This is a genomic window from Fictibacillus solisalsi (genome assembly GCF_900103485.1).
Lineage (GTDB): Bacteria > Bacillota > Bacilli > Bacillales > Fictibacillaceae > Fictibacillus_C > Fictibacillus_C solisalsi.
The window spans coordinates 1-55,309 of record NZ_FNHW01000007.1 but is presented as its reverse complement, the minus strand read 5'-3'; the positions used below and the strand labels follow the sequence as shown (position 1 = coordinate 55,309).

At 44.8% G+C, this 55,309-nt stretch carries 61 protein-coding genes, 9 tRNA genes, 1 rRNA gene and 1 pseudogene (1 of these 72 cut by a window edge); 9 read left to right on the top strand and 63 right to left on the bottom strand.

Annotated elements, in window-relative coordinates:
* The 12 genes from sigB to acpS form a co-directional block, all read right to left on the bottom strand.
* Positions 1-300 carry the beginning of an RNA polymerase sigma factor SigB gene (gene sigB, locus BLT53_RS23120; RefSeq protein WP_090239421.1) on the bottom strand. The gene continues 492 nt to the left of window position 1, outside the view, so 300 of the gene's 792 nt are visible here — the first part of the coding sequence; it begins with the start codon at positions 298-300; its stop codon lies off the left edge, out of view.
* Positions 266-751, bottom strand: a complete 486-nt coding sequence (gene rsbW / locus BLT53_RS23115; RefSeq protein ID WP_090239419.1) for an anti-sigma B factor RsbW — start codon at positions 749-751, stop codon at positions 266-268. The genes sigB and rsbW overlap by 35 nt, the downstream gene beginning before the upstream one ends.
* Positions 748-1,080: an STAS domain-containing protein gene (locus BLT53_RS23110; RefSeq protein ID WP_090239416.1), complete on the bottom strand. Its 333-nt coding sequence runs from the start codon at positions 1,078-1,080 to the stop codon at positions 748-750. Before BLT53_RS23110 ends, rsbW begins: the two co-directional genes overlap by 4 nt.
* A 61-nt stretch (positions 1,081-1,141) precedes the next feature.
* Positions 1,142-2,149: a PP2C family protein-serine/threonine phosphatase gene (locus BLT53_RS23105; protein WP_090239414.1), complete on the bottom strand. Its 1,008-nt coding sequence runs from the start codon at positions 2,147-2,149 to the stop codon at positions 1,142-1,144.
* A 10-nt stretch (positions 2,150-2,159) separates the two neighbouring features.
* Complete coding sequence (locus BLT53_RS23100; RefSeq protein ID WP_061975881.1) at positions 2,160-2,561, bottom strand: anti-sigma regulatory factor; 402 nt, start codon at positions 2,559-2,561, stop codon at positions 2,160-2,162.
* Between the two features lie 2 nt (positions 2,562-2,563).
* A complete protein-coding gene (locus BLT53_RS23095) occupies positions 2,564-2,920 on the bottom strand; it encodes an STAS domain-containing protein (RefSeq protein WP_061975879.1) in 357 nt (118 codons plus the stop codon).
* A gap of 12 nt (positions 2,921-2,932) precedes the next feature.
* The gene (locus BLT53_RS23090; RefSeq protein ID WP_090239412.1) at positions 2,933-3,748 is read right to left on the bottom strand and encodes an STAS domain-containing protein; all 816 of its coding nucleotides are present in this window, start codon (positions 3,746-3,748) and stop codon (positions 2,933-2,935) included.
* A 171-nt stretch (positions 3,749-3,919) separates the two neighbouring features.
* A complete protein-coding gene (ndoA, locus tag BLT53_RS23085; RefSeq protein WP_007200228.1) occupies positions 3,920-4,270 on the bottom strand; it encodes a type II toxin-antitoxin system endoribonuclease NdoA in 351 nt (116 codons plus the stop codon).
* Positions 4,271-4,274: 4 nt separating this feature from the next.
* Entirely contained in the window at positions 4,275-4,556 is a 282-nt protein-coding gene (locus BLT53_RS23080) for a CopG family ribbon-helix-helix protein (RefSeq protein WP_061975875.1), read from the bottom strand.
* 144 nt (positions 4,557-4,700) lie between these two features.
* A complete protein-coding gene (gene alr / locus BLT53_RS23075) occupies positions 4,701-5,888 on the bottom strand; it encodes an alanine racemase (RefSeq protein ID WP_090239410.1) in 1,188 nt (395 codons plus the stop codon).
* A gap of 129 nt (positions 5,889-6,017) precedes the next feature.
* Positions 6,018-7,052 carry a LolA family protein gene (locus BLT53_RS23070; protein ID WP_090239434.1) on the bottom strand — a complete coding sequence of 345 codons (1,035 nt, stop codon included), beginning with the start codon at positions 7,050-7,052 and terminating at the stop codon, positions 6,018-6,020.
* Positions 7,053-7,192: 140 nt separating this feature from the next.
* A complete protein-coding gene (gene acpS, locus BLT53_RS23065) occupies positions 7,193-7,549 on the bottom strand; it encodes a holo-ACP synthase (protein WP_090239407.1) in 357 nt (118 codons plus the stop codon).
* An 86-nt stretch (positions 7,550-7,635) separates the two neighbouring features.
* Between acpS and BLT53_RS23060 the strand changes: the two genes are divergently transcribed.
* Entirely contained in the window at positions 7,636-8,232 is a 597-nt protein-coding gene (locus tag BLT53_RS23060; RefSeq protein WP_090239405.1) for a rhomboid family intramembrane serine protease, read from the top strand.
* Positions 8,233-8,274: 42 nt separating this feature from the next.
* On the opposite strand, the gene BLT53_RS23055 is transcribed toward BLT53_RS23060, so the two are convergent.
* The 8 genes from BLT53_RS23055 to BLT53_RS23020 all read right to left on the bottom strand — a co-directional run bounded on the left by BLT53_RS23055 (position 8,275) and on the right by BLT53_RS23020 (position 14,507).
* Complete coding sequence (locus tag BLT53_RS23055) at positions 8,275-9,030, bottom strand: STAS domain-containing protein (protein ID WP_090239402.1); 756 nt, start codon at positions 9,028-9,030, stop codon at positions 8,275-8,277.
* On the bottom strand, positions 9,017-9,688 hold the full coding sequence (locus BLT53_RS23050; RefSeq protein ID WP_090239399.1) for a cobalamin B12-binding domain-containing protein: 672 nt from the start codon (positions 9,686-9,688) through the stop codon (positions 9,017-9,019). Before BLT53_RS23050 ends, BLT53_RS23055 begins: the two co-directional genes overlap by 14 nt.
* Before the next feature lie 13 nt (positions 9,689-9,701).
* Positions 9,702-10,058, bottom strand: a complete 357-nt coding sequence (locus BLT53_RS23045; RefSeq protein WP_244520551.1) for a hypothetical protein — start codon at positions 10,056-10,058, stop codon at positions 9,702-9,704.
* Entirely contained in the window at positions 10,055-10,360 is a 306-nt protein-coding gene (locus tag BLT53_RS23040; protein WP_090239396.1) for an antibiotic biosynthesis monooxygenase family protein, read from the bottom strand. The genes BLT53_RS23045 and BLT53_RS23040 overlap by 4 nt, the downstream gene beginning before the upstream one ends.
* A 350-nt stretch (positions 10,361-10,710) precedes the next feature.
* Entirely contained in the window at positions 10,711-11,937 is a 1,227-nt protein-coding gene (locus tag BLT53_RS23035; protein WP_090239394.1) for a D-alanyl-D-alanine carboxypeptidase family protein, read from the bottom strand.
* 182 nt (positions 11,938-12,119) lie between these two features.
* Positions 12,120-13,058 carry a magnesium transporter CorA family protein gene (locus BLT53_RS25260; protein ID WP_090239391.1) on the bottom strand — a complete coding sequence of 313 codons (939 nt, stop codon included), beginning with the start codon at positions 13,056-13,058 and terminating at the stop codon, positions 12,120-12,122.
* 27 nt (positions 13,059-13,085) lie between these two features.
* On the bottom strand, positions 13,086-13,427 hold the full coding sequence (locus BLT53_RS23025; RefSeq protein ID WP_090239389.1) for a GNAT family N-acetyltransferase: 342 nt from the start codon (positions 13,425-13,427) through the stop codon (positions 13,086-13,088).
* A gap of 192 nt (positions 13,428-13,619) precedes the next feature.
* Positions 13,620-14,507 (bottom strand): hypothetical protein, encoded by an 888-nt coding sequence (locus tag BLT53_RS23020; RefSeq protein WP_090239387.1) that lies wholly within the window; start codon positions 14,505-14,507, stop codon positions 13,620-13,622.
* Positions 14,508-14,731: 224 nt separating this feature from the next.
* Here BLT53_RS23020 and BLT53_RS23015 point away from each other — a divergent pair, with 224 nt between their 5' ends.
* Both BLT53_RS23015 and BLT53_RS23010 read left to right on the top strand, forming a co-directional pair.
* Positions 14,732-15,985 (top strand): helix-turn-helix domain-containing protein, encoded by a 1,254-nt coding sequence (locus BLT53_RS23015; protein ID WP_170834483.1) that lies wholly within the window; start codon positions 14,732-14,734, stop codon positions 15,983-15,985.
* Positions 15,986-16,006: 21 nt separating this feature from the next.
* Complete coding sequence (locus BLT53_RS23010; protein ID WP_090239382.1) at positions 16,007-16,261, top strand: hypothetical protein; 255 nt, start codon at positions 16,007-16,009, stop codon at positions 16,259-16,261.
* Between the two features lie 5 nt (positions 16,262-16,266).
* On the opposite strand, the pseudogene BLT53_RS23005 reads toward BLT53_RS23010, so the two are convergent.
* The 7 genes and pseudogenes from BLT53_RS23005 to uvsE all read right to left on the bottom strand — a co-directional run.
* Positions 16,267-16,602, bottom strand: a pseudogene (locus tag BLT53_RS23005) (L,D-transpeptidase); the annotation flags it as partial.
* Between the two features lie 63 nt (positions 16,603-16,665).
* Positions 16,666-17,175, bottom strand: coding sequence for a DNA-3-methyladenine glycosylase I (locus BLT53_RS23000; protein ID WP_090239377.1), 510 nt, complete (start codon positions 17,173-17,175; stop codon positions 16,666-16,668).
* Positions 17,176-17,230: 55 nt separating this feature from the next.
* Entirely contained in the window at positions 17,231-17,779 is a 549-nt protein-coding gene (gene lepB / locus BLT53_RS22995) for a signal peptidase I (RefSeq protein ID WP_090239374.1), read from the bottom strand.
* Between the two features lie 269 nt (positions 17,780-18,048).
* Entirely contained in the window at positions 18,049-18,402 is a 354-nt protein-coding gene (locus tag BLT53_RS22990; RefSeq protein ID WP_090239372.1) for a VOC family protein, read from the bottom strand.
* A 1-nt stretch (position 18,403) separates the two neighbouring features.
* Positions 18,404-19,426: an S-adenosylmethionine:tRNA ribosyltransferase-isomerase gene (locus BLT53_RS22985; RefSeq protein WP_090239369.1), complete on the bottom strand. Its 1,023-nt coding sequence runs from the start codon at positions 19,424-19,426 to the stop codon at positions 18,404-18,406.
* Positions 19,426-20,148: an SDR family NAD(P)-dependent oxidoreductase gene (locus BLT53_RS22980; RefSeq protein WP_090239366.1), complete on the bottom strand. Its 723-nt coding sequence runs from the start codon at positions 20,146-20,148 to the stop codon at positions 19,426-19,428. Before BLT53_RS22980 ends, BLT53_RS22985 begins: the two co-directional genes overlap by 1 nt.
* Before the next feature lie 149 nt (positions 20,149-20,297).
* Positions 20,298-21,263 (bottom strand): UV DNA damage repair endonuclease UvsE, encoded by a 966-nt coding sequence (gene uvsE, locus BLT53_RS22975; RefSeq protein WP_090239363.1) that lies wholly within the window; start codon positions 21,261-21,263, stop codon positions 20,298-20,300.
* 128 nt (positions 21,264-21,391) lie between these two features.
* On the opposite strand from uvsE, the gene BLT53_RS22970 reads away from it, so the two are divergent.
* Positions 21,392-22,324, top strand: coding sequence for a DMT family transporter (locus BLT53_RS22970; protein WP_170834482.1), 933 nt, complete (start codon positions 21,392-21,394; stop codon positions 22,322-22,324).
* A 39-nt stretch (positions 22,325-22,363) separates the two neighbouring features.
* On the opposite strand, the gene BLT53_RS22965 is transcribed toward BLT53_RS22970, so the two are convergent.
* The 9 genes from BLT53_RS22965 to BLT53_RS22925 all read right to left on the bottom strand — a co-directional run bounded on the left by BLT53_RS22965 (position 22,364) and on the right by BLT53_RS22925 (position 29,135).
* On the bottom strand, positions 22,364-23,287 hold the full coding sequence (locus BLT53_RS22965) for a DUF4097 family beta strand repeat-containing protein (RefSeq protein ID WP_090239358.1): 924 nt from the start codon (positions 23,285-23,287) through the stop codon (positions 22,364-22,366).
* Positions 23,288-23,289: 2 nt separating this feature from the next.
* Positions 23,290-23,838: an HAAS signaling domain-containing protein gene (locus BLT53_RS22960; protein ID WP_090239355.1), complete on the bottom strand. Its 549-nt coding sequence runs from the start codon at positions 23,836-23,838 to the stop codon at positions 23,290-23,292.
* The gene (locus BLT53_RS22955) at positions 23,828-24,157 is read right to left on the bottom strand and encodes a PadR family transcriptional regulator (RefSeq protein WP_090239353.1); all 330 of its coding nucleotides are present in this window, start codon (positions 24,155-24,157) and stop codon (positions 23,828-23,830) included. Before BLT53_RS22955 ends, BLT53_RS22960 begins: the two co-directional genes overlap by 11 nt.
* 211 nt (positions 24,158-24,368) lie before the next feature.
* The gene (locus BLT53_RS22950; RefSeq protein WP_090239351.1) at positions 24,369-25,718 is read right to left on the bottom strand and encodes a hypothetical protein; all 1,350 of its coding nucleotides are present in this window, start codon (positions 25,716-25,718) and stop codon (positions 24,369-24,371) included.
* A complete protein-coding gene (locus tag BLT53_RS22945; protein WP_090239349.1) occupies positions 25,705-26,250 on the bottom strand; it encodes an RNA polymerase sigma factor SigX in 546 nt (181 codons plus the stop codon). Before BLT53_RS22945 ends, BLT53_RS22950 begins: the two co-directional genes overlap by 14 nt.
* Positions 26,251-26,492: 242 nt before the next feature.
* On the bottom strand, positions 26,493-27,113 hold the full coding sequence (locus BLT53_RS22940; RefSeq protein WP_090239346.1) for a TetR/AcrR family transcriptional regulator: 621 nt from the start codon (positions 27,111-27,113) through the stop codon (positions 26,493-26,495).
* A 95-nt stretch (positions 27,114-27,208) separates the two neighbouring features.
* On the bottom strand, positions 27,209-28,081 hold the full coding sequence (locus tag BLT53_RS22935; protein WP_170834481.1) for a GNAT family N-acetyltransferase: 873 nt from the start codon (positions 28,079-28,081) through the stop codon (positions 27,209-27,211).
* A 154-nt stretch (positions 28,082-28,235) separates the two neighbouring features.
* Positions 28,236-28,775, bottom strand: coding sequence for a general stress protein (locus BLT53_RS22930; RefSeq protein WP_090239342.1), 540 nt, complete (start codon positions 28,773-28,775; stop codon positions 28,236-28,238).
* A gap of 69 nt (positions 28,776-28,844) precedes the next feature.
* A complete protein-coding gene (locus BLT53_RS22925) occupies positions 28,845-29,135 on the bottom strand; it encodes a hypothetical protein (RefSeq protein WP_090239340.1) in 291 nt (96 codons plus the stop codon).
* A 168-nt stretch (positions 29,136-29,303) separates the two neighbouring features.
* On the opposite strand from BLT53_RS22925, the gene BLT53_RS22920 reads away from it, so the two are divergent.
* Positions 29,304-29,651 (top strand): Mpo1-like protein, encoded by a 348-nt coding sequence (locus BLT53_RS22920; protein ID WP_090239337.1) that lies wholly within the window; start codon positions 29,304-29,306, stop codon positions 29,649-29,651.
* A 178-nt stretch (positions 29,652-29,829) separates the two neighbouring features.
* Complete coding sequence (locus BLT53_RS22915) at positions 29,830-30,120, top strand: YjcZ family sporulation protein (RefSeq protein ID WP_090239334.1); 291 nt, start codon at positions 29,830-29,832, stop codon at positions 30,118-30,120.
* 91 nt (positions 30,121-30,211) lie between these two features.
* Here the strand turns inward: BLT53_RS22915 and BLT53_RS22910 are convergent, their stop codons facing one another.
* The 5 genes from BLT53_RS22910 to BLT53_RS25255 form a co-directional block, all read right to left on the bottom strand.
* Positions 30,212-33,364: an efflux RND transporter permease subunit gene (locus BLT53_RS22910; RefSeq protein WP_090239332.1), complete on the bottom strand. Its 3,153-nt coding sequence runs from the start codon at positions 33,362-33,364 to the stop codon at positions 30,212-30,214.
* A 15-nt stretch (positions 33,365-33,379) separates the two neighbouring features.
* Complete coding sequence (locus tag BLT53_RS22905; RefSeq protein ID WP_090239315.1) at positions 33,380-33,820, bottom strand: MarR family winged helix-turn-helix transcriptional regulator; 441 nt, start codon at positions 33,818-33,820, stop codon at positions 33,380-33,382.
* A 142-nt stretch (positions 33,821-33,962) separates the two neighbouring features.
* A complete protein-coding gene (gene putP, locus BLT53_RS22900; RefSeq protein ID WP_090239312.1) occupies positions 33,963-35,423 on the bottom strand; it encodes a sodium/proline symporter PutP in 1,461 nt (486 codons plus the stop codon).
* Positions 35,424-35,594: 171 nt separating this feature from the next.
* A complete protein-coding gene (locus tag BLT53_RS22895; RefSeq protein WP_090239309.1) occupies positions 35,595-36,038 on the bottom strand; it encodes a DMT family transporter in 444 nt (147 codons plus the stop codon).
* Between the two features lie 81 nt (positions 36,039-36,119).
* Positions 36,120-36,266 carry a hypothetical protein gene (locus tag BLT53_RS25255; RefSeq protein WP_170834480.1) on the bottom strand — a complete coding sequence of 49 codons (147 nt, stop codon included), beginning with the start codon at positions 36,264-36,266 and terminating at the stop codon, positions 36,120-36,122.
* A 461-nt stretch (positions 36,267-36,727) separates the two neighbouring features.
* Here BLT53_RS25255 and BLT53_RS22890 point away from each other — a divergent pair, with 461 nt between their 5' ends.
* The gene (locus BLT53_RS22890; RefSeq protein WP_170834479.1) at positions 36,728-37,801 is read left to right on the top strand and encodes an FUSC family protein; all 1,074 of its coding nucleotides are present in this window, start codon (positions 36,728-36,730) and stop codon (positions 37,799-37,801) included.
* A gap of 42 nt (positions 37,802-37,843) precedes the next feature.
* Here the strand turns inward: BLT53_RS22890 and BLT53_RS22885 are convergent, their stop codons facing one another.
* The 5 genes from BLT53_RS22885 to BLT53_RS22865 all read right to left on the bottom strand — a co-directional run bounded on the left by BLT53_RS22885 (position 37,844) and on the right by BLT53_RS22865 (position 44,681).
* Positions 37,844-38,995, bottom strand: a complete 1,152-nt coding sequence (locus BLT53_RS22885; RefSeq protein ID WP_090239303.1) for a mannitol-1-phosphate 5-dehydrogenase — start codon at positions 38,993-38,995, stop codon at positions 37,844-37,846.
* A 1-nt stretch (position 38,996) separates the two neighbouring features.
* Positions 38,997-39,431, bottom strand: coding sequence for a PTS mannitol transporter subunit IIA (locus BLT53_RS22880; protein ID WP_090239301.1), 435 nt, complete (start codon positions 39,429-39,431; stop codon positions 38,997-38,999).
* Between the two features lies 1 nt (position 39,432).
* On the bottom strand, positions 39,433-41,550 hold the full coding sequence (locus tag BLT53_RS22875) for a BglG family transcription antiterminator (RefSeq protein ID WP_090239300.1): 2,118 nt from the start codon (positions 41,548-41,550) through the stop codon (positions 39,433-39,435).
* 205 nt (positions 41,551-41,755) lie between these two features.
* On the bottom strand, positions 41,756-43,561 hold the full coding sequence (locus tag BLT53_RS22870; protein WP_090239297.1) for a PTS mannitol transporter subunit IIBC: 1,806 nt from the start codon (positions 43,559-43,561) through the stop codon (positions 41,756-41,758).
* 178 nt (positions 43,562-43,739) lie between these two features.
* Positions 43,740-44,681 (bottom strand): helix-turn-helix transcriptional regulator, encoded by a 942-nt coding sequence (locus BLT53_RS22865; protein WP_090239295.1) that lies wholly within the window; start codon positions 44,679-44,681, stop codon positions 43,740-43,742.
* A gap of 85 nt (positions 44,682-44,766) precedes the next feature.
* On the opposite strand from BLT53_RS22865, the gene BLT53_RS22860 reads away from it, so the two are divergent.
* Positions 44,767-45,210: a VOC family protein gene (locus tag BLT53_RS22860; protein ID WP_090239293.1), complete on the top strand. Its 444-nt coding sequence runs from the start codon at positions 44,767-44,769 to the stop codon at positions 45,208-45,210.
* Between the two features lie 55 nt (positions 45,211-45,265).
* Here the strand turns inward: BLT53_RS22860 and glmS are convergent, their stop codons facing one another.
* The 6 genes from glmS to sigW form a co-directional block, all read right to left on the bottom strand.
* A complete protein-coding gene (gene glmS / locus BLT53_RS22855) occupies positions 45,266-47,068 on the bottom strand; it encodes a glutamine--fructose-6-phosphate transaminase (isomerizing) (RefSeq protein WP_090239290.1) in 1,803 nt (600 codons plus the stop codon).
* A gap of 467 nt (positions 47,069-47,535) precedes the next feature.
* Positions 47,536-48,876 carry a phosphoglucosamine mutase gene (gene glmM, locus BLT53_RS22850; protein WP_090239288.1) on the bottom strand — a complete coding sequence of 447 codons (1,341 nt, stop codon included), beginning with the start codon at positions 48,874-48,876 and terminating at the stop codon, positions 47,536-47,538.
* A 3-nt stretch (positions 48,877-48,879) separates the two neighbouring features.
* Positions 48,880-50,292, bottom strand: a complete 1,413-nt coding sequence (locus tag BLT53_RS22845; protein ID WP_090239287.1) for a CdaR family protein — start codon at positions 50,290-50,292, stop codon at positions 48,880-48,882.
* The gene (gene cdaA / locus BLT53_RS22840) at positions 50,276-51,109 is read right to left on the bottom strand and encodes a diadenylate cyclase CdaA (RefSeq protein WP_061975781.1); all 834 of its coding nucleotides are present in this window, start codon (positions 51,107-51,109) and stop codon (positions 50,276-50,278) included. The genes BLT53_RS22845 and cdaA overlap by 17 nt, the downstream gene beginning before the upstream one ends.
* 209 nt (positions 51,110-51,318) lie before the next feature.
* On the bottom strand, positions 51,319-51,936 hold the full coding sequence (locus BLT53_RS22835; RefSeq protein ID WP_090239284.1) for an anti-sigma factor family protein: 618 nt from the start codon (positions 51,934-51,936) through the stop codon (positions 51,319-51,321).
* A gap of 5 nt (positions 51,937-51,941) precedes the next feature.
* The gene (sigW, locus tag BLT53_RS22830) at positions 51,942-52,517 is read right to left on the bottom strand and encodes an RNA polymerase sigma factor SigW (RefSeq protein WP_090239281.1); all 576 of its coding nucleotides are present in this window, start codon (positions 52,515-52,517) and stop codon (positions 51,942-51,944) included.
* 212 nt (positions 52,518-52,729) lie between these two features.
* Between sigW and BLT53_RS25250 the strand changes: the two genes are divergently transcribed.
* A complete protein-coding gene (locus BLT53_RS25250; RefSeq protein WP_170834478.1) occupies positions 52,730-52,897 on the top strand; it encodes an aspartyl-phosphate phosphatase Spo0E family protein in 168 nt (55 codons plus the stop codon).
* A gap of 28 nt (positions 52,898-52,925) precedes the next feature.
* On the opposite strand, the gene rocF is transcribed toward BLT53_RS25250, so the two are convergent.
* The 11 genes from rocF to rrf all read right to left on the bottom strand — a co-directional run bounded on the left by rocF (position 52,926) and on the right by rrf (position 55,109).
* Positions 52,926-53,828 carry an arginase gene (gene rocF / locus BLT53_RS22820; RefSeq protein ID WP_090239276.1) on the bottom strand — a complete coding sequence of 301 codons (903 nt, stop codon included), beginning with the start codon at positions 53,826-53,828 and terminating at the stop codon, positions 52,926-52,928.
* Positions 53,829-54,071: 243 nt separating this feature from the next.
* Positions 54,072-54,147 (bottom strand) — tRNA-Ala (locus BLT53_RS22815).
* A gap of 9 nt (positions 54,148-54,156) precedes the next feature.
* Positions 54,157-54,230, bottom strand: a tRNA-Gly gene (locus BLT53_RS22810).
* 53 nt (positions 54,231-54,283) lie between these two features.
* Positions 54,284-54,359, bottom strand: a tRNA-Lys gene (locus tag BLT53_RS22805).
* Between the two features lie 11 nt (positions 54,360-54,370).
* A tRNA-Tyr gene (locus tag BLT53_RS22800) sits at positions 54,371-54,454 on the bottom strand.
* 35 nt (positions 54,455-54,489) lie between these two features.
* Positions 54,490-54,565, bottom strand: a tRNA-Thr gene (locus BLT53_RS22795).
* Between the two features lie 23 nt (positions 54,566-54,588).
* A tRNA-Val gene (locus BLT53_RS22790) sits at positions 54,589-54,664 on the bottom strand.
* 52 nt (positions 54,665-54,716) lie between these two features.
* A tRNA-Glu gene (locus BLT53_RS22785) sits at positions 54,717-54,791 on the bottom strand.
* A 3-nt stretch (positions 54,792-54,794) separates the two neighbouring features.
* A tRNA-Thr gene (locus BLT53_RS22780) sits at positions 54,795-54,870 on the bottom strand.
* A gap of 1 nt (position 54,871) precedes the next feature.
* A tRNA-Asn gene (locus tag BLT53_RS22775) sits at positions 54,872-54,946 on the bottom strand.
* 47 nt (positions 54,947-54,993) lie between these two features.
* Positions 54,994-55,109 (bottom strand): 5S ribosomal RNA (gene rrf / locus BLT53_RS22770).
* Positions 55,110-55,309: the final 200 nt, after the last annotated feature.

The following is a 55,309-nucleotide window of genomic DNA, read 5'->3' as shown; positions in this document are numbered from 1 at the left end:
ACGGATAAACCGTTTAATTTCACCTATGATGGTAGGAACCGCAAACGATTCAAACGAACGTCCAAAATCGGCATCGTACCTTCTCAATGCAGCGAGCAGGCCGATCATTCCCACTTGAACCAAATCGTCATGAATGCTTTTCCCCTTGGAAAATTTTCGCGCTAGTGAGTGAACGAGATCCTCATATTGATGTACGAGTTTCGTTTGCAATATTTCATTTTGCGGATCGTTCTGAAGCTCGTGAATCCATTTATATACTTCTTCTTTATTGTGTAGGTGCTGGTGAGGTCCTGTCGACATTTTCCTCCACCTCATCTCTGTGAAGATACTTCGTCATCATTACGATCACACCCGCTTCACCGCTGATTTCCACTTTGTCCATCAATGACTCAATTAGGAAGAGGCCCAGACCTCCTTCATTCAATTGTTCTACTGATTTCCCTTCTACAGGTCCCAGTGATTTATTTACATCATCATAATCAAAGCTCTTGCCGTGGTCCACGACCATGATTTCCAGCCGGTTTTCATACACCCCGCATCCAATGCGGATTTGTCCTTTTTCTGAATCGGTATACGCATGATTCACAACATTGGTACAGGCCTCTGAGACAGCAATTTTGATATCTTCAATTTCGTCAAACGCAAATCCCATCCTGTTCGCAATACCAGAAATCGTCAGACGCACCACACCGACATAGTCGGTTTTGGCAGGTACCGTCATTTCGATAAAATCAGAGGCTTTGTTACTCATCTGGCCTCCCCCTTTACCTCATTGTCTATGTCCATTACCTCAGTAAGGCCGGTGATTTCAAATAAACGCTTAACCCTCTCGGTCATTCCGCGCAGCTTTAACGTCCCGTCGTTTTTCTTCGTGGACTTTAATGCTCCCACAAAAATGCCGAGCCCTGTACTATCCATATAATCAATGTTAGCCAGATCAATCACAATCTGAGCATTTTTTTCTTCAGTCAGAGGAACCAACATCTCCTTTAATTTTGGTGCGGTGTACGCGTCTACTTCTCCAGCTAGTGTTAAATAATGAACTCCATTCGTTTCTTCGTGACTAATTTGCAAATTCATTTTTTTCCCCCCAGGATAGTATCATAAACCCATAACACTAATTACCCGTTCTTGAAAAAGACTAAACCATTCTTTTTAGAATGATTAGGGTAAAGTCATCCCTCAACTCAAATTCCTGAAGCCGTTCAAGCTCATGGAACACCGAATCCACGATTTCCTGAGCCGGTTTGTGCATGTTCTCACGGATGAGCGCAACAATCTCTTCCCGTTCAATGAACCCTTTGCTGGTCCTGCATTCGGTTACCCCGTCCGAAAGAAGAATAATCATATCTCCCGGACCGAGCTGCTTTTCATATTCTTTGTATTTCGTCGTTCTTGATACACCCAGCACAAGGCCTTTGGCAAACATGTCCTCAAACTCATCGGTTGCTGCTTTATAAAAAAAGCCGGGCTCATGTCCGGCCCCGGCATAGTAGAATTTATGGACATCAGTGTCATAAAGCCCATATAGCATGGTTATAAACATATTCGGGTGCACGTTCTGTTCAACGACTCTATTCAGATTTTCAAGAAGAAGGTTAGGCTGCATCCTTTGCTCGGGAAGACTGTCCATCGCGTATTTAATCATCGACATGCACAGCGCGGCAGGAATCCCCTTCCCGATAATATCCGCTACAGCCACGCTGATGGATTTGTCATCCTTTACAAAATTAAAATAGTCCCCGTTCATTTTCTTGGCGGGAACACTTTTGACACCAATGTCCAGAGAATCCACCGTCGGAACATCACTGATTAAAAGTGTCTGCTGCATGCTTGCCGCTACTTCGATTTCTGATTCCAGCTGGCGCTGGCGGGTTCTCAGGCTCTGATGTTCGCGATACGCAAAACCGTACCCGATCATGACCTCCAAAAGAAAATCAAACGCGTCCTTCATTTCTTCGGTCATGTCGGGAAACAAATCATTTAGTACATTTATATGATGGCTGACCACATCCTCAGGCGAGATCTGCTGTTCAATCAGCTTTCGGCTGAACTGCTGCCCTTTGTATAGAGCTGTCTCGTTTTTCCCATTAAGATACGTTGTCAGCAAGTCTTTATATCGATCTATGATGAAATCTCGGTCGTTCATTTAATACCTCCTAACGAAGCCACTTCGTCGCAAGGATTTCAGTTCCGGAGTCAATCGTGGAATCAATGGTAAACTCGTCCATTAAACGCTTTACACCTGGCAGTCCGGCTCCAAGTCCCCCGGAAGTTGTATATCCGTCTTCCATTACCTTACGAATATCCCTGATTCCCGGGCCGTTATCCACAGCAATAATGCGGAGGCCTTTTCTTCCCATTTGCTCAACCGGCTCAAGGCAGATCTTTCCGCTTCCTGCATATAAATAGATATTACGCGCTAACTCTGAAATGGCAGTAGTGATACGAGCCTGGTCTACGTTGCCAAATCCGAGTTCTTTTGCCATATTTCTTCCTAATTGCCTTGCGCTTACGATATCCCATTCATTGCAAACTTCTACACAGGATTGGATGTCCATGCTCATCCCTCCAGTTCCAGTTGCAATTTATCAAGCCCTTGTTCCAGGTCAAGAGCCGTCGGAACCTCTCTCATTGAAATCCCCAGGTCGATCAAAGTAATTGCTACTGCGGGCTGTATACCGGTCAATACCACTTGCGCTCCCATCAGTTTTGACATGCGCACAACATCTCCAAGTACTTTCGCAATGAAGGAGTCAATCATGTCTACAGAGGTCAGGTCAATTACCACACCCTTAGCACCGGTGTCATGTATTTTGTTTAACAGGTCTTCTTGAAACTGCAGAGCAGTCTGATCATCGAGCTCTACCTGAATGGTAATAAGAAGATACTCATGCAGCTTCAAAATAGGAATTCTCATTTTCCCCACTCCCTATTTTTCATTAACAATTTGTTGGTTTGTAACTTCCAGAGCTTTTGCCATCCCTTTTTGCAGCGTGCTTTTGGTAGGGAACAGGCTGAGGTCAATCCCAAGGCTTACAATCGTTTGCGCAATTTCCGGCCGTATCCCGACCAAAATGCAGGTAGATCCCAAAAGCCTCACGGCATCCGCCGCCTGAATGATGTGGTGGGCTACCATTGTATCGACAACGGGCACACCGGTTATATCTATAAGAACCACCTGTGAACGGTATTGAATAACACCTTCCAGAAGGTTCTCCATTATTAATTTCGCACGTTCCGTATCAATGGTCCCGATCAATGGCATCACGCTAATATGCTGAAAGACCGGAATAAGCGGTGCCGATAATTCCAGCAACGCGGACTTTTGAATGGAAACGGTACGCTCCCAAAGCCGGGAAGAATTTTCAACCACTGAATTTAGAATGGGATCCATCCAGCGGTCCACTTCCCTATATATTTCAAACGCCGCATTTTTTTGAATATCTTCTTCAGTGATGATCTCCAAAACTATACGGCGAAAGCATTGCAGCCCTTGTGTTAAATATTCAAGCGGCATATTCGCACGCAAAACTTTATCAAAAAAGCGTTCCAATGTCCCGTCGGCAGAAATATCCCCCTGGCTGATATGGTTAAACAGGAGCGATAAAAACTCCTTGTTCAGCTGTTCACGCATGTAGGGTGTGATAGTGCTTGTTGTGGTTTTGTAATCCGCAATTTCCTCAGACCACAACTCATCTATTTCTGTGCGTTTATTTAGGATCATATCGATGATGGCCGCATTCAAATTCTATACCCCCCTTACGTCGGTACACTACTTTCATTATTCCACTTATCATTCATTCTTGCAATCTTTTGCTATATAGTTCGCTGATAAACCGGATTTCCTGTTCCAACTTTCTCTGTAAGTTGTTTCCATTAAAAAAACCGCCACTTTCACAGAAGAAAACGGCAGTTTTTAAAAGTCAATAAGACCAAGACTGATTTGTAACGCTTCATCAACGCGACGCATCATTTCATCGTCCAGATGCGTAATTTTGTCAGTTAGCCTTTGTTTATCAATTGTTCGAATTTGCTCCAGCAAGATAACGGAATCCCGTTCAAATCCGTACTTTTTCGCATTGATCTCTACATGCGTCGGCAGCTTTGCCTTTTGGATTTGTGCTGTGATGGCTGCAACAATAACTGTAGGACTAAATCGGTTACCGATATCATTTTGAATAATTAGAACAGGTCTGATTCCCCCTTGTTCTGATCCAACAACCGGGGAAAGGTCTGCAAAGTAAACGTCTCCGCGTTTTACGATCAAGGGCCTACACCCCGCTAACTAAGCGGTCTACGGTAATTTCAGCTTCCTCCTCTAAAAGAAAGGCTTCTGATGCAATGTTCAGATTAATTTTCGCCATTTCCATATAACCTTGTCTCATAGATTCACGAATGTGACGTTTCTTCTTTTCGCGAATATACATCTTGGTTGCCTGATGGATAAATTCGCTACGGTCCAAATTCTCATTCTTAATCATCCGGTCAATTTCATTAATAATCTGTTGAGGAAGACTGATAACGATCCTCTTTGTGTTCGCCAATTCGGACACACCTACACCTCCAGAGCAAAGCTTCTGCGATTTGCTACGATCATTCTTAACCAAATATAATCTTATCATTTCACCAATTGGTTTGCAAAACGATTTCAGAGTAAAATATTCTTCATGTTTTTTAATAGTCCTGCTAATATTCTGCTAAAAATTTAAAATTACATTCACTTTTTCTAAAATTCGACCCTGTTTCTTATAAATTCGGGGTACACGTGATGTAATTAAACATGGGATTTCGTAGTTTATCGTATCATTTTGAAGTGCTACATCATCCATGGAGATCTTTTCGCTTCCCTGTTCCCCAATGAGGGTGACAAGGTCACCGACCTTCATTTCAAACGGCAGGCGCACCATGCATTGATCCATGCAGATTCTGCCCGCAAACGGAACCTTGATTCCACCCGCAATCGCATGGCCATGATTCGCGTAGCGCCTTTGCCAGCCGTCGGCGTACCCAATCGGAAGGGTGCCAATCCACTCTTCCTCTTTGGCCGTATAGGTGGCACCATAGCTAATCGTATCTCCCGGCTTCACCTTTTTCACATGGACCAGCCGTGTATTTAACGTAAACGCCTCTTTCAGCGGAATCGGCAATACATTCTTAAGTTCGCCCGAAGGCGCCAGTCCGTACATCGAGATTCCGATTCTTGCAATATTAAAGATTTGCTTTGGAAAGCGGAGACTCGCCGCACTGTTCCCGCAATGGATGTACCGTGGCACAGTTCCCCATTCCTTCAGCCAGTCCAGGCTCTCGGAGAACCGTTCGAATTGCTTTTTCACCAGAGGAGATTCCAGTTCATCCGCTGTGGCAAAGTGCGTAAATACTCCTTCCAATTGGAGGAAAGGAGACTTTTCTATCGTTAAAACAAGTTCCTGTGTTTCCTCTTTATCTCTTGTTCCAATCCGGCCCATACCGGTATCCACTTTCAGGTGCAGTGCTACCCGCTGGCCATCCTGCAGGTGGTCCGAGGCTTCCCTCGCCCAGGACGCCTGAAACACAGTGAGCGCAATATGATACTCGGCAGCAAGAACCGCATCTTCCGGCCGTGTTCTGCCCAAAACAAGAATGGGTGCCTTAATTCCTTGTTGTCTGAGGGACACGGCTTCATCCAAAAGCGCCACGGCAAGATATGTCGCACCTGCTTCCAGTGCGGTTTTCGCAACCGGCACAGCTCCATGTCCATAGCCATTGGCTTTGACAACCGCCATAATCTCGGTGGTGTCCGGCAGCAGGTGCCGGAACGAGCGGATATTTTCTTCGATGCAGGACAAATCAATCTCCGCCCAGGTATCTCTATAAAACTCTCCAGTATTCAAACCTATCCGTCCCATCTATCTGTATCATTTCATTCTAATTATTGATCTATTCGTTATTCTACAACATCCTCGGCAATTGTGTAAGAGTAAATAGAATAAAAAAGGCTGATTCACCATAAAGGAATCAGCCGGCCTCTTCTTTTATTATTTTGATCCTTGCGCGGAAACAGAACGGGCGATGGCCATTAGTTCTTCCTGATCCAGAGAGTTGGAGGCTAAAAAGAATTCGGTGCCTTTATACGTCCAGGAGATTGATTTATCATTCATCGCCCCCACTGTGAAGCCAAGATCCACCGGTTCTCCGCCCGGCATTGTCAATCGTTCTCTCTTGGCAGCAGCTGTTTCTACCGCTACATTTTTTCGTTCAATTAATGTAAACGAGTTTTTCTTTTCATCTGTATAGCTGAGGACCACTTGTTTTTCCCCGTCGGCCATGATTTCTTTCTCATTCGTTAATTCAATATTCCCAGGACCCATATATTGCGGGTACAGCACTTCCATTTCTTTTTTTGGCTCACCGGCCTGGCTCATTGCCGGCAGCTCCAGCTGGGCGCCTGTCATGTTCGTTTCCATATCGAAAGCACCTTTATCAAACTTGGCGTTGAACTTGACGTTTTTGAACTCCAGCTTGACCAGTTCCTTAGCATCCTTATCCATCACCCGGACCGAGCTCGGATCCAGGTCCTTATTTAAAATAATTTCCTGCTGATACAGGTTTTTGTTTTGATAGTTGGTTTTGGTATGGAAAACATACGAGTTTTCCTTTGCCTTAAACCCGCGGTCCGTATCATTTAATATATCGGCAGCGAGCGACTCAAACAAGTAAACCTGACTATTATTTTCCGGCCAATCGCTCTGAAACCTGAAACTTTTATTCAGCGCAGGCGTTAATACAAATACACCTTCTTTGTTTCTCAAGATCATCTGGCTCTGGTCCTTTTTGGCGTTTTTCAGGTTCACCCGGTAAAAGTTAGGCTTCTTGTGCCACACTTCAAGATTATACTGCAGCGGTTTTTCGCCGGTATTCAGCGTCATGACGGCATCTGCTTTATAGCCCGTCATTTCTTCCATTTTCTTATCCAGTGACGCTACAACATCTTCCTGGCTTTTTGCTCCGCAGCCTGCCAATCCGAATATGAACAGAAGCGCCATCAAGGATAATGACAGTGTCTTCTTCATTTTCTTATCCCCTTTGCCCTTTATTTTACAAAGGAGGATCACCGCTGTGTCCGACGCCACCAGGATGTCCCTCCCCACCGCATTACACTATATGTGGACAAAAAGGACATTATGCAGACTAGCTTGACAAGCAAGTAAACTTACAAGGCGGTTTCCATAATAACCTGGGCCACCGCAAATTCCTTGGAATGGGAGATGGAAAGATGAACAAGCGCATCCGGACCTGCCACAATGACCGGCTTTCCATTATCATTTTTGGTGATTTCGATATCCTGCCATGACAGGTGCTTGCCGATTCCTGTGCCGAGTGCTTTGGCATAGGCTTCTTTAGCGGCAAAACGGCCGGCCATAAATTCCGCCTGTCGTCTGCCGTTCAGCTTTTCAAACACAGCAAGTTCCCTTTCCGTAAGGATCCGTTCGGGAAAGCGGTGCTGCTTCCGGCACACTTCCTGGATTCTTGTGATTTCAACAATATCAATCCCTGTTCCTATAATCATCAGTTGTTTCCTTTCCGGCATGATATTTCTTATTTGTATTACCATTATGCTAAGATTAATATACTACATTCAGGTGGTGATGCTGGTTGTTTGTAAGAGAGGAGAATTTCAAAACGTTCCTCAGGCTTTATCCAATCATATCGGCCATAACAGGCATTCATTTAATCGTTTTCCTGCTGGCAAACCTCGGACCGCAGGCGGATTTTATTTATTATTACTTTACCGGGTCCAATTACTTTATTTCACAGGGAGAATACTGGCGGCTGTTCACGCCGATTATTACTCACGTCAGTCTTAGCCATGTGCTGTTCAACACGTTTTCTCTAGTGATTTTCGGTCCCGCTTTGGAACGTATACTGGGAAAAGTGAAATTTATCATTGGCTATTTGGGCGCAGGCATTATTGCCGATATCGCTACCTATTTTCTTCTTCCCTTAAACTATGCCCACATCGGAGCGTCCGGTGCCATCTTCGGATTGTTCGGCATTTACCTGTATATCCTGTATGCCCGAAAAGAATATTTAGGGCGTGCAAATAAACAGATTCTCATCGTTGTTTTGGTTTTCAGCCTGATTACCACCTTCACAACGCCCGGCATCAACATCCTTGGCCATTTGTTTGGACTCATTGCAGGCGCGGCCCTTGCCCCAATGTTAATGGCGTTTGTTCCACGACGGAGATAATAACAAAAAAGACACCAAGCCATCATGCTTCGGTGTCTTTTATTATAGATATTTTTTCATTGCTTCCTGAAGGGTGGACAAGAAAGAAAACTCCACTTCTGAATTTAGCTCATGCATTTGCCTTGCATGCTCAGGTTTTACACCGACAATCACGGATTCGATGCCGCCCATATAGGAAAGGGCCCTGAACAGACTCTCCATTTGCTCCAACCCTTCAAGGGTGATAGAACCCACACCGGTAAAATCAAAAAGTATGGTATCAAGATCTTCGCGATACGCATTTTTCAGCGTATTCTCTCTGATCGAATTGATTTTGCGGGAGGTAATGTCCCCAAACATGGGAATCAGAGCCACCTCATCCGACAGCGAAATAAAAGGACCTGACAGCCTGTCAATCTCGTCTATCGCCTGTTCAAGCTCTTCCTTTTTTTCAAACAATTCAAAGTCCGTACTGGACAACCTGCTCTGCAATCGATAAACCATATTTTCAAGGTTTTTGTTTTGCTCGTTTTTTTTGATACAGATCAAGTGGCCATTCAAGTAATGATCCCAAGAGATATAGAGATCAAAAAGCTCCAACGCGTAGTTCTTTGTTTTCATACTGATCTCCATGGGTTGTGTCCCAGAAGAGGTTTGAAGAAAATTTTTCAGCTTTGCCACACCTTCCTCGTCCACAATCGAGGTAATGTTTTCAGTAATCATAAAAAGGGCTTCCGCCTGTTTTGAAAAATTAAGGATGTGGAATTCGGTATTAATTTTAAAATAGGGAACCGGTAATACATAATCAGTAACGGGCATTTTGCTTCTCTCCTGTACTATATACACTAAGCCAGCTGTGAAGCTCCTCCACATCTTTTATAATCACTGTTTTGTTGGAACAGTAAGGCCTGAGATCATACTTTTCTGCCAAACGGCCACCAACCAGGACAGTAGGACCATAATTCAAATCCTCCAATGCTTCCACATAGGTTTTCAGATTAGGCAGGTTATAGGCAATGGAAACTGAAAGCCCGATCACGTCCGGCGTCCACTTTTTTGCCGTATCCACCGTATATTCGAGCGGCAGGTCCGCACCCATGAAACGGGAATGCCAGCCTTCCGCTTCAAATAATCCGGAAACCATTTTAAGACCAAGAGCATGCTGCTCCCCTTCCAGGCATGAAAACATCGCTTTATGGTTTACACTGTGACGGTCCATTGCACTCCTTTGGCCGGGACTGTAATGATATTGGGCCAGAACAAAATCACAAACGGCAGTAGCCAGATGTTCTTCTGCCACTGTAATTTCATTCCTTTCCCATAATTCGCCAATATAGCGCATGGCCGGTGTCAGCAGCTCATTATACAGTTTATATCTTGGGGAGTGCTGAGCAATCTGGCGCAAAAGTTCGATCGCACGCTGCTGATCTCCATTTAAAAGAAACTCTGCGAATTGCTGCGGTGAATGTTGTAGCACGGCAATCCCCCCTTTATGCCTTTTCTTTTAATACCTTTATTCCTACTTCAAGATAAGAGCGATAAGCTGAAATCCTGTCATCATCAGGCATATCGGCCAAAATCTTGTCAATTTCATCAAAGTTATAAATTAAAAGATCGGCTGTCATGCCGAACTTTTCAAGTATTCCATTCAGCCAGCACGCATAGTCCGAAAAAAAGACCGGGTTCTTCAGTTCGTAGGCTGTCTCTAAATGCTTCATATGGTGATGATTATCTTCAATGGCTTTTTTCTTTCCCTTATCTCCGTATCGGTCCTGAAGGTCGGGATAATCTTTGTACATCTTTGTGACTACCTTATTAACAATATCATCTACTGGGATTTGTGTCATGTGGCTACCACCTTGTATTGTTTAACCGCAGGAATAATAGCGGCCAGCTCCTGATCAGGGTATTTCTTTTCCATGTCATGAATGTCCTTGAACTGCTGGCTTCTCACCCATTCCAAATAATGCTCCTTCGTATCAAAGGTCAATTGAACGGTAATTTCCCCCGGCTTTTTTTCATTCTGAAGCAGCAGGAAATCCTGAAAGCCCTCTGCATCATCGACAAGACGGGATCGATTTCTGTATATGTTAATGACTTCTTCCGCTTTTTGTTCTGGTACATCGAAGGTTGAGTGGACAATATACATGCTATACCCCATTTCATGAGTTAGTTATCATTCGTTCTATAAAGTTCAACCAGGATACTTGTTATCCCTTCCCAGTTTATAGAAAACCAGCTTCTTTCCCTATAACATTCGCCCAAGTCTAACAAAAACAGGGAATACCCGCCAGGCTTTTCCACCAGTTGAACAAACCAGGGAAAATTTGAGAGGGAGGGACCGCAAAAAAAGAGAGGGCTTAACCTCTCTTCTTCCACACTTCCCTTTGTTTTCAGTTATACCAATGATAAAATGGCCGTCATCATCAGTAAGATGAAAAGCGTGACCACCAGTATTCTTACTTTCGTGTTAATATCCATAAAAATCCCCAATCTGCCCTATTTGATAAAGGTATAGTTCTTTTCGTATCTTCTCATCCGCTGCAAGGCTCTCCGTCTTTTGTTTCTCATCCGTATCATCACCATCAAAGCAGTAAGCATAAGAAACCCGCTGTAAAAGAAAAGGGCTGTTCTTGTTGTTAACTGAAGGGCAAGCTTGCTGCCGGTCGCTTCTCCTGAAGAATGGGCAGCCACTTGACTGGCTTCCTTTTTCGGGCTCGGCTGGAACAGCTGGACAGCAGCCAGTGAGTCACCCACACTGTTTTTTAGAGTTAATTCTCCCGAAGCCGATACATTTTTAAGCACTTTCTCCCCAATCGGCAGGGTTACTTCAAGGTCCTCTTTTAACGCGTGTTTCTTGCCGGCCGGATCTTCAATCAGTGTGCCTTTGGAAAGCTTCTGCCTTTGGAAATGGCTGAAACCGTAATCAAATAATGAAGTTGTATCGCTGTACGCCTCCCTGGAGGTACGCGCTTTTAAAACAACTGCAATAAAGTCCATGCCATCCCTGGATACCGAGGTTACCAGTGTATGCTTAGACTTGTCCACATATCCGTTTTTCACCCCGGTCGTTCCTGGATAATCCCAAAGCAGGCGGTGGTGGTTCACGAGTGTAGTATCCCATCCCTTCACATGCCAGGGAAGGTTCTTGATCTTTACAATCCTTCGAAATTCACTGTTTTTCATGGCGTATTGTGTGATCTTTGCCATGTCTTCGGCCGTGGTGTAGTGATCCGGATTATACAGTCCGTTCGGCGTCACAAAATGGGTATGCCTGGCCCCGGCCTTTTTGGCAAATTCATTCATTTTGTCGGCAAATGAAGGTACATCTCCAGCAAGATATTCTGCAATAGCAACCGCTGCATCATTACCAGAATTAACCATCATTCCTTCAACAAGTTTTCGCAATGGCATCTGTTCACCCTCGTTTAAATAGACGCGGGTCCCTTCTGCCAATGTTGCATTTTTGCTGACCGTCACGGTTTCATCCATTTCTCCGGAATCGATGGCAAGGATGGCTGTAACGATTTTGGTAATGCTTGCTGGATACATTTTTTTATTATCCTTTTTATTATAAAGGACATTTCCTGTTTTTTGGTCAATTAAAATCGCGCTTTGGCTCTTAATGTGGGGTGCTTTTTCTTGTTCAGCAAACACTGGCGCAGCTGGCGCCAGCAGTCCTGAAAGAAAGCAGAGGGAAACAATGGTGTGGAAAAATTTCTTCATTTGCCGCTAACAACTCCCGTCTTCAAACTACTACCTTTCTAAAGTGTTCGAACTAAACCTTACACTAATAATGGTCAGGCGAACAGTTTTCGTGTTATTTTTTCATAACATGTTAACATTCGACAAAAGACGGCAAAACTCTTCTTTTTTTGCAAAAAATTAGCGGCAAATTTTTCAGTGGTCTATTTAAAGCGGCTCTTTCGGCTGCGGCTCTTTAGCAAGTCGCCGGTCCATCCCTTCATTCTAAGCCAGATATAAATGCTCGCGATCGAAAGACCGATGAGACCCAGGGCAATCGCGTATCCTGCTTTCCAATCGAGTTCTGGCATGTTTCGAAAGTTCATTCCCCAGATGGAGCCAAGCATCATCCCTGGTGTGAAAATGACGGTCATAACGGTCAGTGTTTTCATGATTTCATTTCCCCGATGTGAAGAAAGCACCTCCTCGAGCTTCAGCATCGTGTCAATATCGTGCTGATAGTGGTTGATGAGATTTAGCGTACGTTCAATTCTGACGCTTGTCCTCCTGTACTCGGACGTTTCGGTAATTTCATCAAGAAAGGCTTCCTCTGCCGCAAGCTTGATTTCTTCAACCGGTATCGTTAAATCTGTCCAAATCAACAGTTCTTGTCGCAGATTATAAATGCGGTCCATGAGATTATGGCTATTGTTTTGCTTTAATTCGTATTGCAATTCATTCAGCTTGTACTCGAAATGATCAATTCCATCCAAATAATTGTTGAGCACTTCCCCCAGCAGGATAAAAAAACCTTCAATCGCCGTTTTGCATTGATGCATCTGCCGGATCATGTCTTTTTTGTTGGTCCGGTCCAGCCGGACAATCTCCAATCCCACCGTCACAAAATACGACCGGGTGATATAAAAATGAAAGTGGTCATGATCAAATTCCTCTTCTTCTTTTTCATAAATCAGGCAGCCATGGAGAACCGCTTCATTTCCATGATTTTCAATTCGAAGATAATTCGTATTTTGTTCCTCTACATTTTCCAGCCACTGCGTACAATCCGGCAGTTTATGAACCATCTCTTTGATGCGTTCTGCTTTATGATCCATGGATTCTATTTCATACCATTTCCAGTTTTCCAAGAAACGATGGTTCATCTGATCTCTTCCTTTCTAAACGTGAACCTACAGCGAAAAGTCTGTTGCTCCCTTTTGTTTTGCCCAGCTCAGGCATTTCTGAACCAATTGCTGCCGGAGCTGGCTTTCACATGAAGGTGCACACAAATGCGTAATGGCCGCGGTGGGCCTTTCCGTTATTGAAGCCGGGTCTTTTTTGGTCAGTCTCACAACCGCATAACCGTGTATCGCTCCCTCTTCCTCCGCCACAAACACCTCCACATCCTCACGCTGCAGCGAAGAACTCCATTGCTCCCGGGACCATTCATCCATGATTTTCTCCGTGTTTCCCACGAGTTCTTTCATATTTTGAAAATCGCCAGTTGTTCCTTTACGAATGGATTGGCTCATCGTTTTCCTCCAATAACAGGTTTTCTTTTCTATGCGAAAAATCTCCTTATTTACGTTTACTCACAAATTTCCCCTATGAAGCCCTTCCTGAAACTCTGCCTGATATGTTGTGTTTCTTCTATATAATAATGTGTTCGTCCGCTTATGAAAAAATCCTGCTGGAGGTACCAGCAGGATTGTCGTTCACTATTATTATGATATTTTTTTACTGCACACGATTTTTCGGTTGCAGTGATCCCAGGTGAACAGGGTTTTGCTGTCCTGCTGCAAGAGGGAGAGTGAAGAACTCGTGCATTCCACCACTTGAGAATTCGGTATGGTATGTGTGATTTGCTGTCCGGTGTTAAGATCCACGTAAACGATCTTTTCCGATTTTCCTGTCGCAAGATCAAGTTCATACACCATGATTTCGTTCTCCACATGGTATAGGGCTCGGGGAGAAATGCTAAGCGGATACTCCCTGATCACCTTTTCCTTATTGTTCAGCACGATGATTTTCTTTGGATCCCCATTCAAAATGGGCGCAGCAGAGATATAAACTTCTTCACCGATACAGAGAATATCAGTCGGTGCTATATTTTTTCCAAGGTTTACCCTTTTTTTCTTGTCGCCTTTGATAACGTAGAGGACAGCCTGATCTTCCTCTACGATGTAACAGGAAACATATAGCGTACCGTTGTTCTTTTCCACTTCCCACAGATAACCGTTCACTTTCCACTCCTTCAAAAGCTCGGGATCATCCTTGGAGAAGATCAGGATAGAGCCTTTGGACCCATCTCCTTCGCAGGCCACCACCACGCTATCCTCAAATTCATAAAAGTTCGGACGTCCGTTCACTGGGTGACAGAGGCGCTTCTTCGTTTCATGGTTATGAGTATAGATGGTATGGCGTCTTGATTTTGTTCCTTCAACCTGGCTCACCCAGTAATTTTTATGGTTGTCTTTATAAACATCGATATATGTTTGTGGATCATTCCATTGCAGAGTCGAAGGGTTCCCGGCTGTATCTGGATCATTCGAGACATATAGCAGTTCCTTGATGTCTGATTTTTTTGCTGATAATGAAAACATTTTTGCCATTATGTTCTCCTCCATTTCTAAATGGCCGGTATAACTTTCTTACCATCCGGACAAGTCTGTTAATTTATTTTTAATTGGTAAATCTAGCAAAAAGCAATTATTATCTGTTATATTTATCTTACCAGACATTTCTGTGGGTATGTATTGGGAAAAGTAGTAGTATTGGTACTTGATTAATGGGGGGTTTGCATGACAATTTTCCCAAGTTCGGAAAGGGGGATTATATGGTCGGTCAAAGAATAAGATATTATAGAAAAACCAAAGGCCTAACCCAGGAAGAACTGGCTCAGGGAATCTGTTCAGTGTCCTACTTGAGCAAGATTGAGAAAGGGGATGCAAAGTCCAGCGAAGAGGTTATTAATCTCCTTTGTGACAAGCTGGGTATTTCGTCCGAGGAAGTGGACAGCAACGAGATCCTGGAGATGCTCAATGAGTGGAATATGATGATGGTGAACCGCCGTTTTGATGAGGCGGAAGAGTTCTATGAAACGGTTCAGGAGAAAATGCAACACGTTTCTGAGCCCGAACTCATCCTTAGATACGAACTATTTTTAGCACGAAAATATATAGTAAGTAATGAGCCGGATTTATCGCATCCAGACATAATTTTATCAAAAATCAAGGAATTACAGGAGCAACTAACTCAAGAGTTAAAATTTTATTATAACCAGATTTTATCAATGTTTTATTACTTTAAAACGGACTATAAAAATGCGTTGTCCCACCTCCAGGAAGCAGAAAAGTTAATGTCTGTCATTAACATCGAAGATATGGAGCGGGCTGTAGTTTTTTATCAACTAGCTTTATGTTATGGCCAAATTTTCAGAATTAGTTCTGTAAATTATTATGCATATAAAGCTATTAATATATTCGATAAAGAATATAATTATAGCAGGAGTGCTGATTGTCAAATTCTTTTGGCTATTAGTAATAGGAGAGTCAGAAATTATGTTCAAGCTGAATACCATTTGAATCAAGCCTTAAAGTATTCAAAAACATTTAAAGATGACTTTACCTCCGGTGTCATTTTTCATAACTTAGGATATCTGGCTTCTTGCAGAAATGAACACCAAAAAAGTATCCAATTCTTGGAAAAGAGCCTCTTGTTCAAAAAAGACCTTTCAGATGTTACGAAAATCGCTACGATTTTTTTAATGGCAAGTGAATATTATGAGTTAGAGGATTATAATTCTTCTGAAAAATGGTTGACACAGGGGCAGAAAATACTTAATAAATATCCACATCATGAGTATGAATATCATTACAAAATTTTAATGCTCAAAATTAAAAAAGATCATGATGAACTTATATCATACTTAGCCAAAGAGGCTGTTCCTTATTTTGATAAACAGCATCTACTTGAAAGTTATGCAACCTATTCAGAATTACTTGCTGATTTATACTTTGAACATTCACAATATAAAAAAGCTAGCTTATATTATAGAGTTTCTAATAATGCAAGGAAAAATATCCTATAAAAATTGAAAAGGTGGATTAAAATGAAAAAAATATTAGCTGGTTTATTTATCGCGGGAGGCCTTCTGGGAATATTTAGCTTTTCTCAAGATACTGCGAGAGATGAACTTCCAAATCCAAGATTAGTAGCAAGAGATGAACTTCCTGGTCTTAGTATTGCTGCTGTTATGGATGAACTTCCTGGTTTAAGTTCACGCGGCGTAGCTAGGGACGAACTTCCTGGACTAAGATCTAATGCAGCTATGGATGAACTTCCTGGTTTAAGTACAAACGCTTGATCTAATTATCTCCCAATATAAACCCTCGTTCCAAGCGGAACCATTCTGGACAGTTCGAGTACGTCTTTATTGAACATTCGAATGCATCCTTTTGAGACGAATTTCCCAATGGACGATGGGTTATTGGTGCCATGGATGCCATAGTGCGGGGCGGAAAGCCCCATCCACATGACACCAAACGGACCACCGGGATTAGGCTGCTTATTAATTATTGTATACGTTCCCACAGGCGTAGGAGTAAGCATCTTCCCCACTGCAATAGGATATCGCCTAATGGTTCTGCCGTTTTGCGTAACTGCCATTCTTTTTTTACCTACAGAAATAAAGATTTGATACGCCAATTGAACCACCTCCACTGTTACAGTATGTCAGTGGAAGTGGTTCTGTTTGTATCGCCGCAAGCTTTAGGCTTTTTGGTGAAGGTAACAGCTTTCCTCATGCTGCGCGGGCATCATTCCGGTCGCCATCAGAAAGCTTTCCGCTGTGGTTAAGCCGAAATGTTTAAACGTTCGTTTAAGGATTTTCTGCTTCTCAGCCGTATCCTCCGGCAATTGTTGAAAGAAGGCATCCAATCCGCCATACTTCTTGATCAGTTCATCGCACCGCCTGGCGTTTTCAATCGTCGCTTCAATTTTTCTTCTGTGTCTCACAATTCCTTCGTTATTCATCAAGCTCGCTATGTCGTCTTCCGCCATTGCCTTGACGTGCTGAATATCAAATTGGGCAAAGGCTTTTCTGAAATTTTCACGTTTATGTAGGATTGTCCTCCAGCTCAGCCCCGCTTGGAACATTTCAAGTGTGAGGCACTCAAATAATTTGTTATCGTCTGTTACAGATACTCCCCATTCTTTATCATGATACGTGGAAAGCATCTCGCTCTCCGTGCTCCATTTACATCTTACCTTGTTCTCCATTAGCCGTTCCTCCTGTATAAAACAAAACCTGGCCGGTCAGGTCAGGTTTTTCGTGTTAATCTGTTTTTCGGATGTCTTTGAATGGATAAATGACCACTTCGGATTTGCCCTCAATGGAATCGATATTAATCAGACCAAGGCCGTTTCGGGAATCCATACTGTTCAGCCGGTTATCCCCCATAACAAAACATTTTCCTTTGGGAATTTTAATTGGGCCAAAGTCTTCTGTTAAATAAACACCGAGGGTTCTTGCCTGTTTTTTATTCTGGTTCAAATACGGTTCTTTCACGGGCTTTCCATTGACCAAAAGCTTATCTTTCTTTACCTGGATGGTATCGCCTTCCACTCCGATCACACGCTTTACATAGCGTTTGTCCTCGCCTTTGATGATAACGATGTCACCGACTTTCGGCTCGGTTACAGAGTAGATGATTTTGTTGACATAGAGTTTATCGTGATTATGCAATGTTGGAGACATAGAAGCTCCCTCAACCATATAAGGCGCGAAGAAAAAAGTTTTAATAATATAAACAAGAACAAGAGCAAAGACAATGGACTTAATCCAGCTGAAGAGTTCATTCCCTTTTTTCTCTTTTTGCTCCATACGGTTCACACCTTTCTTCATTAAGATTGAAACAAATTTCCAACGGTTTATCTTCTTATTGTACCGTATAGTTTATAAAATGGTCACGCACTTTATGTCCAACTCCCACTGCGTTATGGCCGGTATGGATACCTATCCCTTATTGTAACAAAAAGGGAGCAGACGCAATCACTTTTGAAAGATTTTACAAATTTATTCTAGGTATTACTAAGTAATATAAAGTGATTCCCATCTAAAAAACCGGAAGAAGTCCTCTTCCGGTCTTCCTATTATTCTTCAATGAATTCAACCCAGCCGCCCTCCGGAAGTTCATAAAAAACCGTCTTCCAGCCATTGTTTAAAAGAAACGGCCCCTCCAAAGGGAGAAAACCCTCGTTCTGTAACCGGTGAATCATGTCCTCTATGCAGTCAATTTGAAAAGCGGTATGGGCACCGTCATCCTGATTTTTTTTCTGCTGAATCAGTTCAATCTTTTGTTCATCATTTCCGACAAACAGAAGGGTCTCCCCCTCCCACTCCGTTTCAATGATAACCTTCATATTGAATGCCTTTAGATAAAAATCTGCAGCTTCCCCCAGGTTTCGGACGACAATTCCGTAATGATGAACTCCGGCCGTTTTCATTCTAAATGATCAAATTCATGTCGCCGAACTCATGCCAGAAATATTTTTGACCGATGGCTTCCTTATAGGAGACATGAAGGTGCTGGGGAGAGACAAAAGCAGAAAGAAGGTCGAGATGGCTCGCTTCTGGTTCATGCAGTCCGGTAATCAGTCCGTCTGCCACTTGAAGCTTCGTCGCCCCTGTAATATATAAGTTGGTCCAGCCTCTGGCTGCTTTTAAATGGCCTTTGGTATCAACAGCTGATTCCAAAGCACGGACAACGGTGGTTCCCACTGCGATCACTTTATGGCCATTTCTTTTGGCCTTCCGAATTGCTGCCGCCGTTTTTTCCGGAATGCTGTACTCCTCCAGGTTTTCCCTTGGTTCCAGATGCCATTTATCGTCCATTAAATAACTCAAACCGGTATGCAGTTCAACATACTCAATTCTTACCCCTTTTTTCTGAAGGCGAAAAAGGAGCTCCCAGCTGAATGCACGTCCGGCTGAGGGCATTTCCACCGAACCTGGAGACGTTGCAAATACCGTTTGGTAATAATCCAGGTCCCACGGTGTTTCGATGTATTCATAACGTACTGGCTGTCCGATTTGGTAGATCTGATCATAAAGAGCGGTGCAGCACAGGTTAAATGCCAGTAGGGAGAAGGGTCTGTCGGTTGCTGCTGTTACAACCGTTGCGGTCAATACAGGAGAAAAGTGAATGGTGTCACCTGATTTCACCTCGTCAGCAAGTATGAGAGCTTCCCAGTTTTGATCACTCTTTTTGTGCGCCAGCCGTACCTCGGCCACTGTGCCATCCGCTAAATTTCCTTTTAGGACTGCCGGTATGGTTCGGCTCGCATTCAGCACAAGAACATCTCCCGCCTGTAAATAATGATCCAGTTTGTAGAAATGCGAATGAGTGGTGGTTCCCTCTTTTTTATCAATCACCATCATTTTTACATAATCCCGGCGGATGCCCCGCCGCTCAGGCGGCATGCTGGCATTTAATTCGTCGGGAAGAACAAAAGAAAGAGCTGCGCTCATCACTGCCCACTTCCTTCTAGAGTGAATTCCTGGGCACTGAATCGTTTTCCGTTTTCTTTGGATGCGTCAGATGCCAGGTATCCGAACACATGGACAAGGTCATGAGGATTTGCCAGTTCGTAATCACAGTCCGGGACGGCCATGGCGTGCATTTCTGTATCCATTTCCCCCGGGTCAACCATGTTGACTCTCACTCCGGTCTCGCCTACCTCGTCTGCCCAAGTTTCAGTCAACCCTTCCAGCGCAAACTTGGAAATGCCATACGCCCCCCAGCCTGCAAACCCGGTATGCCCCGCTTCGGATGTAACGTTAATGATACTGCCGCTGTTCCGCTTTAGCATGGCAGGAAGCACACGCCTTGTCACAAGAAACGGCCCGAGAGAATTAACACGGATAACTTCAGCAAAATCTTCTTCCGGATAGTCCAAGAGATAAGGCATCGGGCTCGGTCCGAGCATGGAAGCGTTGTTAATCAATACATCAATGTGCCCGAAATGCTCCTCTGTCAGTGCCACAAACCGTTCCACGTCCTTGGATTCCGAAACGTCAGCGGTCACCGCAAGAACATCTGCTCCGTACGCCTCTGCCTCCTTTTTCACTTCCTGCAGTGGACCTTGTCTTCTTGCGCAAATCGCCAGGTCGTTTCCTTCCTTTGCAAAATAAAGAGCAAGCGCCTTTCCTAACCCCTGTGAAGCTCCAGTAATCATTACTACTTTTTTCATCGTTGTTACCTCCTTTTTATACTTTTTATACATTTTTGTTTAATAAGTATCTTAATTATAATTGTTTGAAATTTCTAACGTCAACCTTTTTTATTTCGCTTTTTCCGACAAAAGAAAAAAACCCTTATCTCTCAAGGGTTTTCACGTGCTTATTTTAAATAGAAAGAAGCTCCATCAATCACTTCTGCCTCTTTTCTCTCTTTAATGTCCTCCATTAGCTGAAACAGTGCTTTATCCTTGCTTTTCGCTTCTATCATGCAGTCGACTTGCTGAACACTTCCCTTTATTCCGTCCAGGAAACGAAAAAGCATATCCGGATCAACAAAGTCCGCATGGTGCCGGAATTCCTTTTCACTCTTCGGGCTGGAAATATGAATTTTTAGCGGCAGAGGGGAATGAGACCATGTATGGACTACCCTCTCCCAGTTCTCCTGCCAATTTTCATTATTATGGTGGGCGAGATGATGATGATAATCAAAGACCAGAGGAATCCCCAGTTTTTCACAAAGATACAGAGTGTCTTCAAGCGTAAACGAGGAGTCGTCATTTTCAAGCATGATCATCTCCTGAAGCCGGTGGGGTACATACATCCAGTTATGAATAAAACGCTCAAGTGCCACATCCGTTTCCTTGTAGTTTCCGCCAACATGCATGACACAGCGGTGGACCGGATCAATGTTCATGCCCTGCAGGATTTTATAATGAAGGTTAAGCGTTTGTATTGAATTCTTTAAAATTTCATCCTTCGGGGAATTAATCAGCACAAAATGATCCGGATGGAAATCAAGCCTCATCTCATGCTTTTTTGCGAAATCTCCAACTTCCCGAAGTGACTCTTTTAATGGCAGCATGTATTTCCAGTCGAGCAATTCCTTATGGTTGGCCAGCGGAATCAGCCGGGATGTCATTCTATAAAAATGGATGTCATTGGCGGCATTGTGCCTTAACAGACGAAGCGTGTTCTCCAGGTTGGATTTTGCGATCCGTTCCAGTTTTCTTAGTGCTGCCCCGCGGTCCTCAATCTGGGAAAAACGGGCATAGGTCATCGTTTGGGATGGAGAGGCATTCTGCAGCTCCATGCTCATCGCTACATAGCCAAGTCGGACTTTTGTCATGCTGTCACCTCATTTCTACTAACAGTATGTCCCAAAAAAGTATTTCTTTTATCAGACGTGTTATAGACAAATTCTTGAAACAGGTATATATTCGATGGCAGAACAATAAAAGACAGAGGGATAACAGGATGGAAAAAAGGAAGTTTTACCTTATATTAATCTCATTAAGTATCGTAACGATTATCTGGGGCCTCAATGTCATTATGATTAAATACCTTTCAGGAATTTTCCCTGTTGTGCAGCTGTCTGCCTGGAGAATTTCAATGGCCGCGCTATGCTTGCTTATTTTTACCTATTCCAAATGGAAACCAGGAATCAAAAAGCTGCCGTTGTCTGCCTGGGGACTCATCTTTCTGGTCGGCTTTACCTCGATCTTCCTGCATCAGCTTTTGATCTCACAGGGACTGCGGTTTACGTCAGGCTCAGCCGGTTCACTCATCCTTGGGCTAAACCCGCTGACCACTTCTCTTTTGGCCATGCTGTTACTTGGTGATCAGTTCAACCTTAAACGCTTTATCGGCATCGGACTCGGCTTTACAGGCGTCCTTATTGTCGTCGGCCATCCCGGTTCAGCCGGAACAGATCCTGCAAAAGGGAACCTGATTGTATTTCTCTCCATGCTTGCTTATGTAGCTGGCGGCCTGTTGATCAAACAAGCGGTAAAACAGGCATCCGTCTTTCAGGTAACGACCTTCAGCCACATGTTTGGCGCATTGCTTTTACTGATCATGTGGTTCCTGTTTCCCGTGGAGCCGTCGGTTTATCATGCAAACTTTTTTGCTTTTGAAGTGATGGCATTCTCCGGCTGTATTGCAACCGCTCTTTGCACGTCCTGGTGGAACATGGCGATCTCAGAGATTGGTCCAAGCAAAACCACCTTATTTTTAAACGTCATGCCCATCAGTTCCTTGTTCTTCGCCGCGCTTTTCCTGAGTGAAAAGATCCACTGGTATCATACGCTCGCCCTTTTGCTCATTGTGGCAGGCATTTACCTCGGACTGGCCCGCCAGAAAAGCACAGGCCCACCGGCGAAATCCGTCAATATCAATAAAGCTATGTAAAAAAAACTGCCTGGAATCCAGGCAGTTTTCGTTTTGTATTTAATTCAGATCAATATCACCGGTATCGGTTTTAATCCTGATTTCCGGACCGCCTTTTCCCGCTTTTCCTTCCGCTCTATGGTCGCTTTTCTCTAAATAAGAGACTTTCCATTCCGGGGAGACGGTAATATCACCGGTAGAGGAAGAAGCTTCAAGTTCCATGGAGGCAGGAGGCTGTTCCATGGTGAGACCCACATCCCCGGTGTCGGTCTCAATATGGACATTCCTTAAGGCGCTTTCCATGGTCAGTTCTTCTATATCTCCCGTAGCCGTTTTTATGGCTACCTTCGCATGTTTTGATATTCCCCCGCCTTTTATATCACCGGTATCGGTTTTTAAATCGATGCTGGAGCCCTTATATTCATTGAAGGAGAGATCCCCTGTATCACTTTCTGCCTTCAGTCTGTTTACCTTAAACACCCCTGTAGCTTGAATGTCACCCGTATCTGTTTCAATCTCTGCCTGGTCCGCTGTTACGCTGGGAAAGCTGACGTCTCCCGTGTCAGTAGATACCTTGAACTGATGATACGATTTAGCAGGAAGATAGACTGTAAGTTTCGGACTTCTATGAAAACCAAACATAAAAAGACGATTTTCTTCAACGACCTGAATATCCAGCTCTCCGCCATTCTGTTCAGCTTTCAGGGTGTAGTCGTCCTCATTCCCTCTTTGACCTTCGAGCACAACCTTCGCATCTTCCGTGTCTGATTCTTTAACCAGTAGATCTGCGGTATTGGATTTTATCGTTATAGATTTGACCGCATCTGCAGGAAGTGTTTTCTCATCATATAAATCTCGTGTTTTGCTTTTTTCAAAGGAAAAAACAGAAGGTTCTGATGCAGCATAAACACTCCACATCCCAATCAGCCCGACTCCCAGGCAAAACGCCGCAATGACTGCCAGCTTTTTCAATATTGAATTCATCCCTAACTCCCCTTAATCATCATGACATTGAATTGAAGATATTTGATGGTTAATCGGTAAAACCAGCGCGTAAGGACAATGGAACCCACTACCATCAATACGCCTGCTCCCAGCGAAGTAAGCATGGCAAACACCCCCATGAGCCAATCGGGTGCACCGCTGAGCTGATGCCAGCTGAATAATAAGCCAAACGGAAACAGCAGCAATGCCAGGGATGATGCAAACAGACCGAGAAGTGTACCTGCAATCGCAAAAAACGGGCCGATAATAAAGATCAGGTTAAAGAAAACGAGTGCCACGGTTACAAGGATCGCCTTGCCAACCGAATCAGCGGACGGGACCGGCTTTGCCTCCTTCACACGAAACTCCGATTTTACTTCCCGCGCAATCGCCTGGGGCTGACCAAGAGAAACTGCGATTTCTTCTTCTGTTTTTCCTTCCTCAAGCCCTGACCGGAAGTGCTCCTCATAATCATATAAAATATCCTGCTGCTCAGCTTTCGGCAGATCCTGTAATTGTTCTTTCAGCTCGGACATGAATTTATTCTGCATGATCCCCTAATCCCTCCTTAACGATCAAGTTGACGCCCTCATAAAAAGTGTTCCATTCACATACCAGCGATTCCATGTAGGCTCTTCCTTCCTCTGTCAGCGTATAATACTTACGCGGGGGACCGCCGGTCGATTCTTTCAGATACGTCGAGAAGTACCCTTCCTTTGTCAGCCTTCGTAATAGCGGGTAAACTGTTCCCTCCGCAATGAAAAACTTTTCCGAGATCATTTGCACCAATTCATAGCCATATTTATCACCTTTCGCTGTGAGTACCAGCACACATAGCTCCAAAATTCCTTTTTTAAACTGGGCATTCACTGTGACCGCCGCCTTCTTCCCGCTTACGGGCTCTAAATGAGTATTTCGATGGGGAATACCAAGTATTTTTTGAAAAAATACAAGTTGATAAAAATATCTTAAAAATACCATATTCTTACTTTACAGCTATATAATAACATTCACTACTGTATAATGCAAGGTACTAAATAAAAAACAACCAGGTGACCATCCACCTGGTTGTTAACGGCTACTATTCTTTGGTTTCCATAAAATTGACGGCACCAACCTGTTCTGTCTTCTGTTCGTCTGCCTCTTGTTCGGTGCCGGCTCCATTATCAAAGGCTACCGTATCGCTTCCATAGTTTTTTGCGGTCACAAGGGCCGCATCTATCATTTTGCGAGTTTCTTCATCGTCCGTTTTGCCCTTTACTTTTACAGTAACTGTTGCTTTCGCTCCTGAACGGTCAGCATGGAGGGTTGTATCCTCTGGTACAGCCGGCACAAGCTTTTTGTCTTTATAGCCTTCTTTCATCTGATCCATGGCTTTCTCAAGGTTTTCAGCCGGCTTCGCAAAGGTGGTTGCGTTGCTGTCTACAAGAAATTCATCCCCCGTTGAGGTCATATAAGAAAAGGCGGGGCCTCCTCTTACTCCGTCAACATCCAATTCTTCCTTTGGACCCAGATTGGAAAATTCATAGCCTGGTTTCCCATCCGTTTCCAACTTCACCTTGGAATAGCCTTCACTATAACCAAACGTATAGCCCAACACTTTTGGAAGCAATGCTTCTTCAGAAGATGAGACAGATCCTGCCGGAAGATTAACAACAACCGCTCCCGCCTTTTCAGACAGCTTTGCCTGGTTCAGAAGTGTAGGCTGAAGACCGACCTTTTCCGGGTGGAACGAACCAAGCACATCCTCCACCTTATCCGCATACGTTCCTCCTCCCTTTACAAGAAAGGAGAGCGGGACCACCAACTCTGCCTGATCATCGCTATAGGCAACGGTCACCAGTGATTTTCCTTCTTTTAGCTGCTTATTCAGTTCATCCTTCATAAGAGGAGAGTGGTAGTTCTCATCACTTGATGCCTTGACTGTCACAGGAGGTGCTTCCTCATCTCCGCTGGTTTTATTATCCGCCGGGATCTCTTTTTGCGTTGATGGGGCAGTGCTGCCTTGATTTTTGTTCTGCGGCTTTTTAATTTTCGGATTCGGCCGGTCCTTTTCTTTCTCCTTTATGGGAGCATTATTTTCATGTTCGCTTGCATCCACTCTTCCTGCAGGCGGCTCAGGATCCCTAGCTACCACATCCGGCTTCACCTGGTTTCTGCCTGGCAGTGTGCGGTCCGGCGGGCCTGGTGCCGAAGCTTCCTTTTTGAAAAAAGGAAAGGGCATGAGAATGAAGACAATCGCCAGCAAACACGCCATGGCCAGACCCGGCATCATCCACGTTTTTTTGGCCGTTCTTTTATGTAAGGACGACGCTGTCAGTTTTCCTTCAATTTCATGGAAGATGAATTCTTTTGAACGTTTATCTTTAACAGAGGGCATTTTCTCCAGTTGTTTCTGAATCTCTTCTTCTGTCCATTTAGACGATTCCATCTTTCCATTCCTCCTCCAAACCAGGCCTCTGGTCGAGCAGCCCTTTAAGTTTCTTAAGGCCCCGATGCTGTGTAGTTTTTACCTTACTCTCCGTCCAGCCAAGAATTGCGGCTGTTTCTGAAATGGAAAGCGATTGGATATAACGCAGAACCAGTACCTGCTGCTGCTGGATCGTACAGCTGGCTAATGCGCGGTACAGTTCCTTGACCGATTCTTGTTGTGTGATGAACTCATCCGGAAGCGGTTGAAGATCCGCAAGCTGATTTTCCTTCTGCGACAGGTTGAAAAAAAGGAGTTTTTTCTTCCGCCGGTTTTGCTTGCGGATCCAGTCTATCGTGACATGCCTGGCAATCGAGTACAGCCACGTTTTTTCAGAGCTTTTTCCCTGAAACGTTTGGTATGCTTTTAACACCTTGATATAAACTTCCTGAACAATATCTTCCGCTGCCTCCCTGTCCCTGACCATATAAAAAATAAACTGAAACAGAGATTGATGATAGTCACCATACAACCGGTCAAACGAGTCATTCACTGCGTTGCCCCCCTGTCTATCTACTCATTAGTCGATACACCTGATCAAAAGGTTGCAAAAAAACCCAAATTTAAGTTTACTTCATTTCCTGTAAATGGCAATGTATAACCAGTTGATAAAATACGAGCCTAATTGACAGACAACCGTTTGTAACGAGGAAAACGTGGCGTTATTTCGACACAATCATTTATAACCCGGGAAATTATTCGTCTTTATGGCATAAAAAAATCGGGAGACATGGCTTACTCCCGACTGGTTGATGAAGAAATGCCGCTAATAAAAAACTCCTCAATCATTTCCCATGTTTTTTTATATTTTTTTTCTTCACCAAGCAGTGAAGAATGAAGTGCATTTCCGTCACGGATGGCCCAAAAAATTTGAGCAATGAATTCGGCATCCATGGGTTTGAATTCGCCTGATTCCTGCCCCTCTTCTATAATTTCCTGGATAAATCCAGTGAACTCCCTATACCGTTCCTCCATCAGCTTCATTAAATCCTCCTGACGGGCACTGTACAGCCAAAACTCTGTGTAGAGCCTGAAGGATTTTCGCCTCTCATCTGTAAGCAGCTGTTTCTGAAACCGCTGAAATAAAAACCGCAATTTTTCAGTGGCCGTCTTTAAGGTATGGTATTCGCTTTGAACCTCCAGGAAAAAGTCCTTTGTTTCTCCCTGAAGAAGCTGCAAATAGATTTCTTCCTTGCTGGTAAAGTAGTTATAGATAGCTCCTTTGCTTAAATTGGACACTCTCACAATATCGTCGATCGTGGTCGCCTCATATCCTTTTTCACCAAAACAGCGGAGCGCTCCCTGCAAAATTAAGTTTTTCTTTTCCTCTTTATACTGCTCTGAAACCTTTGGCATGCTTTTTCCCCCAATGTACTGATCTCATGGTTGTATGCACACCCTTTTCTGTGCGAACGTCCAAAACCCTTTTAATTTTCTGAAAATCCGGGGTGTTAAATTGTTTTTGACATATGCACCTGTTCAATGGTGGTCGAGAAACCTTCATTCTGTAACGCCCGGCATGCAGGTTCGTTGCTTTTGGGAAAATTGAAGGTCATGCGCTTGCAATCCGTAAGGGCGGGTTGAAATACAGAATGCAGCAAGCACAAGATCACATCTTCCTTCTCATTAATATCCGGTTTTCCTTCGCACTGATAAAGGACGATGCTCTCAATCTTGCCTTCACTGTTTCTGACGCATCGGTACAGCGCATATCCCACTGGTTCATCACCTGATTTTACTACCACTGCCTCAGCACTTGCCAGACCTTGGGCTTGTGTCTGCCATGGCGAAAAATGATTATAAAAATCAAGAACTCCTACCTCTTGCGGAAGAGCATGAACCACATTATAGTTTCCGTTGTAAGAGAAGGCATCCGTGGACAGACTTTCGTTAGAAACATAGAAAATCAGGTCATCGTTTTTTTTATACCCCATTTTCTCATACAGTTTAATGGCCTTTGTATTTTCGGAGATCGCTTCAAGCATAAGGTAGTTGACCCCTTCCTGCTTATATAGCTCCATGCAGGCTTTCATCAGTTCTTTGCCAGTCCCCTTTCCCCTGTAGCCGGGAACAATCCCTGTTCCTCCGTTCCAGGAAACCTGCTGGCCATTGATGGTTCTGAAACCATTCAGAACAAATCCTACCGGTTTATCTTGATCATAGACGACCAGGGAACGCTCCGGTGACAACTCCTCATTGGCCATCTTTTTTAATAGAGCATCCACCGTAAGATGAATATCTGTAAAATAATACTTAAACCCCTCATTGAACAGATGAACCGCTTCTTCAAAACTCAATGTGCTGAACTTTTTGAATGTCAACAATCCAATCCCCTCCAATAAAATGACTAGTCGTTTTATTTTATTTTTACACCAACTCCCTCTTCTAATCAACAACATTTCATCGACAAAAGGCGCAATATAAAAAGCTAAAGCAACTGTTTACGCTGCTTTAGCTTTCTTCAGGTTTTTTAGCTTATTAATAGATTTTGCCGCTGTCTTCTCCCGGCAGATCTCTGTCGTAATAACGGGAGTTCAGCGTGTTGTTGGTTCGGAAGGTATCGTAAACGTGTTCCCGGCGTTCCTTATCTGCGTCCACAAGAACAAGAATTTTTCCGCTTTCCACATAATTGTTATATTCCTCAGCCTCATCTTCAGGAATGCCCATACCAACCAATGCCCCGACCAGACCGCCAGCTCCAGCTCCAATGGCTGCTCCACCTAAAGTAGCCGCGATTGGACCTGCTGCTACAATTGGTCCGATTCCCGGAATCGCAAGGGCTCCAAGTCCAGCAAGAAGACCGCTCACACCTCCAAGAACACCGCCTGTCGCCGCACCTGCAGCAGCGCCTTCTCCAGCTTTGGTTCCCGTTTCATCCTCAATATGGCGCCTTTCTTCTTTATCCCGGGCGATTACAGAGATGTCACCTTCCGCATAGCCTCGTTCTCTCAACGAATTGATCGCAGACACCGCTTCTTCTTCTGTTGAAAAAACACCAACTATTTTTTTCTCATCCATTTGTAATCCCTCCAAATTTAGACTCTTTTCATTTGTTTGTGTTCCCCGGAACGTTTAATTTCAAACTATTTATTCTTCCATCAACTTTTTCAGGTGTTCATAATACTCATTCAGCTCTCTGGATTTGGAGGCAAGGAATTCTTTTTTATCCTGCTTGGTTTCCATGGCGTCCTGGCCTACGGAAACAATGTCATTAAAGACTTCTGTCGTCTGTTCTCCTACTTCCACATCTTCCTTTAGAAGCTGGCTGATCTCAGTGATTTTCTGGAGTCGGTCTTCATTAAAGTCTTCATTTTGAAGCTGTTGCCCCAAAAGAGAATACAGCACATTAAGGCGTTCTTTTGTTTGTGGTTTTAGCATATTGGCACCTTCCTTTTTTTCCTGTAGCACTTGTCTCCGTTAATTTACCCTTATGTCAAAAAGCTAATCTTTTTTTGCATGGTGACGAGGGCAACATCTACCTATTAAAGGAAAAAAGAGATGGGCATCGAAATGAATATACACAAGCTTTGAAGGAGGAAAACTGCTATGCATCATGTTGATCACCGGGCAGAGAAACCGGAAATTAAGACCTTTGATGAATTTTGGGTCTTTTATTTAGCGCAGCATTCCAAGAAAAGCACAAGGGCCTGGCATTTTACAGGTACATCCCTTGTCTTTATCTTTCTCGCACTCGGTGCCACGATAAACGCATGGTTTTTGCTGGCTGCTCCAATTACAGCGTATGGTCTGGCCTGGTACAGCCATTTTTTTATCGAAGGAAACAAACCGGCCACTTTTGGCCATCCTCTCTGGTCTTTGCGCGCCGATTTTAAAATGTTTTTCTTCACACTCACCGGAAGACTTGAGCATGAATTGAAAAAGAGATCATTTTAACTCTGTTTTCCAAAGCCCATTGAAGTATTTCCGGAGAAATTCGCTAAATTTCGCCTTCTTAAAACCCGGCAAATTCCACCATTGTCCCAGTAGATGTCCAAACCCTTCCAGCCATTTTTCATATTCTATATGGCAAGTAACTTTTTATAAAAATGCTGGAAGAAAGGAGATCTACACATTGTCTGGTTACAGAAATAATCGTCAAGGATTTGGATACGGATACGGCTATGGCGGCCCAGGATTCGCTGGTGGATTCGGAGGCGCTGGGGTTGGCGGCGTAGGATTCGGCGGTGTTGGCGGATTTGGCTATGGGTATGGATATCCGGGCTTTGGTGGCTGTGGTTTTGGCCGCGGCTTTGCGATCATCGTCGTTCTGTTCATTCTGTTGATTATCATCGGCTGTTCGTGGTGCGGAGGCGGCCATGATGATGGTGGCTTCATCAGCGGTTGCGGAAAAGGCGGCTGCTAATCCACCCATGGAGACAAGATTTTATATCTTGTCTCTTTTTTTGTTTTCTTGCAAAAAAACAGTGTGCTCTCCGCACACTGTTTGATTGACACTATTCTTTTTTGGTTTCCATGAAAGGCCACCAGTTTGCTTTTCCAAAGGTTTTGACCATAACGGGCACAAACAACGGCAAAATTACAAACGCATAAAGCAGCAGCCCGCTTAAAATAATGGTTGCAATCTGGAGAAGCGAGAGAACTCCTGAAGGATACATCGCAGCAAATGTTCCTCCCAGTATGACAACCGCTGAAATAATAACCGTCCCCATATTTTTCATGGATAACAGCATAGCTTCTTTAACAGAAAGCGACTTGTATTCGTTAAACCGGTCCATCAGGAAGATGCTGTAGTCTACGCCAAGAGCCACCAGAATGACAAAGGCAAAAAACGGCACTGCCCAGTTAATGCCCGAATACCCGAGCAGGTTCACAAAAATCGATTCGGTAAACGCCATGGCTGTATAGTATGTCAAAATCAATGAAGCGATAATGTACAGCGGCATGATAAAGGAACGCAGCATAATGATGAGAATAATCGCAATTCCCACTAGCATCAATACGACGGTTCTGGAATAGTCGGAAGCAGATATATCGTTCAGATCAGAATAGATACTTGTGACGCCGCTGATCCCAAACTTCGCATTTTCAAGGTTGGTGTCGGTACTTGCCCGCTTCACGGCTTTCTTGATTTCATCCACCTGGCCCAGTGCATCCTGTGAATACGGATTTTCCTTAAAAATCACGTCCAGTGTGGTCAATTTCCGGTCACCCGGCATGTACTCGTCAAACACCTGCTGAAACTCTTTATCTTTTAGAACATCCTCAGGCAAGAACCAGCCTGCCATCTCGGGATCTTTTGCTGAAGACAGCGACTGAAGGTAATCATTGGCCGAGTCAATTCCGCCAGATACCTTCTTTATGCCTTTGGCGCTGGAATTTAGCCCGTCAGACAGCTCTGCCAGCTGGGAATCCATTTGCCCGAGGCCGCTTTTCAGCTGTTCCTGCCCTCCGGCTATCTTCGCTAGCCCCCCCTGCACTTCAGGCAATTTTGCAATTACCTGCTGCTGGCCGGCTGCTGCTTTATTGATTCCTGACTCAAGCTCGCCAAGACCTGCCGAAATCGAACCAAGACCGTCAGCCAGTTGCTTTTGACCAGAAACCACCTTGCCGAGACCATCGTTTGCCTTACCCATATTGGCCTTAACGGTATTCAAGTTTCCGTTCAGCTGCTCGAGCCCGCCGGCCATCTTGCCGAGTCCTTCCTGCAATTGGGTGAAGGTGCCTTTAATGGCCTGATATTGCGGGTCTCTGTTAATATCCTGGTTTGGATCCTCACTGCTGTATTTGGATTCAAGATGAGCAAAACTGCCTTGCAGCTGGGAAAGGCCGTTAGCTGTAGTCTTCAGCTGCTGACCCACTTGAGCGTAACCGCCTTGCAGCTTTCCGAGTCCGTTCTCCATTGCCTGATAGCCGGAAAGAAGCTGTTGACTGCTGTTGGCCAGCAGATGCGCACTCGATTTCGCCTTCTCTACGCCGGCCTTCAAATCTCCTGCACCTTGGGAACCGTCACGCATCCCTTTTTCAATTTGGGAAAGCGCACCGGACAAGTCACCGATTCCCGACTTCAGTTTGTTAGTACCATTTACAAGTTCACCGATTCCATCGGTCGTTTGTTTCATTTTTGGCTGGGAATCATTTAAGCTTGAGCTTGCTTTGGAAAGACCCCCGCTGATTTTCTTCAGTCCGTCATTCCCTTTGGCCAGTCCGTCATCCAGTGACTCTGCCTGCTTGGTAACCTGCAATTCTTTTAATTGCTCACCAATTGGACGGGTGGCACTCCGCACCCGGTCAACACCGTTCACCTGCTCGACTTCCCGGCTGATCTTTTCAATCGTCGCCATATACTCTGAGCTGTCCATGGGTTCGTCGTTTTTCAGTACAATTTTGGCAGGAAGAGACTCTCCCGGTCCAAAGCTTTCTGAAATCACATTAAAGGCTTTAACAGAATTATACTTATCTCCGATTTCATCCAACGAATTGAATGATAGATCGCCGTCATAGGTTGCCAGAAAAGGAGTGACGATTGCAGCAACAATAATGAGGGTCAAGAGCGGGCGCTTAAATGAAAATGAACCGGCCGCTCCCCAAATTTTGCTTTGCTTGTGCTCCATTGCCGCTTTCGATGGCCAGAACAGCTTGCTGCCGAGAACCATCATAAAAAACGGCACCAGTGTTAATAGAGCAAGCAGCAGCACAGCTACACCGATCGCTACAGCCGAAGCAGATTGGTAGAGTTTAAAAGTGGAAAAACCAATCGCTGCAAAGCCGATCATCACGGCAAGGCCACTGAAAAATACGGTTCTGCCTGCCGTTTTATACGTGGCCAGAACAGCCTCCGGCAAGCTTTCATGCCTGCCCATTTCTTCCTTAAACCGGCTGAGCAAAAGGATGCAGTAATCGGTCCCGATTCCGAAAAGAACCGCAACCAGGAAAATTTGCGTGAACGTGGAGAGCGGGAAATTCCAGCGGTCCACCAAAAAGGCTACAATGGACTGTGCCGCAATATACGAGATTCCGACGGTTACAAGCGGAATGAGCGGTGCAACAAAGGAACGGAAAACGACAAACAGAACGGCCAGAATGAAAATGACGGTTATGTATTCCGTTTTCTTTAATCCTTCCTGTGAACTTGCCACCACATCCTCATCGATCATCCAGCTGCTCGTAAAGTAGTGAGGAACGTTAACATCCTTTAACTCACTATAGAGGGAATCGGAAATCTCGGCCGCTTCCTTGTTCGCCGTATTGACCGTCACAAGGGAAAGAACGGTTCTCCCATCCTTTGACGCAAGCTGATCCTTCAGCTCCTTATTTTCAAAATGGGTGAGAACCTCCGTAATCCCCGCATTTTTTTTATCTTGTCTCAATTGATGCATGGCGGTTTTTATTTCTTTGAGGTCATTACTGCTCAGTTTTTGATCCTTATGAAACACAAGCGCCACCTGTGATTCATCCGCTGATTTCTCTTTCTTGTCTACATCATCAAGAAGCTTCTGAGCGTAGCTGGAAGAATACCCGTCAGGAACGTTGATCTGCCCTTTTTCACGAACCAGATCCGCCATATTGGGTGCCAGCAGCACCAGGGCCGCAACCAGAGCAATCCAGACAACGGCAATAGCCCACTTTGCTTTTAGCACAGCTTTCATTCTGTTTCCCCTCTCCTATTCTTCATTCACCTGGGATGCCAGCTTTTCATACAGAGTTAAGAAAGTTTCTATCTCTTCATCACTGAACATTTTTAAATAAGGAGAAACCACTTCAAACACTTTTTCTTCTCCCCACTGAAAAACGTTAGACCCTTCCTCTGTCAATTTTAGATAAACGATTCTCCGGTCCTTTTCATCTCTGATCCGGTGAATGTATCCCTTTTCCGCCAGCCTCGTGACAATGGCGGTAATCGCACTTTTTTGCACACAAAAGGCTTCTGCCAGCTCTGTAGTCGTACAAGAGCCAAACCGTTTGATATAACTCAGTGTCATTTGCTGCTCAACGGTCAGCACATCCTGAAGCTGTTCTTTGATCATCGAACCAAACCGCTTGTTCACCGTAAAGGAAGCCGCTTCATACCGGCCGAAAATGCTTTTCCATTTACCAACATCCATTCTATTCACCTCTGTTTTTTATTAGACCATAATTAGTTCAAGAGTTGAACTGTTCAACAAAAGAACAATATGACAATTTGGTGACAAGTCTAAATCCAACAAAAAAACCGTCCTTTTAAAAAGGACGGTTCTAATGGTTTCCCTATGCAATCTGTTGCGCTTCTTCAAATTCTTTTTCAATTTCAGCTGATGGCTTTGCTGTCAGAAGGCTGACGGCGATAATGACAATTCCACATACGATGAATCCCGGAATAATCTCGTATACAGCTTCAAACGCTTTGATTTGTTCCCAAATAATAACGGTCAGGGTACCGGAAATCATTCCGAAGAACGCTCCCCATTTCGTCATGCGTTTCCAGTACAGGCTGAGAAGAACAACGGGTCCGAAAGCCGCTCCAAAACCCGCCCATGCATAACCCACAAGGTTGAGAATCGTTTTGTTTGGATGAAATGCCAGAAGAAGCGCAATCAGAGATATACCCAGAACCGCCAATCGGCCAACCAAAACCAGCTCTTTGTCCGAAGCGGATCTTCTGAAAAAGGCTTTATAAAAATCCTCGGTTACCGCGCTGGATGTCACGAGCAGCTGAGAAGAAATCGTACTCATGACCGCGGCCAAAATGGCTGCCAGCAGAAACCCGGTGATTAATGGATGAAATAATACATCTGACAATACGATGAACACCGTTTCCGGCTTCTCAAGCTTACCGCCGTTCAGGTGAAAATAGGCAATTCCCACAAGCCCGGTAAACATGGCGCCTACAATGGAAAAGATCATCCAGCCCATGCCAATTCTTCGGGCACTTTTCATTTGTTTTACAGAGTTAATGGCCATAAACCGGACAATAATGTGCGGTTGCCCGAAATATCCGAGCCCCCAGGCTAAAAGAGAAATAATGCCAATGATGCTTGTTCCTTTGAAGGCATCAAGCAATTCAGGATTAATGGAGTGAATCTCAGAAAAGGTAGTCCCTGTTCCGCCAAGATTGAAAATCGTGACGACCGGGACTAGGATCAATGCGATAAACATAATGGTGCCTTGAACAAAATCGGTCCAGCTGACGGCAAGAAAACCGCCAAACAATGTATACAGCACCACCACACTGGCGGTTAGCCAGATGCCAATGGAATAATCGAGATTGAATGCTGATTTGAAAAGTTCGCCCCCAGCTACCATGCCGGATGAAGCATAAAATGTAAAAAAGATTAAAATAACAATTGCTGATGTTATGCGCAAAATCCGTGAAGTATCCTTAAACCGGTTTTCAAAATAATCCGGAATGGTAATGGAATTGTTCGCGATTTCAGTATAGGTACGCAGCCGTGGAGCAACAAACAGCCAGTTCAAATAAGCTCCTAACGTTAATCCGACTACAATCCAGCCTGCGCTTAATCCCGAAACATACATCGCCCCGGGAAGACCCATCAACAGCCAGCCGCTCATATCGGATGCTCCGGCACTGAGTGCTGTAACTGCCGGCCCCAAATCTCTGCCTCCCAGCATATAATCCGATAAGTTGGCTGTCCGGCGATAGGCAAAATAACCGATCAAAAGCATCCCCGCCATATAAATGGCAATGGAGATCATTACTCCGTATTCCATTGTCTCTCCCCCTCTTTCTGTCCGCCCTCTGCTGATAACGCTTTCACGTTACCGGCGGATTAACCCCTGTCCTTCAGCAGCCTCCACCTGCTGGCTCTGAAACACAGCTCTTTTTTAAATTATCACAGGCCTTTCGTTTAAACAATGCTTGTAATTCACCAAAAAACATGCTCAATGCTTGTCCGAAAATACAAAGTACAAACCGGCCAATAACAATACCAATCCAATCATCTTTTTATATGTAAAATGAATCGCTTCATTGCCAAACCAGCCGTTGTGGTCAATGATTACACTCATCATGAGCTGGCCGATAATAACAGCGGTAATGGCGCTCGTCACTCCAATTTTCGGCACGGCAAGAATGACGATAAACACATAGATGGCTCCCAGTATGCCTCCGATCAGGTTCCATTTCGGCACCTGCCATACAGTGCTCAGACTTCCGTTTCCCCAGATCAGCATAATCACTAAAAGCATGACCGTTCCTGTAAAAAAGGAAACAAATGCCCCTTCAATGGAGCCGATCTTTTTTCCGAGCGATCCATTTACAGCGGCCTGCATGCCTTGTCCCATGCCGGCAAGCAAAACAATCACGAGCATTATGATTTTTCCCATGGATGTTCTCTCCTCACTTTTATCATGCTGCCTGCTCTTTTCCCACATAAAAAACACCACACATTACGTGGTGTTTATCGATTAATCAGGCTTGAAAATATAATCAACCAGCTCTTGAAAGACGTTGACATTGTCCGTCAACAGGAACACCGGAAGAAGCAAAATGGCAAACAGCACAAGAAGATTAGATCCGATCCCTCGAATAACAATCTTTTTTAGCATATTCATTTATTCTCACTTCCTTTTGGCTTATTATAACGCTTGCTGCCGAAGTAGTCAAAATTTTTCGGTAAATATAATTTAATCTTTCAACCAGTGTATTTTTGTTTCCCTGCTTTTAGAAGCAAAATCAAAATAGGTTAATTATACTTACCCTTTTGTGATGGAGAACAAACACATTTGAACGTTTAGAGAGGCCTTGAGTGAGTATGGTTTGTTTTCCCGTTTAATTTACCGTGCAAATTCGGATATTTACCTGCCGGTTTCCATCATTTACGCGCCAAATCCCTGTTATGTAAACTGTGCCGCCAAGACAAAGCCTGCGATCTCCTCCTCGGCACCTGAAATCTGTTAAAATACCTGCATATAAGGAAATAATGAGTATAGAAAAGAACACTCAAGCAGGTTTCATCCTCTTTCCTTGTGGAAAAAGACCAATGATAGAAACTTTTATAGAAAGGAAAACGCCATTGAAAAAAGGACTGGAAGTCTTACTCCGACTAGGAATTACTCTCCAAGTGTTAAAAACAGCCATCGCAGCCGCGCTTTCCTGGACCGTATCTTCCCATCTTTCTCAAAATGACTACCCCTTTTTCGCCCCGCTGGCCGCTGTTTTGACCATGCAGGTCACCATCGCCGGCTCCCTTCAAAAAGGGTTTTACCGGGTGAGCGGTGTTATAGGTGGCGTCATTATCAGCATGCTGATCGGCTATTTTCTTAAAGTAAATGCTGGCTCCATTATGCTTGTTGTTCTGATCGGCATGGCGGTAACGACGGCTTTCAAGATGCCGGCCGGGGTGACGTCACAGGTGTGCGTCAGCTCAATCCTCGTTCTCGCCTTTGGACAGGGTTACGCGTTCAGCCGAATCATTGAAACGATCATTGGTTCCGCGATCGCTGTTCTGACCAATGCTCTGCTTGTTCCTCCGAATGCCATTCCGGCCGCTGAAGAGCTTCTCCTGAAACTATCCAATCAGGCTTCCATGACATTAAAGGATCTGGTCGTCCTGTGGGACAGGGATTTAGCTCACCGCCGGGAGATTCAGCAGGAAGTCAAGGAACTCACAGAACGGAACGAGAAAGGCATCGAGGCCGTCGTTCTCGCACGTGAAAATCTTCGCTTCACCCCGTTTTTCACGAAACGAAGAATCCGGCTCACCCATCTTGAAACGGGCATGAAGCATCTCAATCATATTACGCTGCAAATACGGGGAATTGCTCGCGGCATCCGGGACTTATCATCGATTATTGATACAAACACCGACTCTGAGGAGATTAAAGATTTAAACCGGGCAATCGAGCAAACTGCCATTTGTGTTGCTCATTATGGAGAAACGGTCATTAATCCATCGGCGGAAAATTTGCTGATTTTGATCTCCAGTTTGAAAGAAGCACAAGAGACTCAATCCCACTGCCTGGTGATTCTGAAACGGTATGAATCACTGACCATTTTGCGGGATGTGGGGGCGGTCCTCACTGACTTGAACCGCATCCTGAAAGAAACAGGCGGCCAGACGGTCATCAGCACCGGCCGGGTTTTCTAACAAAAAAGCAGGAAGGCTATTTAAGAAGCCTCCCTGCTTTTTTTATTTTTTCATATTCTCATATTGGCTTACGATGGCCTTGGATAGCTCAGACGCTGCAGGAATTTCTGTGAACGCTTCAATCGCCTGTTCCAGTCCTTTGGAAGCAATGGTCTCCTGAACGGTTACCGCCTCCGGATCTTCTTTGTAGTCATATAACAGAGCGGCTGCAATGACTTTGGTTAAAGAAGCCGGAATGTCGCCTGTCAATTCATGATACTGCTTCGCCGGGCTGACAAGTCGGTCGTTCGGTCCAAGCTTACGGATCGGAGAACGGCCCACACGGGTCACCTCATCCGAAATATATGGGTTCGTGAACCGGTTTACAATTTTGGCAGCATAAGCTTCATGCGCTGCACGCTCGAAGCCGTATTTGCTGATGAGCATGTCTCCGGTTTCCTTGACTGCACCCTCGATCACTTCTTTGATTTCCGGGTTGTTCATGGCCCCATCAATCGTTGGCACACCAGCGTGATAACCGAGATAGGCCGCTGCCGCATGCCCGGTATTCACAGTGAACAACTTCCGTTCAATGTATGGCTTTAAGTCATCCACATACGTAATGCCTTCCACATCCGGTTTGGTCCCGACAATTTTGGTTTGATCCACAGCCCATTCATAGAAAGGCTCAACCTTGACCATTAGTTTGTCTTCATTGGATTGGTTTGGCACAATGCGGTCGACCGCTGCATCCGGAAATCCAAAACGAGATTCAAACTGTTGTTTTTCTTCTTCGTTAAACTTTTCAAACACCTTTTCCTTTAGAAGAGTGCTTCCGCCAATCATGTTTTCACAAGCAATGATGTTCAGCGGTGAATCACTTGCTGCAGCCCGTTTTCGCAATCCTTCTGCAATCGTCCCGGCGATAAAAGGAAGAATGTTTGGCCCGACAGCTGCTGTTACAAGATCGGCCTTTGCGACCATTTCCACTGCTTTTTCAGCATCAGTACTGCTGTTTACGGCACTAACGTTTTTGATGATTTGCTCCTGCTGGCTTTCATCTGCAAGAACAACTGTATATTGTTTTCTTTCATTTAAAAGTGAGACAAGTTCCTCATTTACATCCACGAATACTGTTTCATAGCCTGATTGGTACAATAAGTTGCCAATAAATCCTCTGCCGATGTTGCCTGCTCCAAAATGTACTGCCAGCATGTTACTCAACATCCTCAAAGAATGCCATAATTTCTTCCTTAGAAGAAGCATTCACAATACCCATGACGTTTTCTTCCGCGGAACAGACAATTGCAATTTTAGAAAGAAGCTCGAGGTGCTCATCGCCCTTTCCTGCAATACCAATCAATAGTTTAACTTCGCTTCCTGGTGCAAATTCCACACCGCCAGGCACTTGGATGATCACAATTCCAGATTCTTTTACGGATTTCTTGGCATCTTCCGTTCCATGAGGAATGGCTACAAAGTTCCCCATGTACGTAGAGGTCAATTCCTCTCGCTCGAGCATTTTTTCAACATAGTCCGGTTCAACATAGCCATTTTCCACAAGCAATTTCCCTGTCAGGCGAATGGCCTCTTCCTTGTTGTTCACTTCTGCTTTTAGTACAATGTTTTGATCGTTTAGAATCGTTGACATGTTAATCTCTCCTTATTTCCTGTAGTTTTTCGTCATAAAACTGATAAAGCTTTTCTGTAAGATAAGACAATATGTGTTGTTCTTCCTCTGACTCAAACCGCGTAATGCTCTTCTGATCTTCAATAATAAGAGAGCTGATAGTACTCAGTACCTCCAACCCCTGGCTGGTAAACGCCTCTGGAGCAAGCAGCAATAAAATGCGGTTAATTTCAATAGCCGATTGATCCATGGCAGAAACCGTCACTGCTGATTCGAGCTCATAAATTGTGAAAGAGGGTTTTCCGATGTGAGGGCTTCGCGCATGGTAAAGGGCCAGTGACGTATTCGGGATACCCAATCCGCCTAACTTTTCGCGCTCAATCAACGCGTCAAAGACGCCATCGCTATCCTGTAAAACCTCTTGAGCCTCCAAAGTTTCACAAGCCTCCCGCAACACACCTTCCAAAGCTTGCCCGCTCACTGCACGAAAGAGCTGAAATCCGCGAAGCACATCGGTAACGGCATCCGTATAATGCTTGATGTTTTCCATTTCGGCCAGTACATGCAGGGGATCCCGTCTCTGTTTCACAGTTTCTGAGGGAATACGTTCTGTTTTTTGCTGCCTGCTCTTCGTTTCGGCAACCCATTGTCTGACCTTCTTTAGCTCTTCCTGATCGGGAATCGGGCTGACGACAATATGCGGCAGATGATAATCCGGCAGGTTAACCGTGGAGATGACAAGATCATATGAAGAGGTATCCATATGGTTCAACTCAAAGATGGAGGCGTTCTTTAATTCGGTAATCTCCGGAATTTCCCGCTTGAGCACGGTGGCCAGCATTTTGGATGTTCCAATGCCTGTGGAACAAATGACGAGCGCCTTCAGGTCATTGGACTCGCGGCCGGTCATCAGTGCCGATCCAAAATGCATGACCAGATAGGCGATTTCCTCATCCGGAACATCCAGTTCCGGAAAGATCACGGATACCGCTTCCCTCACCAAGTCAAACAGATCGTTATAATCGGTCTTAATCTTCGGCAGAAGCGGGTTAGTTATGCCCATCTCTTGCTTTATGCGGTAGAGGGCCGGCTTTAAGTGGGTAACCAGTCCCTGAAAAAGCGATGTATTCTGCAGCAGGTCGGTGCCCGTTTTGTCAGCGATAAAGGTAATCAGGCTCTTGGCTTTAACCGCCGTTTGAAAACTTGACTCCTCTAGCAGGTACTCTTTGTCCCTCCGAAGCTTGGCCCCCTGCAGATGCATCGTAATGTAGCCAATTTCTGCTTCAGGGATATCGGTGTTGAATACCTTCTTGAGCTTGTTGATGATCTTCTCTGCTGCTTTGTACTCCGGCTCGAGCTTTAGCCTTTTTAGAAACGCATCATCCATATTGATGTTTTCGCCCTGAAGAATCCGCTCAATCGCCAGGGATAAATGAACAACAAGCCCGATATATGCGCTGTCGGCTATCGGATAGGGGAGCTCTTCGTTCACTTCCTCGATGGCGTGCTCCACCGTAATCAGCCGGTTCTTCTCCACCAGGCCCAGCAGCCTTTCGGAAATCGAATCGGTCGTTTTCAGGGAACGCTTCTGGATATTTTCCTTCACAAGAGCCAAAAAGTCGGTTTCGTTCAGGTTCTGCGCGATGATTTGGCTCATCGCTCTCCGTTTCGCACTCTCATCTCCGGTGATTTCCACTCCATAGCCCCGTTTTCTCACAACAGTCAGATGAAATTCATTCAGCCGCCCTTCGACTTTCGTCAGGTCATTGCTGATGGTGGCAATGGTGACATTGAGGTCGTGGGCCATGGAAACAAGCTTAACCGGTTCCCTCGCTTCGAGCAGCGTGCAAACGATGATCGTCTGCCGTTCATCCGGCGTGTATTCGTTATACGACAGTTGAAAGAGTGCCATCCTCAGCTCTTCCATGTTTTCCTCGGACCCGACAATTTGAATGCCGACCCCTGACTTTTTAACGAGCTCTAAATTATAGCTTTTCAGCGTATTTTCTAATTCTTTTAAATCACGGTGAATGGTACGGGTACTGACATCAATGGCATCCGCAAGATCTTTGACTGTCATCTCTTCCTTTTTGGATAATAAGATCTCGAATATCAGCCGTTCTCTTGCCGATATATACATGTTCCTCACTCCCATAAGCAGGTACAGGTTTGGTGACTCTTTTCTTAGATTGATGACAACTTTTAAGTTGTATACCCTAATTTAATAATAAATCTTCAAAAACCCTTGAAACAACAAATTGAAAAAGCATTTTCGTCATTTGGATTGTTGCCAACATTTAAATACTAAGCGAAAAAGCCGGACTCAGTGTCCGGCTTGCCTTCGCTTATTTTTTGGCTGATTCCAATTTGCTCATCAGTTCATCATATTTGGGTGAGTTCAAGAAGTTTTCCACTGAGATGTGTTTCGCACCAGGAAGCTTAGTCTTGGCACGATCGGTCAAATCTTTATGCGTAATAACCACATCCGCATCGTCAGGCAGGTTGGAAATGGACGTGTTGGACACGGCAACATCCAATCCGGCTTTCTTCACCTTGTTTTTCAGGATGGAGGCACCCATCGCACTGGAGCCCATCCCTGCGTCACACGCAAAAATGATCTTGGAAACATCGGCGTACTCATTATTTTCCGCTGGCTCAGCGACCGGTTCTGCTGCCGCTTCAGCCGGTACAGCAACCTGACCATCTTTCAGCTCATTCATCAACTCGTCATATTTCGGGCTGTTCAGGAAATTCTCCACTGAAATATGCTCGGCATCCGGAAGCTTCGCCTTCGCACGGTCGGTCAAATCCTTGTGTGTGATGACGATATCTGCATCGGACGGAAGGTTATTGATGGACGTATTGGATACCGCAATATCCAGTCCGGCTTTTTGAACTTTATTTTTCAGGATGGAAGCACCCATGGCACTGGAGCCCATTCCTGCATCACATGCGAAAATAATTTTGTTCACATCACTGCGTTTTTTCGCAGGTACCGGCTCTTCTTTTTTCACTTCTTCAGGTTTGTTGATTAGAGAAGAAGCACGGCTTTCTTTACCTTTTAACGCAGATGTTTTTTCTGCTGCTTTTGTTAATTCATCATCATCGTCATCTGTTTTCTTGGAAGATTTCAATATAACGGACGAGATCAAGAAGGATACTGCTGTTGCTACAAGCACCCCTGCAATCACACCAAGATAATGTCCTCTGGGTGTCATGGCAATCAGTGCGAAAATGCTTCCTGGTGATGGAGCAGCTACAAGACCTGCATCAAAAAGCAAGAATGTGAATACACCGGATGCACCACCTGCAATAACGGACAAAAGAAGCATTGGCTTCATCAAGATGTACGGGAAGTAAATCTCATGAATTCCGCCCAGGAAGTGAATGATGGCTGCTCCTGGTGCGGATTGTTTCGCCATTCCTCTTCCAAAAAGAATGTAAGCCAGAAGTACACCAAACCCAGGTCCAGGGTTGGACTCCAGCAAGAAAAGTACGGATTTACCGGCTTTGGCCGCCTGCTCAATGCCTAGCGGACTCAAAATACCGTGGTTGATCGCGTTGTTCAGGAACAACACTTTTGCCGGTTCAATGAAAATACTGGCCAGCGGCAACAGGTGAGCGTCAACAATCGCCTGAACGCCTGCTGCCAGGGTTTTGTTCAGTGTTAATACAACAGGTCCGATAAGTTTATAGGCAATCAGGGTAAGAATACCAGCAATGATACCTGCAGAAAAGTTATTGACAAGCATTTCAAAACCGGATCGAACTTTGCCATCGATCATCTTGTCGAACTTCTTGATGGCCCATCCGCCAAGAGGACCCATAATCATGGCACCTAAAAGCATTGGAATGTCAGCACCAACGATAACCCCCATGGTTGCCGTTGCACCGACCACACCGCCTCGCAAATCGTAGACGATGCGCCCGCCGGAAAATCCGATCAGAAGCGGAAGCAGGTAGGTGATCATCGGTGTGACCAGCTTCGCCATGTCTTCATTCGGAATCCATCCAGTTGGAATAAATAATGCGGTGATAATACCCCAGGCAATGAACGCCCCGATGTTCGGCATGATCATACCGCTTAAATGACTGCCAAAGCGCTGAATCTTTACTTTGGCACCTGACTTTTTCTCTTCAGAATTAGCCATATCTATCGAAACTCCCTTCATGTATCGCTTTAAATCAAGTAGTTAATAGGACTTATGTATTAATTGTAAAGCGGTTACAGCTCTTTCTCAATGGAAAGAAAACGGGTTTTTGTCACGATACTTGTTGTCATTTCTTTAATTCCCCTGAACTGTGGCAATAACTCATAAAATTTAAACTTCAGGACAAAGAACGGATAAGATCTGTATAATACTGCCTTAATTCTTCTTTTAAACTTGACGGCTCAATGCCAGAAAGACTCTTGCCGAATCCAGCCAGATAATTGACGATAAAATTAATCTCTGCAGGTTCATAGGTTCCGGTAAGATAAAGCTCTTCTTCCTTTTCCGTGATTTTCATGGAAGGGTAATTCTCCTGCTTAAATTTCTCCGCACCTTCGGCGGTGATCCGGCAGCTGAAGGATATGGCTTGATCGGTCGGCTTCCATAAGCTATGCGCATTGTGAATGGTTATCTCTTTTAAATCCAATCCGTGTTCTTCATTTGCATCTTTTAGAGAGAGGACACGATCACACCGAAACACCCGGTATGCTGTTTTCTCCACATCATACGCCTGGCAATACCAATACCCTTTCCTCGCATAGAGTGCAATGGGCTGGATGGAGCGGTCTGTTGGTCCCTTTGCCCCGGCATATTCGATTCGGATTACCTTTTGTTCTATCGCCGCCATCAGGATCACTTCCAAGAAATGCCCTTCGTGCGGCTGATTCCCATGAAAAAACGAGAGTCGGTTCAGCATGTTGTCGATTTGTTCCCTCTGTTTTGGAGAGACACTTTCCAGGAATTTTTCAGAGATGGATTGAAAAGTGACCTGGAACGGGGAACGGGCAAGGCTTTTGATCGCCTGCATCGCAAAATAAAGCGCAAAAACCTCATGGCTGGTAAATGTAATCGGCGGCAAATTCATCGTTCGCACCAATCGGTAGCCTCCATAACGCCCGTATTCAGCATAAAGCGGCACACCCATCTCCTCCAGCGCTTCAATGTCACGGAGCGCCGTCCTCTTTGAAATATCGAATTTGTTTATCAAGTCCGTTAACGTGAACCGTTGTTTTTGGTTGATATAACGCAACATCTGATTGATCCGTTCTGCTTTTTTCATTTTCCTCTCCTTATAGGTGACATGATCTGTCACCTTATTTCTATACACTTAAAGTGTAAAAAACAAAATCCAAGGAGGCAACCCCATGAAACTGGAAGTGATCCCTTTTTTATCATTGAACGGCAGAGGTGCTGAAGCCATCACGTTTTATAAATCGTATTTAGGCGCTGAAGTGTTGTTCAAAAAAACGTATAAAGAAATGACAGAGATGGACCCTCGTTTTACGTATGAACAAGGCGAGGAGAATTACATTACTCATTCTGTATTACAGATTGGATGCAATAAAATAATGATTGCAGAAGAGGAGATGGATCCAGCTCGATCCTGGCAGCTCGGCAACAGCTTTTCCCTATGTATCCAGTCCAAGGACTTTCCCGCCATTGAGGCACTTTATGAGAAACTCACTCAGCATGAAAAAGTTCATGTCCTGACACCTTTTGAAAAAAACTCATTCAGTCCTGGCTACGCACGTGTCAGAGATCCGTTCGGGATTGTGATTCAGCTGACTGTCACACGGCACGATTTTTAATTATAAATAAAAGACCCAGCTCCCTTAAGGAATTGGGTCTTTCTTTAATTATTTATTATTCAACCGTTACACTTTTTGCAAGGTTACGCGGCTTATCTACGTCACAATCACGGTGAAGGGCTGCGTAGTATGCAATCAATTGAAGCGGTACAACAGATACGAGCGGAGTAAGGTATTCGTGTACTTCTGGAAGTACGATACGGTCTCCTTCGTCCTTTGTTGCTTCTGTACTGATCACGCATGTGTTGGCTCCACGTGCTGCTACTTCCTTCACGTTACCGCGGATGCTTAGGTCCACGTGTTCCTGGGTGGAAAGGGCGATAACCGGTGTGCCGTCTTCGATCAATGCGATCGTACCATGCTTAAGTTCTCCTCCGGCAAAGCCTTCAGCCTGGATGTAAGAGATCTCTTTAAGCTTCAGAGAGCCTTCTAGGCAGACAAAGTAGTCAACCGCTCGGCCGATAAAGAACGCATTGCGTGTTTCGGAAAGGTATTCCTGAGCAACACGCTCCATGGTTTCTTTTTGGTCGGTTAATGTTTCAATCGCATTGGCGACGATTGCCAGCTCTTGAAGCGGGTTGAAATCAAGTTCAATTCCCTGCGCACGGGCCGCATCAACCGCTAAAATCGCAAGAACAGCGATTTGCGCAGTATACGCCTTGGTTGAAGCTACTGCAATTTCAGGACCTGCATAAAGGTTAAGCGTATAGTTCGCTTCCCTTGAAAGCGTGGATCCTGGAACGTTTGTAATGGTTAGTGCCTTGTGTCCAAGCTTTTTAACCGCTACAAGCACCGCACGGCTGTCAGCTGTTTCTCCGGATTGGGAGATAAAGATGAACAGTGGCTTCTCGGAAAGAAGCGGCATATTGTAGACAAATTCACTCGCAATGTGTACTTCGACCGGTACTTTTGCGATGTTCTCGATCAATTGCTTACCAACAAGACCGGCGTTATAGCTGGTACCGCAAGCTACGATGTAAATGCGGTCTGTTTCTTTCATGGCCTGGCGAATATCATCGTCCAGCTTCAGGTTGCCGTCTTCGTTCTGGTAATGCTTGATGATGTTACGCATAACGAATGGCTGCTCATCAATTTCTTTGAGCATATAGTGAGGGTAAGTACCCTTTTCAATATCGCTTGCATCAAGCTCTGCAGTGTAAGGCTCGCGAGAAACCTCCTGGCCGTCGAGCGTTTTGATGGTATATGAGTCACGCGTTACGATGACGATTTCTTCGTCCATAAGCTCCACATATTTGTCGGTTTGGGAAATCATCGCCATAGCATCACTTGCTACAACGTTAAAGCCTTCCCCAACCCCAACCAAAAGCGGGCTTTTGTTCTTTCCAACATAGATGGTGTCTGGATCTTGGTTATCAACCAATGCAATTGCGTAAGAACCTTTGATGACAGAAAGGGCATGGCGGAAAGCTTCTTCTACGCTTTCGCCTTCGTTCACGAATTTCTCAATGAGCTGCACAACAACTTCTGTATCTGTATCACTTACGAATGTTACATCCTGTAAGTATTCTTTTTTCACTTTTCCGTAGTTCTCGATTACACCGTTATGAACAAGTGTGAAACGTTCTGCAGAACTTTGGTGTGGATGAGAGTTCACTTTGCTTGGTGCGCCATGAGTTGCCCAGCGGGTATGTCCGATCCCCATTGTTGATTCAACGGCCGGATCAACGATGTCGCGCAACACAGCAATTCTTCCTTTTTCCTTGAAAACCTGCACGCTGTCCTGATCGACAACTGCAATCCCTGCAGAGTCATAACCGCGATATTCCAGCTTTTCAAGTCCTTGAAGCAAGATTTCCTTCGCATCCTTATTACCTACATAACCTACAATTCCGCACATTTAAATTATCCTCCCTTTGGTCGGATCAGCTCTTTATCTGATGCTGGACCCGCCGCGACAGGGGGACTGTGAGCGGGGCTCACAGCCCCACCTATGTCTTTTTTTATAATAAATTGGCCACTGCTTTTATTTTTGTACAGGAAGTCGCCTTGCCTGTTTTAGATAAAAGCTAACGAAAGTGACTGATTCCGAGAGGCATCCGCCGAATGATCGATGAACCTCTTCCTCGTCAACTATTTTCATTTCGTCCGAAAATAGTTCAGGCGCTTTGGTATTTAATTGACCACTCTATCCTCCTTCCCGTTTCCAAGTCAAGATAAACTTAATGATAGCCTGTTTTTTATCAAGCGTCAATTGGTTGCCAAGTAGCTTAATAAATATTTAATAAAATATGCATAAGCGAATCGGTCGGTGATTCGCTTATGCATACTTTTCGTGTCTATTTGGCCGAATGAGGGTGCCTTTTGTTAAACAAGCTCCGCTTTTACCACTTCGGCAATCTCCTCAGCGTAGGCTTGGCACTGCTCTTTTGTCGGTGCTTCAACCATAACGCGGACGAGCGGTTCTGTTCCTGATGGGCGGACAAGAACACGGCCGTTTCCGTTCATTTCTGCTTCCACCTTATCGATGGCTGCCTTTACAGTATCGTTACCCTGCAGTTTTGTTTTATCTGCGACTTTTACATTGATCAAAAGCTGAGGGAATTTTTTCATTTCATTGGCAAGCTCAGATAACGGACGTTTGGATTGCTTCACGATGCTTGCGAGTTGAATCGCGGACAGCATGCCGTCACCTGTCGTTGTATGGTCAAGGAAAATGATATGTCCGGACTGTTCTCCTCCAAGGTTATAGCCGTTCTTTCTCATTTCTTCCATTACATATCTGTCGCCAACTGCTGTTTGAACCGATTTTACCTCTTTTTCTTCGAGTCCTTTATAAAAGCCAAGGTTGCTCATGACAGTAGAAACGATTGTGTCATTTTTAAGTCCGCCCTGTTCTTTCAAGTATGTGGCGCAAATGAACATGATCTGGTCGCCGTCTACAATCTCTCCGTTCTCATCAATGGCAATCAGACGGTCTCCGTCCCCATCAAAGGCAAGACCCATGTTCGCTCCTTTTTCCTTCACCAGTTCAGCCAGTTTTTCCGGATGAGTCGAGCCTACTCCGTCATTAATGTTCAGGCCGTTCGGATTGGTTCCCATGGTCGAAATATCAGCTTCCAGGTCCGCGAATAGATGCGGCGCAAGAGAAGAGGTCGCTCCGTGGGCGCAGTCGAGCGCAATGTGAAGTCCGGAGAAGTCTCCCTCAACCGTCTGTTTAAGATACTGGAGGTACTTCTGCCCGCCTTCAAAGTAATCCCCTACCGATCCGATATCTCCGCCTGACGGACGCGGAAGTTGATCTTCATCCTGATCGAGCAGTGCCTCAATTTCAGCTTCCTGTTCATCAAGAAGCTTGAAACCGTCTGACCCGAAAAATTTGATTCCGTTGTCTTCTACCGGATTGTGAGAAGCGGAGATCATGACCCCTGCCTGAGCGCCGAGCGCCTTTGTCAAATAGGCAACGCATGGTGTAGAGACAACGCCCAACCGCAATACTTCAGCTCCGGTGGATAATAGGCCCGCAACCAATGCTCCTTCAAGCATATGTCCGGAAATTCGTGTATCCCGGCCAATCAGAACTTTTGGCTTTTGGGTTTCCTTTGTTAATACATATCCCCCAAAACGGCCCAGTTTAAAAGCTAGTTCCGGCGTAAGTTCAGTATTGGCAACGCCTCTTACCCCGTCTGTTCCAAAGTATTTTCCCATGATTTAATTCTCTCCTTCAGTCTGTGATTCGGTAGCATCCGATTTTTCCTCTGATTTTGATTTTGCTACGGCTGGGTTCTCTTTTTCCCCATCGTCTTTATTGGTGGTGCTGTTCTCGTCAGGCTTGGTAGACGTATCGTTGTTCTGCTCGTCTGTGCTGTTAGTTGTCTCGGAAGCAGGTTTTTCAATGGAAATGGTCGCTTCAGAAACCTCAGTCTCTATCTTCAGGTTCTTGGAATTGGAGGCATGGATGGTTACCGTATGCTCTCCGGGTTCCAGGTTGCTGACATCGACATAGGCCGAAATGTCAGAAGCATTCAGTCCATCAATAATTTTCTTGCTTCCGGAAATGGTCACATCCATTTTCCCATCAGAAGGCGATACGAAGGAAGCCGGCTGCTCACTGTCTTCTCCGCGGATTTCGATGGGAACGTTTTTTAATGTTTTTGTTCCCGTATCTTCCTCCACGTCAACGTTCACCTTCACTTGCTTTGGGTTGACCAATTCTGCTCCGTCCGGAAGAGGCACATCCACATTAACCGTTGAATCTTCTTTTATTTTTGATAAATCCACATCCACATCGCTGATTTCATTAATTTTATCCAGAGCGGAAGATGGCCCTGACAGTGTAACCTCTTTTGGATCAAATGTGATCCCTGCAAGAGTCAAACCTTCCGGAAGATCCCCCTTTTTATTAATGCTCAGCGGAACGGTCTTTTCCGGTTTGGAGATCGGCACGGTCACATTGACTGATTTCGGATCAATCAGCACATCCACCAGGTTCCCCTGACTGTCATAAGCTCTTAAAGGCACTCTTGTTTCCACTGTGTCCTTTGCATTTGAAACATCGACCGATGCCCGTACGCTTTCAATGTTGCTGATGTAAGCATCCGGTCCGGTCACGTAAACAGATTTCGGTGAGAAATCGACCTTGCCGGTTTCATATCCTTCCGGCAGCTTCGCTTTGTTTTTAAGATCCAAACTTATCGGAATCTGCCTGGTTCGTTTTTGGTGAAGCGTTACCTTCACTTGTTTAGGGGAAGGCACGGCTTCAAGTTCATCCGGTACATTTTTTAATTTGACCGGAACAGTATGCGTTCCTGGACCTAACTTGGTCAGATCAATATAAACTTCTATTCTCCGGTCGACCTTCAAAGCCTTGGTCAACAGGTTGGACTCGCCTGTAAGTTTGACATCCACGGATCGGGGCATGTCTGTAAGCACATATTTATTTTCATCAAAGTACGGGACAATTTCTACTCCATTGACGGTTTGCGTGTTTTTGGAAACCGATGTGAAAAGAGCATTCCTGCTGGTTTGCTGCTGGTCTTCCATCGATAACACGGTGTATAGCATGAGAGCCAGAAGAAAAGCGATGATCTTTACGAACCAATTGCTTCTAAGGAGTTTGTCCATTTTTCTTCCCCCTCCAATTCCAGCGTGATGAGGAAGCCGAGCGGCCCGAACCCATGAGTTCGGCAGTCAGTAAATTTTTTAAAGATTCCTCATCCAGGTTCCGGTGAATTTCCCCGTTCTTTGTAATGGAAACTCCACCTGTTTCCTCAGAAACAACCACGGTTATCGCATCGGTCACTTCGCTGACTCCGATAGCAGCTCTGTGCCTTGTACCAAGTTCCTTGGATACGAATGGGCTTTCCGTAAGCGGCAAATAGCAGCCTGCTGCTATAATTTCGTTCGGCCGCAGAATAACGGCTCCATCATGCAATGGAGTATTGGGTACAAAAATATTGGTTAAGAGCTCGGAGGTGAGTTTAGAATGGATCGGAATTCCGGTTTCCACATAATCCGTCAGCCCCGTCTCCCGTTCAAAAGACATGATCGCTCCAATACGGCGTTTGGCCATATAGCCGGTAGCTTTCACAATGGCAGCAATGGATTTTTCCATTTCCTCTTCCTCAGCCCCACCGGCTCTTGAAAACAGTTTACCGCGGCCAAGCTGTTCCAGCGCACGTCTCAGTTCAGGTTGAAAAATAATGATAATCGCAAGCAGTCCATATGTAATGGCTTTATCCATGAGCCAGCTCATGGTCCTCAGTTCAAAGAAGCTGCTGGCGAGCCAAACGGCAACGATTATAACAATTCCTTTTAACAGCTGCACCGCTTTTGTTCCACGGATCAGCATGATCAATTTATAAAAAACATAGGTAACCAGTAAAATATCAACAATCTGGCTAATATAGTTACCTAAGCTAAAACTTCCAACAGGTAACATGACATCACTCCACTTCGGGAACTACCCTTTCTGTTAATGTAGTGCAACAATGATCATAATATACAACATCCCTTATTATAGCATATCCAGACCTTTCCTTTAAAAATTCAACGCCATTTGAAACGGTTTAATATGGGGAAATAAAAGAAAAAGCCAGCCTTCGCTTCAGGCGGCTAATCAACTACTATATAAACATTCGATGTGCAATCCTATTTTTGTTCCTGTCCAGTAAAGAACGTTTTTAGTTTATACCAAACCCATTCTACTACTTCATGGATTTCCTGGCTGTCACCGGTGATTTGTCCGGCAGAAGCCATATATTTTTCTCCTTTTATAACTACCACATTGCCCTCGACCTTGCCTTCGACTTTAATGTCTCCATTTTCAACAACAAGGTCTCCTTTGACTGTTTCACCTTTTGGTACGGTTACTGTATGGGCAGCAGAATTTACCTTTATATTACTGGCTGCTGAATGTACCGCAAAATCATTCTCCGTATTCCAGCCTGCCATCACGGAACCAAACATTAAGATTAAGAAAACAGCCGCGGCGGTTAAGACGGGATAACGCCTGATCCATTGTGCCGGCATGCTCCTCTTTTTCACTTCCGGCAGCATTTTCATCACATTTTCTGTAAAATGTGCAGGCGCTACCACAGGGGATGCTTCTTTCATTTCGAAAATAATTTCCTTTAGTGCATGATAATGCTCTCTGCAGTTCTCACAGCTTTCCATGTGACGATCCAGTTCTGCCTGTTCCTCTGCTGTAATTTCCCCATCAAGGGCTTTATCAATGAGATCCATATATTCTTCCGATTCACATGACATTATGTTCACCTCGATTTCGCAACCTTTTTGTATGCCTTTTTCAACGCTTCTCTTCCCCGATGGATTCTGGTTTTCACGGTAGGAACCGGCAGATCCATCACAGAACTGATCTCCTCGAGAGACATGTCCTCAATGTATTTCAGCAAAATGGCTGTTCTGTACTTTTCAGGAAGCTTCATGATTTCCTGCTGCAGATGGTCACGTTTTTCTCTTTCTTCCACTTCTTCTTCCGGCAGCGGATCCGCATCTGCTACCTGGCTGTACAATGTGGCACCTTCCGTCCCAGGAATTTCTGCATCCATGGAGTAATCCGGTTTTCTTTTCCTGAGCCGGTCAATGCATAAATTTGTGGCAATCCGGTACAGCCACGTTGAAAACTTATAGCTTCCACTGTATTTATCGATGTTCACAAAAGCCCGTACAAAGGCCTCCTGTGCCAGATCTTCTGCTTCATGCCTGTCGCCGACCATTCTATAGCACAGCCGGTAGATCTTATCTTTATAGATTTCCACCAGGCCTTCAAAAGCCTCCCGGTTACCCGATTTAACCTGAGTAACCAGGCTGTTTATTAACGATTCCATTTCAATTGTCCACCACCAGTTATGGTTCGTATTTTTCTACGTATCGAATACAAAAAAGTTTCAAGTTCTTAAAAAAATAAAGCAGTTTTAATTTTAGCATGAAAAGGCAGGACTATCGAAAATATTTTTATACATTTTTTACAAATAAAGTTTCACAATGGATAATTGCGGGAATACTGGAAATTAAGATAATCTATAAGGAGCGTGTACCCATGGAACGCAATATCCTGCTTAGAGAAATTGAAGTATCTCGAAAAAAAATGAATGAAATGTCTAAATTTATGCCACTAATTGCTGATGAAATCGTTGAAATCAGCCAACATATAGATGCCCTCTTAAATGAATTCCAAAAAGCGAACGTAAAAAACAGCTACTCTTAAAATAGAGCAGCTGTTTTTATTTTGTATATTATAGAAGTTTTTCGCCAAAAAGTGAGCCCATCAAGGCGACCGCTACCGTCGCTGTTTTATTTCTTTCATCCAAAATCGGGTTGACCTCCACAAATTCTGCGGAAGTAATGAGTTGTGATTCAGCCAGCATTTCCATCGCCAAATGGCTTTCTCTGTAGCTGATACCGCCGAGAACCGGTGTCCCCACTCCCGGAGCATCCTGAGGATCGAGTCCGTCAAGGTCAAGACTGAGATGAACTCCGTCTGTTTTTCCAGACAGGTACTCAATCGTTTCCTCCATCACCTTCGTCATTCCGATCCGGTCAATCTCATGCATGGTATACACCTTGATCCCACGTTCTTTGATCAATGTCTTTTCTCCCTCATCAAGGGAACGCGCCCCGATAATGACGATATTTTCCGGTTTAACTTTTTGTTCATAGCCCCCTATGCGAGTTAACGTTTCATGGCCAATGCCCAAGCTTGCGGCAAGAGGCATACCATGAATGTTTCCACTTGGTGAGGTATCTGCTGTGTTTAAGTCACCATGGGCATCATACCAGATGACCCCAAGGTTCTCATAGTGCTTGGAGATGCCTGCAAGTGATCCGATCGCGATACTGTGGTCCCCTCCCAGAACAAGCGGAAAACGCTCCTCCTGAATAACATCCGAAACCGCCTGAGCCAGGTTCTCACTGGCTGACGCCACCTCCTCCAGATTCTTCAGGTTGGTTTCAATGGTTTCCTCGATCGTTCCCGGCCGGGCAATCTCAATATCCCCAAAGTCGAGAACGTTGTATTCAATATCCTTCAAGCGTTCCACAATACCTGCATATCGAATGGCGCTCGGACCCATATCGACTCCCCGCCGCGTTTGCCCTAAATCCATTGGTACCCCGATAAGTGTAATATTCTTCTTCATTTGTAGACCTCCCCTAAGCTGCGTTTCAATATTCTATCAATTAATTTTAGCCTGTCCCTTACAGGTGGTTCAACTGGACAGAAATTTGCATAGATATACCCTATAGTAAGCGCTTTCTATAAATGAAGTGGATAATTATTAGGTTAGACAGGCATGTGGATCAAACGAGGAATAAGAGTCTGCCATTCGGTAATAAAAAAAAGCCTCTGGACTTTTGTCCAAAGACTGTACGTTTATTATGTATGGTGGAGCCTAGCGGGATCGAACCGCTGACCTCCTGCGTGCAAGGCAGGCGCTCTCCCAGCTGAGCTAAGGCCCCAAAATAAAATGGAGCGGGTGATGAGAATCGAACTCACGACCAGAGCTTGGAAGGCTCTTGTTTTACCACTAAACTACACCCGCATATTAACCTTATTATACGTTATGCCCATGCTTTCTGTCTTTTATTCAGAAAGTGGTGAGCCATGAAGGACTCGAACCTTCGACCCTCTGATTAAAAGTCAGATGCTCTACCGACTGAGCTAATGGCTCATTAATAAAAGTGGTGGAGGGGGACGGATTCGAACCGCCGAACCCAAAGGAGCGGATTTACAGTCCGCCGCGTTTAGCCACTTCGCTACCCCTCCACATAAAAAAAGGATTCCGGTATTTCTTATTAAAATGGTGCCGGCTAGAGGACTTGAACCCCCAACCTACTGATTACAAGTCAGTTGCTCTACCAATTGAGCTAAACCGGCGTTGTAAACAATGGTGATAAAAATGGTGGAGGATGACGGGTTCGAACCGCCGACCCCCTGCTTGTAAGGCAGGTGCTCTCCCAGCTGAGCTAATCCTCCAAATAGAATATTATTTTCTTCGAAAAATTGGTTCTTTTTTTCAAAAAGAACTTGGTGACCCGTACGGGATTCGAACCCGTGTTACCGCCGTGAAAGGGCGGTGTCTTAACCGCTTGACCAACGGGCCGACTGGAGCTTCCAACCGGGCTCGAACCGGTGACCTCTTCCTTACCATGGAAGCACTCTACCTACTGAGCTATGGAAGCATGGCTCCACAGGTAGGACTCGAACCTACGACCGATCGGTTAACAGCCGATAGCTCTACCACTGAGCTACTGTGGAATAACAAATTAATTAGAAATCCACAAACCAAAAGGTTTGAAATGAAAGCCCGGCAGCGTCCTACTCTAACAGGGGGAAGCCCCCAACTACCATCGGCGCTGAAGAGCTTAACTTCCGTGTTCGGTATGGGAACGGGTGTGACCTCTTCGCTATCGCCACCAGACTGTCTTTCAAGGTTGTCCTAAATAACAAGGACAAGATACATTTTACAATGTATTTGCTCTTTTGACAAGAGCTTTTTTTGAGGCATATTCCCTCAAAACTAGATAACTTCATCCAAACGTACTGATAATTAAGGATAAGCCCTCGACCGATTAGTATCTGTCAGCTCCACGTGTCACCACGCTTCCACACCAGACCTAT

What these genes read in the sequence shown, in the direction of transcription:
- rsbW (WP_090239419.1), bottom strand. Translation starts at nt 751, where the DNA reads ATGAGTAACAAAGCCTCTGATTTTATCGAAATGACGGTACCTGCCAAA.
- BLT53_RS23110 (WP_090239416.1), bottom strand. Translation starts at nt 1,080, where the DNA reads ATGAATTTGCAAATTAGTCACGAAGAAACGAATGGAGTTCATTATTTA.
- BLT53_RS23105 (WP_090239414.1), bottom strand. Translation starts at nt 2,149, where the DNA reads ATGAACGACCGAGATTTCATCATAGATCGATATAAAGACTTGCTGACA.
- BLT53_RS23100 (WP_061975881.1), bottom strand. Translation starts at nt 2,561, where the DNA reads ATGGACATCCAATCCTGTGTAGAAGTTTGCAATGAATGGGATATCGTA.
- BLT53_RS23095 (WP_061975879.1), bottom strand. Translation starts at nt 2,920, where the DNA reads ATGAGAATTCCTATTTTGAAGCTGCATGAGTATCTTCTTATTACCATT.
- alr (WP_090239410.1), bottom strand. Translation starts at nt 5,888, where the DNA reads ATGGGACGGATAGGTTTGAATACTGGAGAGTTTTATAGAGATACCTGG.
- BLT53_RS23070 (WP_090239434.1), bottom strand. Translation starts at nt 7,052, where the DNA reads ATGAAGAAGACACTGTCATTATCCTTGATGGCGCTTCTGTTCATATTC.
- acpS (WP_090239407.1), bottom strand. Translation starts at nt 7,549, where the DNA reads ATGATTATAGGAACAGGGATTGATATTGTTGAAATCACAAGAATCCAG.
- BLT53_RS23055 (WP_090239402.1), bottom strand. Translation starts at nt 9,030, where the DNA reads ATGCCCGTTACTGATTATGTATTACCGGTTCCCTATTTTAAAATTAAT.
- BLT53_RS23045 (WP_244520551.1), bottom strand. Translation starts at nt 10,058, where the DNA reads ATGACACAAATCCCAGTAGATGATATTGTTAATAAGGTAGTCACAAAG.
- BLT53_RS23040 (WP_090239396.1), bottom strand. Translation starts at nt 10,360, where the DNA reads ATGTATATTGTCCACTCAACCTTCGATGTACCAGAACAAAAAGCGGAA.
- BLT53_RS23035 (WP_090239394.1), bottom strand. Translation starts at nt 11,937, where the DNA reads ATGAAGAAATTTTTCCACACCATTGTTTCCCTCTGCTTTCTTTCAGGA.
- BLT53_RS25260 (WP_090239391.1), bottom strand. Translation starts at nt 13,058, where the DNA reads ATGAACCATCGTTTCTTGGAAAACTGGAAATGGTATGAAATAGAATCC.
- BLT53_RS23025 (WP_090239389.1), bottom strand. Translation starts at nt 13,427, where the DNA reads ATGAGCCAATCCATTCGTAAAGGAACAACTGGCGATTTTCAAAATATG.
- BLT53_RS23020 (WP_090239387.1), bottom strand. Translation starts at nt 14,507, where the DNA reads ATGGCAAAAATGTTTTCATTATCAGCAAAAAAATCAGACATCAAGGAA.
- BLT53_RS23015 (WP_170834483.1), top strand. Translation starts at nt 14,732, where the DNA reads ATGGTCGGTCAAAGAATAAGATATTATAGAAAAACCAAAGGCCTAACC.
- BLT53_RS23010 (WP_090239382.1), top strand. Translation starts at nt 16,007, where the DNA reads ATGAAAAAAATATTAGCTGGTTTATTTATCGCGGGAGGCCTTCTGGGA.
- BLT53_RS23000 (WP_090239377.1), bottom strand. Translation starts at nt 17,175, where the DNA reads ATGGAGAACAAGGTAAGATGTAAATGGAGCACGGAGAGCGAGATGCTT.
- lepB (WP_090239374.1), bottom strand. Translation starts at nt 17,779, where the DNA reads ATGGAGCAAAAAGAGAAAAAAGGGAATGAACTCTTCAGCTGGATTAAG.
- BLT53_RS22990 (WP_090239372.1), bottom strand. Translation starts at nt 18,402, where the DNA reads ATGAAAACGGCCGGAGTTCATCATTACGGAATTGTCGTCCGAAACCTG.
- BLT53_RS22985 (WP_090239369.1), bottom strand. Translation starts at nt 19,426, where the DNA reads ATGAGCGCAGCTCTTTCTTTTGTTCTTCCCGACGAATTAAATGCCAGC.
- BLT53_RS22980 (WP_090239366.1), bottom strand. Translation starts at nt 20,148, where the DNA reads ATGAAAAAAGTAGTAATGATTACTGGAGCTTCACAGGGGTTAGGAAAG.
- uvsE (WP_090239363.1), bottom strand. Translation starts at nt 21,263, where the DNA reads ATGACAAAAGTCCGACTTGGCTATGTAGCGATGAGCATGGAGCTGCAG.
- BLT53_RS22970 (WP_170834482.1), top strand. Translation starts at nt 21,392, where the DNA reads ATGGAAAAAAGGAAGTTTTACCTTATATTAATCTCATTAAGTATCGTA.
- BLT53_RS22965 (WP_090239358.1), bottom strand. Translation starts at nt 23,287, where the DNA reads ATGAATTCAATATTGAAAAAGCTGGCAGTCATTGCGGCGTTTTGCCTG.
- BLT53_RS22960 (WP_090239355.1), bottom strand. Translation starts at nt 23,838, where the DNA reads ATGCAGAATAAATTCATGTCCGAGCTGAAAGAACAATTACAGGATCTG.
- BLT53_RS22950 (WP_090239351.1), bottom strand. Translation starts at nt 25,718, where the DNA reads ATGGAATCGTCTAAATGGACAGAAGAAGAGATTCAGAAACAACTGGAG.
- BLT53_RS22940 (WP_090239346.1), bottom strand. Translation starts at nt 27,113, where the DNA reads ATGCCAAAGGTTTCAGAGCAGTATAAAGAGGAAAAGAAAAACTTAATT.
- BLT53_RS22930 (WP_090239342.1), bottom strand. Translation starts at nt 28,775, where the DNA reads ATGGATGAGAAAAAAATAGTTGGTGTTTTTTCAACAGAAGAAGAAGCG.
- BLT53_RS22925 (WP_090239340.1), bottom strand. Translation starts at nt 29,135, where the DNA reads ATGCTAAAACCACAAACAAAAGAACGCCTTAATGTGCTGTATTCTCTT.
- BLT53_RS22920 (WP_090239337.1), top strand. Translation starts at nt 29,304, where the DNA reads ATGCATCATGTTGATCACCGGGCAGAGAAACCGGAAATTAAGACCTTT.
- BLT53_RS22910 (WP_090239332.1), bottom strand. Translation starts at nt 33,364, where the DNA reads ATGAAAGCTGTGCTAAAAGCAAAGTGGGCTATTGCCGTTGTCTGGATT.
- BLT53_RS22905 (WP_090239315.1), bottom strand. Translation starts at nt 33,820, where the DNA reads ATGGATGTTGGTAAATGGAAAAGCATTTTCGGCCGGTATGAAGCGGCT.
- putP (WP_090239312.1), bottom strand. Translation starts at nt 35,423, where the DNA reads ATGGAATACGGAGTAATGATCTCCATTGCCATTTATATGGCGGGGATG.
- BLT53_RS22895 (WP_090239309.1), bottom strand. Translation starts at nt 36,038, where the DNA reads ATGGGAAAAATCATAATGCTCGTGATTGTTTTGCTTGCCGGCATGGGA.
- BLT53_RS25255 (WP_170834480.1), bottom strand. Translation starts at nt 36,266, where the DNA reads ATGAATATGCTAAAAAAGATTGTTATTCGAGGGATCGGATCTAATCTT.
- BLT53_RS22885 (WP_090239303.1), bottom strand. Translation starts at nt 38,995, where the DNA reads ATGCTGGCAGTACATTTTGGAGCAGGCAACATCGGCAGAGGATTTATT.
- BLT53_RS22880 (WP_090239301.1), bottom strand. Translation starts at nt 39,431, where the DNA reads ATGTCAACGATTCTAAACGATCAAAACATTGTACTAAAAGCAGAAGTG.
- BLT53_RS22875 (WP_090239300.1), bottom strand. Translation starts at nt 41,550, where the DNA reads ATGTATATATCGGCAAGAGAACGGCTGATATTCGAGATCTTATTATCC.
- BLT53_RS22870 (WP_090239297.1), bottom strand. Translation starts at nt 43,561, where the DNA reads ATGGCTAATTCTGAAGAGAAAAAGTCAGGTGCCAAAGTAAAGATTCAG.
- BLT53_RS22865 (WP_090239295.1), bottom strand. Translation starts at nt 44,681, where the DNA reads ATGAAAAAAGCAGAACGGATCAATCAGATGTTGCGTTATATCAACCAA.
- BLT53_RS22860 (WP_090239293.1), top strand. Translation starts at nt 44,767, where the DNA reads ATGAAACTGGAAGTGATCCCTTTTTTATCATTGAACGGCAGAGGTGCT.
- glmS (WP_090239290.1), bottom strand. Translation starts at nt 47,068, where the DNA reads ATGTGCGGAATTGTAGGTTATGTAGGTAATAAGGATGCGAAGGAAATC.
- glmM (WP_090239288.1), bottom strand. Translation starts at nt 48,876, where the DNA reads ATGGGAAAATACTTTGGAACAGACGGGGTAAGAGGCGTTGCCAATACT.
- BLT53_RS22845 (WP_090239287.1), bottom strand. Translation starts at nt 50,292, where the DNA reads ATGGACAAACTCCTTAGAAGCAATTGGTTCGTAAAGATCATCGCTTTT.
- cdaA (WP_061975781.1), bottom strand. Translation starts at nt 51,109, where the DNA reads ATGTTACCTGTTGGAAGTTTTAGCTTAGGTAACTATATTAGCCAGATT.
- BLT53_RS22835 (WP_090239284.1), bottom strand. Translation starts at nt 51,936, where the DNA reads ATGTCATGTGAATCGGAAGAATATATGGATCTCATTGATAAAGCCCTT.
- sigW (WP_090239281.1), bottom strand. Translation starts at nt 52,517, where the DNA reads ATGGAATCGTTAATAAACAGCCTGGTTACTCAGGTTAAATCGGGTAAC.
- BLT53_RS25250 (WP_170834478.1), top strand. Translation starts at nt 52,730, where the DNA reads ATGGAACGCAATATCCTGCTTAGAGAAATTGAAGTATCTCGAAAAAAA.
- rocF (WP_090239276.1), bottom strand. Translation starts at nt 53,828, where the DNA reads ATGAAGAAGAATATTACACTTATCGGGGTACCAATGGATTTAGGGCAA.